The following is a 49,701-nucleotide window of genomic DNA, read 5'->3' as shown; positions in this document are numbered from 1 at the left end:
CATATCGAATCCGGCCGGCACGGAGGATGCCCGCAGCGGCATGTTCTCGTAGTAGGCCTGGAATGCGGCGGTTCGGCGCTGCCGGAACCGCTCGGTGGTGTCGTTGAGCTGGTTGGCGTCCTTGTTCTCCGGAACCTCGTCGGCCCAGTTGTTGTCCACCTCGTGGTCATCCCAGACCACCAGCCATGGTGCGATGGCGTGCGCGGCCTGCAGGTCGGCGTCGGACTTGTATTGTGCGTGCCGCTGCCGGTACCCGGCCAGGCTGGCGGTCTCGGGGCCCTGGTGGTCGCGCGGGTTGCAATAGGATCCACCGCGAGGCGGGTCCAGATCACGAAGCCGTCCGGCCATGGCTCGCCCGAGGCGATGCCCAGCAGGAAGGGATCGGTGCGGAGGCCGGCGTCGTCCGCTGTTGAAACGGCGACGGCGGCACCCGGCAGGGCGGCGACGAGACTGCGTGACAAGACCTGTTGACTCCGTTAGGTTTCGACAGGTTCAACCACCGACGCCCGGCAGCACATGCCACCTTGTCAGGAACTTCTGCCGGGAGGAGACTTTTCCTACGTCATCCTCCTTTGCTGAAGGGACGGCGGCGGAATCGGTGGTTCTCCTGGGGGCGAGCGGCCCTCGGGGGTGGCAGGGCGAGGAAGCCATGGACGGACCTGGTGCCAGGAATGAGTTCATCGTCGTCAGCGGGGAGGCGGCGGGGAGCAGGATTGTCATTCCGCACGGGGACGTCCCCATCGGCAGCGACGATGGCTCCCGGATCCGCCTGCCGGTCTCAGGTGTCAGCCGCCGCCACGCGCTGCTAACCTCCGCCGACGGCCGGACCCTCCTCGCTGACCAACAGTCCCGGAACGGTAGCTGGGTGAACGGGCACCGCATCAGCTCGCCGACGGAACTGACTGACGGGGACCTGGTTCAGTTCGGCCAGGTCAGGCTGCGGTTCATCGACAGGAAAGCCGACGGCGGCCACGGCGCACCCCACGGGAGCGGCGGCAAGAACGGGACGAGGCCAGCCCCGCAACCGTCCGGGGGTCGGCTGGGAACGGCACTGATGTACGCTGCCGGCATCAACGTCGTCGGGATTTTGGGTAACAGCCTCGCCTCGTTCCTCACCGAGCTGACGCCCACCTGGACGTGGTTCATCACCCCCTTCATCGGATTGCTGGTTGCCCTGGTCATAGAGACGCTCGGCTATTACCGGAAGGGTCAAGGCGCCCCGCAGCGGCCACCCGCTGGCCACGAACCCGGGCCCGGGCTGGCGCCTGCGCCCCGGCGACCGCTGGGGGTCACAGTGCTGCTGACGTTGCTGCTGCTCGGAGGCGGCGGCTGGCTGGTCACCGCCGGGGTGAGCTACGCCGTCGGCTACTTCTCGGGTAACGAAGACGGTGTGCAACGGCTGGAAAGCCAGGTGGTGGCCGAAGCGCAGGGAGTCAGGGTGACTGTCCTGGGCGTCCAAAGCACAGCCCACTTCACCCGGGTGGAGATCCTCGTCAACAACGGGACCAGGAACTCGATATCCCTGCCGCTGTTCCAGAACGCGCTGCTCACCGGCCCGGACGGCACCACCTTCGACGCGAGTGCCTTCCGCAGCAACTGGCAGCCCCAGATACCGGCAGGCGGGCAGCGCAGGGGAACCCTCAACTTCGAGAGCCAGCTGCCCGAAGAGCCGTCGAGGGTGACGCTCAGCTTCGCCACGGTCTTTGTGCAGGGCTTCGACGGACCCAAGTCCATCACAGTTCCAAACATTCCACTGAGGCCGCTGGACGCCGAGGTTTCGGCGTTGCCAGCCCAGCCGGCTCCTGCCCGGTAAGTGCCGTTTCAGGTTGTGGCCGAACCGAGGTACTTCCTGGCCGTTGCGACCTTCATGTACATTCTCAGGTTGCTCCCGCCGGTTGAAGCAAAACCGTGACGGGTGTACCAGTCCACCAAGCCCGGATTGTCGGCGTCGACCACGATGATTTGGCCGCCGCCGAGATCCGAGGCGCCCACAATTGTCTCGAGCGCCGCACGGAGAAGCTGCCACCCCCACTGGTTGATCTTGTCGCCGCGCAGGGAGCGGTCGAGCGCCAGCTTAGCCAACAGCCAACCGGGGGCGTTGCGCAGTACTTTCCGTTGGAGCGGCTTCGGCATGTCTTCCCGGACTACGAGCGTGGGGCAGATGGCAAAGTATCCCACGATCCGTTCGTCGTGGGCGGGCCGCTGTTCGAGCAGCAAGTAGACCATGCTCGCACCGGCCTCTACCGCCTGGGCCGCGTAGTCTGTCAGCCACTTGTTGTAATCGACTTCACCACAGTCAAAGGCCCCCAGATCATGCCCGGGGGCCAGCCTCGCAACGCGAATCGTCGGCCCGCTCATCGACCGATGAGGCGCGGAAGCTTGGACAGTGCTGCCAGTTCTGCGGACTCGTCTGGGACGTCGAGAGATGCCATCATGGCATCGAAGACCTCGGGTGCCATGAGAGTGACGTCCGAACGTGAGATGACTTTTTGTGCAGCCTGCCGGGCGGCATCGGTTACGAACGCAGACTTTGTCACGTGAAGCAGCTCCGCCGCTTCCGTGATCAACTCGTCAGTGCTCTGGTCCGTGCGCAGCTCTAAGCGACGCGTTTTTGTGCTTGCCATAGTGATCGCCTCCATCTGCAAATGTACGGCATTTGTACGGTTCGGGATAGAGGTTTTGTCGCTGTCGAGATTCGGCAGGCCCGACTGAAGTAGGATCGGCCGCTCTTCTGGGGTAGTGATTGCAGGGGGCAACGCCGGGAAGGTCGGATACACAGGTGGACGAATTGCTGGCCTCCCACCACACCCGGTGACGGCCGGAATGCCGGTTGGGTAAGCCTGTCCGCCGATGGTTGGGCTTTTGTCGAACCCGGTTCCGGCAAGCCCAACACCGGCAGGCCGCCGTCGACCCGTCCTGGGCTATTAATTTCTACACGTTTTGCGCGGACGCTCTCGCGCTTTGGCCGCTCGGCGGGTTCACCGTCCAGAGTCCTGGTGTCGTAGTCCCACGTGTACCGACCGCCGGTCAAAGTCGGCGTCTTTGCGGGTGTGCTCTGTTGCAGTCGGCCCCCATGATCGAACTCCGCCCTGGCGGCCCCGGCGCAATCGGTTTCCTTCACGCGGAACAGGTCCACGTGGCTACGTTCGAGGCCCTGTCCCGGGAGCTCAGGCCCTCTGCTCGCACGGTCCACCGGGTGGATCCGGAAGCTCTGGTGCTTGCCAGACAGGACGTTTCAGGGGGGGCCATGCGCGCCGTCCTGGCCGGGCACCTGTCTGAACTCCGGAAGGCGGATGCGAGGTCGTCCTTTGCGCCTGTTCAACGCTCGGCGAGGTGGCGGAAGACCTGTCAGGAGACGGTCTCGAAGTGATCCGGATCGACCGGCCGATGCTTCGTCGGGCCGTTACCCTCGGCCCTCGGGTCGGGGTCCTCGCGGCGCTCACAAGCACCGTTGAGCCGACCACGGGCGAGGCCGGGTCCTTGTAATCCACCTTGACGTCGTTGGCCCAGTTGCGGTGGACGTCGCCGGTGAGGACCACGGCGTTGTGGACGTTCGCGTCCACCCAGCCCTGTGTGATGCGGCGGCGTGAGGCGGCGTAGCTGTCCCATCCGTCCATGGAAGCGTCGTCGATCTCGGGCGCCTGGTTCCTGTCCCGCTCGGCGAAGAACACCTGCTGGCCCAGGATGTCCCAGCGTTGCGTGGAGTTCTGAAGGCCGTCCAGCAGGCACTTCTCCTGCTCGGTGCCGGTGATGGTTAGGTCCTCGGCCAGGCGCTCGGCCACGTTGGGAACCGCGTCCTAGAAGGCAGACTTCGGCGACGCTATTGAGACCTATGGCCTTCAGTTACGCCAGTAGATTGAGGCGGGGCAGAGCTTTCCTGTTCCTTTGGTTCAAATTTTCCAAAGGTCCATTCGGCCGTCTTGTTCCCACGTTGGATCCGAGTCGGGTGCCAGGAACGGAAGTCCAGCCGGGGCGCTTCGGGAAAGTCCTCTCCGATGGTCCCCAGTGCGACGATGTAAGCTCCCTGCAACTCCTCTCTGTGCAAGAGATGATGCCAGGAGCCCGAGGCATTCCGGTGACCTTCGAAAACAGCGGGATCGCTCTTGATCAGCTGCTGCGCCCGTTGTGGGGACAGACCAAGTAGCGTTCCGACCTCGCGCACGGTCATGCCCTCTTCCGTCAGGGTGTGGGCGGCGTGGCGTGTCAGCGCGGACGCCTGCACCTGGGATTCGGCGGCTAGCGCGGCTGCTCGGACTGCTGCTTCCACAGCTCGCTCCAGTACGCCATCCATCTTGACGGTGACGACGATTTCGAAGGAATCCTCCGGTTCGCCAGTCAGTAGTGCCGCAGCGTCCCGCACCATGTATGGAACCTTGTCCAAGCGTTTGGCCTGCGTGAACAGGCCGTCAATCTCGGGGACTTCGACAGCCCGCCATTTCCCGGATCGTTCTGCGATTGCGGTGAGTTTCATGCTTTCCCCCTTAGTTTCTGGAGGATACTCTTAGCGGTTGGTTCGGCTATCTCCGCGGCACGGAGCTTTGGTTTTGGCCGATGCGAACGACGGTGTGCTCTTTGCCCTCTCGGACCTGTAAGTCGTCCTGACGGGTGAGATGTCAAGGGATCGTGACGACATCGAAGCCGACCTGCGTGCTGCGGGGTTCGTCCCTCATCCGGCGATCACCAAAGCAGTCAAGCTTTTGGTTGCGGCAGATCCGGACAGCTTATCCGGCGAGGCGAAGAAGGCACGCAGCTATGGGATTCCGGTTGCGGGTGAGGGTACCTGCCAAAGCTGCTGCGGAAATAGACGGGCGGTGAGGCATCCCTGAACCGACGACGTAAGGATTACTGAATGCAGATGAACAAACAGACGCTCGAAGAGGACGGGTTCACAGGCTTCCAGTCGTTTCGAGAGATGGAAATCAACCGAGTTCCGCAGGTACCCGGAATCTATACAGTGCTCAAACCAGAGGGATTTCAGCCGCTGTTCCTTGCGAAGAGCGTGGGCGGACAGTTCAAGAAGCGGGATCCGTCCCTGTTCCAAGCCGCGTTGGAAACGCATTGGATCGAGGATGCAGAGGTCCTCTACATCGGAAAAGCTGGTGCTGGAACTGCCGGTACCCGGGGACTCCGAAAGCGCATTCAAGAGCTCGCTGACTTTGGCCGAGGGAAGCCCGTAGGGCATTGGGGCGGGCGGCTGCTGTGGCAGCTCGCCGACTCTCAGTCACTGGTCATCGCCTGGAAAGAATTGGAGGCGGCCGAGGTAAATTCCACCGAAGCCGCGTACCAGGCTGAGTTCATCAGCCTCTGCGGACGGCTGCCGTTTGCCAACTTGGTGCAGGCTCGGGGCAAGGGGTAGCTGCGACGACCTTCCTGGGGCCCCTGATTCCCCAAATGCCGCAGAAGGCCTCGAGTTCGGCCGCGGCACTTTGGCTGCCCGCCGTCGACTTCTGCCCCCACCGTATAATCTGAGCATGCCGATCACGCGCTTCCACGGAGGCCTCCATGCCCAGCAGCCCACTCTCAAGCAGAGGGGGATCGACCAGTGAGCGGCGGTCTTGTCGCGCTGCTGGACGACGTTGCAGCACTGGCCCGCATAGCGGCCGCCTCGGTGGACGACATCGCCGCCGGGGCCGCGAAGGCGGGGGCCAAGGCTGCCGGCGTGGTGATCGACGACGCCGCCGTCACCCCGCAATATGTGTCCGGGGCGGACCCATCCCGGGAACTGCCGATGATCAAGCGGATCTTCTGGGGCTCGCTCCGGAACAAGCTGTTGTTCATCCTCCCGGCGCTGCTGCTCGTGAGCGCTTTCGTCCCGTGGGCCATCCCGTTCATCCTCATGCTGGGCGGCACCTACCTTTGCTACGAGGGTGCCGAGAAGGTCTGGCACAAGCTCCGCGGAGACCACTCGGACGAAAAGGCGCCCGCGGTAGAGCGGGGTCCGGAGGCGGAGGCCAAGGTGGTCAAGGGCGCCATCACCACCGACTTCATCCTGTCCTGCGAGATCATGGTCATCTCGATGAACGAGGTGGCCGGTGATTCCATCTGGGTCCGGGCGTTCATCCTGGTCATCGTGGCTCTGGTGATCACCGTGCTCGTGTACGGTGCCGTCGCACTCATCGTCAAGATGGACGACGTCGGCCTGCACCTGGCCGCTAAGGATTCCGCGGGCTCCCAGCGCTTCGGCGAGCTGCTCGTCAAGGGGATGCCCTCGGTGCTGGCCGCGATCACCCTTATTGGGACGGTCGCCATGCTGTGGGTTGGTGGCCACATCATGCTGCAGGGAGCATACGACCTCGGCTGGCATGCACCCTATGACTTGGTCCATGCCCTGGAGACCCCGGCCGCCGGGATCCCGGTGGCGGGCAGCTTCCTTGCCTGGCTCGTGAATACCTTGTGCTCTGCTGTCCTCGGAATCATCTGGGGACTCCTCGTCATGGCCGTCGTGGGCCCGCTGCTCAAAGTGCTGCCGTTCGGCAAGAAGAGCGGTCACGAAGACGGCGACGTCCGCGCCGAATTGGCAGGGTACCGGCCGGCTAAGCACAACGACGGTTCCGCCGGATAAGCGCTCATTTGGGCGGAGCCCCCAACGCCGCAAGGGAGGAGCTCACCGAGAGGCAGGCCATTCAACGACTGCTGAGCTACACGGAGGTCGTGGTGCCGCTGCGCCGCTGGATGGCCGCTGCCATGATTACGTCCGGCTCATGGAGGGCCAGGGCATCGAACTGCTGCTGCCAGAGCGCCAGCTCGCGGTCCATATATAGCCTGCGCGAGGGGGTCCATTTGGGCCAGATGTCCGGCTCCACCTGAGGTGGTCCGGCCCGGACAGGGACCCGGGGTCGGGCCTGGTCAGGGACCGGAACCGGCGGCTGGTTCCGTCTAGGGCTAGCAGCGGCTTGGGGCCCCGTGAGTCTGGGCTTGAGGCCCAGCAGCCTGAGTATGACGTTGGACAGGCCCCAGATGGTGGCGAAAAGGACGAACGCAACGATCAAGAAGGCGATCCATAGGACGAGGCCGATCGCGGGAAAGAGCATCATGGCTCATTTTACTTTTCAAGACCATGTTTGGATAAGGGGTTAATCGTCGCCGGCAGGTGCTACAACTCTATTTAGGGGAGCAACTGCCGTTCGCCCACGGCCACCGGATCTTCGAACTCGACGTACGTGCGGCGGCGCTGCTGGCGCGGGAAGCGCCTCACCGGGTCCCGGCGTCGGACATCCCGCGTACGGAGCGATCGGGAAGTGTTCCGAGAATGCGTCCTCTGAGAAATTATGGTCACTTACCCAATCACTAAAGCACTTAGTGGTCATTTTTATGACCTTTATTGGTAGGATCTAAAATGTGGCCACGAAGAGAACGTCCCTAAAGACGCAGCGGACTGCGCGCACAATCGGCGAGCAGCTGGTTACCTGGCGAAAACTACTCGGCCTCACCGCCGAGCAGGTGGCCGACCGCGCCGGGCTCAGTCGCAACACACTCCGCAAGCTCGAACATGGCGAGCTCGGAGTCGGTTTCGAGGCCTTCCTCGACGTTGCGCGGGTCCTCGGCCTCGGAGATCAGCTCAACGTCGCCTTCGACCCCTACGAGAGCGACTTCGGCCGCGCGCGGGCAGACCAGGAATTGCCGCAGAGAGTGCGCCGATGAGTGAACCAATCGAGGTCGATCTCGAAATGGAATCAGGCACTGTGAACGTGGGCCGGGCCTTCATTGCGGCGAAGCGGGGAGTGGTCACCACCAACTTCACGTATGCCCTTGATTACCTCGCCTTGCCAGGCTCCTATCCGATCGACCCGGCCCTGCCACTCTCGGGCGGAAACCACGCAGTCAAAGGTCTCCCCGGTGCCTTTGACGACGCGTCACCAGACCGCTGGGGACGCCACATCATCACGAAACGGCTCCAGGCGGAGGCGCGACAGTTCGGCCGGAACGCCGGGACGCTCACTGCCTTGGACTTCCTCCTGGGGGTGTCCGACCGCACCCGGCAGGGCGCAGTGCGGTTCCGGGTGGGGAACGGCCAATACCTGAGTGACGGAACCGACGTGCCCAAGCTCGTGCAGCTTCCCGAGCTCCGTCAGGCCGCTCAAGACGTCGAGAGCGATCCAGGCAACTTGAGTGCGCTAAAGAAACTACTCGACGCCGGGACCGGCAGCCTTGGGGGAGCCCGCCCCAAGGCATCCGTACAAGACGGCGGCCGGTTGGCGATCGCTAAATTTGGGCATCAAGGCGACCACTGGGCGGTCATAGCCTGGGAAGCGGCCCTGCTGCGAATGGCCGAAGCGGCCGGCATCTCCGTTCCCCGGCACCAGCTTGTGCCCCTGGGCGGCACGGATTCAGTCCTCGTTCTCGATCGCTTCGACCGGGACGGGGAGCGGAGGATCGGTTACTCGTCGGCGATGACAATGCTTGAGCTGAACGATGGCGCGCACGGCGACTACCTCGATCTTCTGGACGTTATCGATGAGAACTCCGAGGAACCGAAAGCCGACCGCCAAGAACTGTTCCGGAGGATTGCCTTCAATATCGCGGTGAACAATACAGATGACCATCTTCGGAACCATGGCTTCCTCCGCGGGCGCAGTGGCTGGCGGTTCTCGCCGGCGTTCGACGTCAACCCGAATCCCGACCTGGCTGCGGAGAGAAGCACCGCCGTTGACGGAGCGACCACCCGGGACGACGCCATGGCGGCACTTCTCGATTCGGCTGAATACTTCGTTCAACCCAGCCAACGGGATACGATCCTCGCCTCCGTGCGCAAGGCGTTGGCTGCTTGGCGGAAGGCAGCGGATGCCTGCGGGATACCTCGAACCGAGTTGGAGCTTTTTGCGCCACTGTTCGACAACCCGCCGCTGCGTTTGGGCTCTCAGACAGAGTGAACTCCTGAAATCGTCCGGTAGCCACTTTCTCCTGCTCAGGGCCGGCCATACGCTGCGCGGCCTGGCCACCTACCTGTATCCGGTGCAAGGATGGGCGGGTGCGGTCCGGTCGCAACCCAGCGGCCCTGGACCCCTCAAGATACCCACATTCACCGAATCGAAGGACCATCATGAAGGCAGCACGTTTCCATGGCCGCAAGGACATCAGGATCGAGGATGTGCCGGAGCCGGAGCTCCGTGCCGGGGCCGTCAAGATCGACGTCGCCTGGTGCGGCATCTGCGGCACCGACCTGCACGAGTACCTCGAAGGCCCCATCTTCGTCCCCGCCCCGGGTCACGCCCACCCGCTCTCGGGGGAGGAGGCTCCGGTGACTCTGGGGCACGAGTTCTCCGGGACTGTGTCTCAAGTCGGCGAAGGGGTGACGGGCCTCGCGACGGGGGACAACGTCGTCGTCGAACCTTATTTTGTCTGTGACGAATGCGATTCCTGCCTGGCGGGCAATTACCATCTGTGCCGCAAGATGGGGTTCATCGGGCTCTCCGGCGGCGGGGGAGGCCTGAGCGAGAAGATCGTGGTGGACGCGCGGTGGGTGCATCCCATCGGGGATATTCCGCTGGATGAGGCGGCCCTGATCGAGCCGCTGTCCGTGGCGCACCATGCGGTGGCGCGCAGCGGCGTGAAGGCCGGTGACGTGGCGCTGGTGGGCGGATCGGGTCCGATCGGGCTGCTCACCGCGGCGGTCCTCAAGGGCATGGGCGTGACCACGATCGTCAGCGAGCTGACGCTGGCCCGCAAGGACAAGGCGGTTTCCAGCGGCGTGGCGGACCATGTGCTGGACCCCAGCCAGGAGGACGTCCCGGCGCGGGTGCTCGAACTCACCGGCGGCACCGGCGTGGACGTCGCCTTCGAATGCGCGGGCGTGAACGCTGTGCTGGACACCATGCTCGACGCCGTCCGGCCCGCCGGTGTGGTGGTCAACGTGTCCATCTGGGGCGCTCCGGCCACGGTGGACATGCAGAAGCTGGTGCTGAAGGAGATCGACCTGCGCGGGACCATAGCCTACGTCCGGGACCATGCGGCCGCCATCAAACTGGTGCAGGAGGGCAAGGTGGATCTCAAGCCGTTCATCACCGGCAGGATCGCGCTGGAGGACCTGGTTGAGCAGGGCTTCGACGCCCTGATCAACCACAAGGAGACGGCGGTGAAGGTGCTGGTGCATCCGTAGGAGCTGGCGGGCCAAGGCAGCGCGCATCGGCCCATGCGAGAATGGCGCCATGAGCCACGACGAGCAACAGTTTGCCGCGCCGGAAGCACCAGCTGCCTTCCACCCCGCATTCGAAGCCGCCTACCAGGCCGCCCAAAAGAGCCTCAGCGAAGGCGGCATCCCCATCGGAGCAGCGCTCGCCCGTGACGGTATGGTCATCGCAAGCGGCCACAACGAACGGGTCCAGAACGCCGATCCGATAGCGCACGGTGAAATGTCCGCCCTACGCGCCGCCGGCCGGCAGAAGAGCTACCGGGACACCACGCTCTACACCACCCTGGCCCCGTGTGCCATGTGCGCCGGAACCATCATCCAGTTCAAAATCCCCCGCGTGGTGGTGGGGGAGGCACACACGTTCGACGGCGAACTTGAGCTTCTGCGGTCACGTGGCGTTGAGGTGGTGGTCCTGGACGACCAGCGTTGCGTGGACATGATGCGCACCTTCCAGGCTGACTACCCGGAGCTGTGGTCGGAGGACATCGCCGAGTAGGACTGGACGAGCGCGGCCTGCCACCCAGCCCGTGACCGTGCGCCGCGCAGACAGCGCGGCGCACGGTGCACTGTGCACTAGTTCCGCGCCGGTTCCTTCTCACGGTCGGCCGTCTTGTAGGACTCCCAGAAGGTGGCTCCCACGATGCCGAGGGGGCGCGGGTCGAACACCGGGTCGAGGCCAAGCTTCCGCTGCGCCTCGAAGTCCTTGAGCGCCTTGAACGCGGGTTTCTGCAGGATCAGGATGCCCACAATGTTCAGCCAGGCCATCAGGCCGACGCCAATGTCGCCCATCGTCCAGGCGTCGGCCGCGGTGTTCACGCAGCCGTAGGCAACGGCGATGAGGATCAGGAGCTGCAATGCCATCGTGGCGAGGCGGCCCACACTGACCTTGACGCCCGGAATGATCCTGCTCGAGGAATTACCCACCAGGAAGCGCAGGTTGGTTTCGGCCATGTAGTAGTAGGCGAAGACCGTGGTCAGGCAGAAGAAGATCAGCGTGATGGCGATGAACGCCGCGCCGACTCCCGGGAAGACGCTGTCGAATCCGGTCTGCACGAACTGCGGGCCCACCGTTGCCGTGGCCGAGAGCAGTCCACCTTCGACGAGGACGCCGCTGTCCTCGGTGCCGCCGGAGAACACGCGGTAGGCGCCGGTGGAGAGGATCAGGAATCCGGTGGCCGAGCAGACGAACAAGGTGTCGATGTAGACCGCGAATGCCTGCACCAGGCCTTGCTTGGCGGGGTGCGAGACCTCGGCGGCGGCGGCAGCGTGCGGGCCTGTGCCCTGGCCGGCCTCGTTGGAGTAGACGCCGCGTTTGACGCCCCACATCACGGCCAGGCCAATGACGGCGCCCATGGCCGAGTCCATGCCGAGCGCGCTGCGGAACACCAGGGAAAGGATCTCCGGCAGCTGAGCGGCGTTGACGAAGACCACCACCATCGCGAGCACGATGTAGGCGACGGCCATGAACGGGACGACGAAGGAGGCCACGCTGGCGATCCGCTTCACGCCGCCGATGATGACGAATGCCAACACAATGACGGAACCGACGGCGACTATCCAGGACGGGATGGTCCAGGCACCGGCGATTGCCGTGGCCATCGAGTTCGCCTGCACGCCCGGCATGAGCACGCCGCAGGCCAGCACGGTCACGGCTGCGAAGACGTAGCCGTAGACCTTGAAGAAGCCCGCGCCCTTGGTGTGGGACAGACCGCGGGAGAAGTAGTAGGCGGGGCCGCCGCGGTATTCGCCGGTCAGCGGGTCGCGGGTCTTGTAGATCTGGCCGAGGGTGGACTCGATGAACGAGGTGGAGGCGCCAAGGAACGCCACCATCCACATCCAGAACAGGGCACCGGGGCCGCCGAAGGCGATTGCGGTCGCGACGCCGGCGATGTTGCCGGTGCCGACGCGGCCGGACAGGGACATGGCCAAAGCCTGGAACGAGGAGACGCCGGCGGCGGACTTCTCACCCCGGATCAGCTGCTGGATCATTCCCTTGAAGTGCCGCACCTGCAGGAAGCGCGAACGGACGGAGAAGTAAACGCCGGTGGCGAGGCAGAGATAGACGAGCCAGTCGCTCCAGATCACGCTGTTGATGGCTGATAAAGCATTGCTCATAAGTGTGGGTTCCCTCCAGGAAGAGCATGGGTGATGCGGTTGGTGCCTGCGCATACGTCGGTAAACGAAGTGGCGCACGACACCAAAACCTGTGAAGTTTCTCACAAGGTATCGGCGCAAGTCCATTTGGCGGTGTTCCGGCCGTTTTGCCGGCTCCGGAGTAACCGCGGTGGGTGCCGTTTGACCGCTCGCCGCGGTCGGGTTTCGGCAAGCTAAACCACCGACGCGCGTCAGCGCACCCGGATGTTCGAAGGCTTCCCTGGAACGTCCAGCGGCTTCATGCCCGCGGCCCGAGCCTGCAGCACACACCACTTACGCAGCGGCATACCCAGCACCTTGGGCAGCGAACCGTGGTGCTGCTTCACCAGCGGCGTCCCCACGGACCCGAAAAGGGAGATGCTGATACCGGTCTCTCCATGCAGCAGCGGATCCGCAAGCACCAGCTTCCATGCTTTCGCCAGTGCCTTGGCTGCTGCATCGGAGTTGCCGTTGACGCCGTGGAAGCTTTGCGCCAGGTGGGCGTTCATCCGCTGGTGCTCGGTCAGGGTGGGGGATACAGGCGCCGGGGCGGTCTTGGCCGCCGCAGCCCGCGGCTGGACGGTAACGGAGCCCCGGGCGGCCATTGTGAGGTCGGCGAGTTCGACGTGCAGTGCGGCGATCTGCCGGTGAATGGCGCTGATCCGTTGGACGAAGTCGGTGTCCCCACCCGCCAATGAACCTCGCAGCTTGGCTTTCACTTCGGCAGGTAATGTGGTGCGGAACAGCGCACAAAGCGCAGTCGCTAAGCGAAGCCGGGCGCCTTCTTCTGACATTACCAGCGGCGACCGGCTGGTCGAGTTCGAAATCACGGCAGCCAAGGCCGGAAGGCTGCCGTACACCTTGCCCCAGCGGATCCGCTCGATGGCTGTCCCCCCGTCCACCTGCGACGAGTAGACGCTCTGCATAAGCAACAACTGCTGCGGATCGAAGGCGGGGAAGTGCTGCGGAAGGATCTCGGCCCGCAGGACTGAGCGGACCGCATCGAGCTGCCGCGAGACCTGCTCTATCGGATTGGGGACCGCCATGCCGCCGGCAAGCCTCCACGGTTCACCCGTATCGGTTGCCGACACCACACGTTGCGGGAAACCCTTCCACTCGCTGACCATAAGTGTCCCGTGCCGCACGTTGTAGAAAAGCCAGTCAATTTCGGCAACAGGCTTGCCAGGGGCATCCACCCGGCAATTGCTGAACGCCCACACGTCGTCGTCCAGCAGCCCACACAGGATTGCGACGTCGCGGTCAGAGGGACGGTGCGCCGCGGAATTGGCGGAAGGAAAATGCAGCAACGAAGGCCTTCTGGGGCGCTGGAACCGGCAGAGGGGACCCCGCACCCCCAGCCCGCAGCGCGACGTGCGCTACGCCATCATGACTGGGCACGCGTTCCATCCGCAAGTATCTCCAGCCGGGGAGCGCGGCCCAGCGGGATGGGGGCCCGGCGGGATGAAACCGGGAGTTACTGCGCCGGCTGGCGGGCAGGGGCGAGGCGGGCGGCCAGGCCACTGAGCAGGATGGTGATTCCCTCGTCGAGTTCTGCCATCCCGTCGTAGTCGACCAGGACGGGGGCGAGGGCGCGCAGGCGCGGGAACTCCTTTGGCGGCAACCGGTGCAGGCCCAGACGGAGCAGGGCTTCATTTTCGTCCGGATCCACAACGAACTCCTGCAGCTCGTTGAGGATGTGACCGTACAGGTATCCGTAGTAGGCGCGGTAGACATGGAGGGCATCGGCCGGAGAAAAGCCGGCGTCGATCAACATCGACAGGATCTGCTCCAAGGGCCGCAGCGTCCCCAGGGGGCGAAGGCCCAAGGGGGTGGACAGAGGGCGGGTCACCAGCAGGGGCACAACATTGGGGTGCCGGAGCGCCAGGAGGCGAAGATCGTGGGCGATGCGCCGGAGCTGGGCCTGCCAGTCCGGGTCGTCAGGAAAAATGGCCAGCTCGTCAAACACCAGCTCTGACACGCCGTCGAGCAGCGCCGCGCGGTTTTCCGCATAGCGATACAGCCCCATGGGATCCCGGCCAAGTTCCTGCCCAAGCCGGCGCATCGTGAGCGCATCAAGCCCTTCGGCATCCACCAGGTCCAGCGCCGCGGAGAGCACAATTTCACGACTGAGCCGCTTCTTGCTGCCGTGCGTCGAGCCGGATATCGGGTTCTCTGCGGGTGGCATTGGGTTCCGTTCAGGTAGAGGCGGATGACCCCTCAGCCGAGGCGCCAATCGATGGGGAAATTCACTGGCAAACCCGCATGGGCTTGTTTAACTTGTAGTCTACGCCTAAAGTCTACATTGTAGAGACAATGTTTAGCGCCCGTTACAGGCAATCAATCCTGGAACGCCTGGCCGTACCGGCCCGTCACGCGAAGCTGATTAAATTCATGCGGCGTGACCCAGAACCGCCCCAAGATCACACCACTCCCGAAGCTGCAGTTCCGCAGATGCCGGGTTCCCCCTGACGCCGTGTGCGCAGGCAAGCATTGGCCGCCGCAACAACGCGGTGGCATGACCCCCAAGCGGAAGAGACTTTCATGACGACCATCCACGCGGACGAGGCTTCCCTGACGAATTCGGACTTCGACCACTTCGACCAGTTCCTCCAGGAAGCCACCGCCTTTGACCCGGACGCCGGGGCAGCGCTTGGGCGGAACCGACTCTACGGCCTTTACACGAGCTGGTGCTTCGTGTCCCAGGGCGCACCGGGTCCCGAAGACGCATTTTGGGCGGCCATGAAGCAAAAGGGGATCCGCCCCGGACACACACGGCTCCGCATGAAAGGGCCTGCGGCCACAGACTACATCCTGTCCACGTATCCCAAGATGGTGTGAGGCAGATGCGCGTCACCGCAGGCGCCGCGGCATTCTTCGCATCCCGCTTAGCCCGCCGGCCGGCGGCTTAACCGGCTGGCAGGCCGCCAAGCGCCGCCCACGCGAGCCCTGCTCCCACCCCCACAACCAGGACCAGCACGGCCCCGGCCACGGCGGTCCGGCCAGCCCACGGACGCGGGCTGAACTCCCCGGCTCCGGGGGAGTCCGGTGACGCGGCGCGGAACGCGGGGGCGAGCCAGCGCAGGTAGTAGAAGAGGCTAATCACGGTGTTGACCGCGGCCGCAAGCGTTAGCCACCAGAAGCCGCCGTCCCACGCAGCGGTGAACACTGTCAGCTTCCCCAGGAAGACGGCGGTGGGCGGGGTCCCGACCAGGCTGAGCAGCGCCACCACCAACGCCACAGCATGCCACGGGCGGGCCGCGGCCAGGCCCTCGTAGGCGCGGAGCTCCATCCGGTCCGGGTACGCCGCGATCACGGCGAACGCGGCGAGGTTGGTGACCGCATACCCGGCCAGGAACACCACGAGCGACGGCAGGGCAAGTGGTACGGATCCGGCCACCGCAACAGGCATCAGCAAATACCCGGCCTGGCTGACGGTGGACCAGCCCAGCAGCCGCCGCGGGTTTGACTGCGTGTACGCGGCCAGGTTGCCCAGCGTCATGGTGAGCACGGACAGCAACGCGATCAGCAGCGGCCAGCGCACCGTGCCGGGCATCATCTCCAGCAGCCGGTACGCGGCCAGGAAGCCGCCGATCTTCGGCACCGTCGTAGCGAACGCCGCCACCGCAGTTCCGGACCCTTCCGCGGCGTCGGGAACCCAGAAATGACCCGGGACGGCCCCGGCCTTGAACATCAGCCCGGCGAGGACCCCCACCAGCCCCACACCGACGACGGCGGGCGCGGCCGCTGCCAGCGTGCCGCGGAGCCCGGCGTACGACGTCGTCCCCGAGACCGCGTACAGCACGGTCACGCCGAGCAGCAGCAGGATCCCGAAGAGCGCCCCGAGCAGGTAGGTCTTCAGGGCGGCCTCGGCCCCGGCCTTGGTGCCGCCGATCCCGATCAGGGCGTAGAGCGGGATGCTGGCGAGCAGGAAGCCCACCGCCAGCACCAGCAAGTCCGCGGCGCCGGCCAGCACCACCGCGCCGAGGGAGGCGAGCAGGATCAGTACGTACGTTTCGCTTTCCCGGGCGGTACCGCGGAGCTCGTCGACGCCGAGGGCGATCACCAGCAGCGCGGAGAGCGCGACAACCAGCCGCCCGGCGGCAGTGCCGCCGTCGAGAATATAACTGCCGTCATAGACCGACATGGACTCAGCCACCGGCCCGGCGGCGAAAGCCACGCCGGCCGCCACGGCGCTCGCGGACGAGGCCACCACTGCGATCACCCTGCTGATCCACTGCCGCTCCCGGGCTGTGAACGATCCCGTCAAGAGCGCAAGGACAGCCCCGGCCAGCAAGAACAGTTCCGGCAGCAGGGCCAGCGCGTCGGCGCCTGAGTTCATCGACTCCACCGGCGGCTAGCCTCCTGCCACGCCGACGAGCGCCGCCGAGGCCGGGGCAATGACATCCAGCAGCGGGACAGGGAATAGCCCGATCAGCACCGAAAGCACCAGCAGGCCGCCCGCGGACCAGGCCTCGGCCGGGCGCAAATCCTGGAAACCTGTGGACTTACCCTTGGTGCTCCCGGTGAAGACCCGCTGCAGCGCGCGCAGGAACAGCGCCGCGGTGAGGAGGATGCCCGGCAGCGCAATCGCTGTCAGCGGGACGGTACCGATGCTGCCGGCGAAGATCTGGAACTCGGCGATGAACCCGCTGAAGCCCGGGAGCCCCAGGGAAGCGAACGCGCCCACGGCGAAGAACGCCGCAAACCGCGGCGCGGGCGCGGCGAGGCCCCCGAACGCTCCCATGCTGTAGGTCCTGGCGCGGCTGTGCAGGACACCGGCCAGGAGGAACAGGGCGCCGGTGATCAGGCCGTGGCTGACCATCTGCGTCACGGCACCGGTCACCGCCGTCTCCCGCGCCGCCGTCGCACTTTCGCCCGCGGCACCCGCGGCACCAAGCGCGAGGACGATGTAGCCCATGTGGTTCACCGAGGTATAGGCGATCATCCGTTTCAGGTCGCTCTGCGCCAGGGCCACCAGCGCACCGTAAAGGACCGACACCACGCCGACGGTGATCAGCACCGGCGCCCAGGCCCGCCACGCATCGGGCAGCAACGGCATCGCGATCCGGACGAAACCGTAGGTGCCCATCTTCAACAGCACCCCGGCCAGGACAGCCGAGCCGGTGGCGGGGGCGTCGGTGTGCGCGGGCGGCAGCCAGGTGTGGAACGGCACCGTGGGGGTCTTGACGGCCAGGCCCACCACGATCGCACCCAAGACCCACACCCCGGCAGGGTTGTTCCGCAGCGCGTCGGCGCGGAGCAGTTCCGGAATGTCGAAGGTGTGCGGCTCGGCGCCGAGGTAAAGCCCGATGAACCCGAGCAGCAGCGCCAGCGAGCCGAGGAACGTGTAGAGGAAGAACTTGAGCGCCGATCGGGCCCGGTCCCCGTGACCCCAGCCGGCGATGATGAAGTACATCCCCACGATGGAGAGGTCAAAGAACAGGAAGAACAGGATCAGGTCCTGGGCCGCGAACAGCCCCACGCTGGTGGCCTCCAGGAAGAGGAACAGCGCCGCCCGGGGCCGCGGCCGGTCCGTGGCGTTCCAGTCGTAGATGGCGCAGGCCAGGAAGATCACGGCCGTCAGGACGATCAGCGGGAGCGAGAGCCCGTCGACGCCCACGTGGTAGCTGCTGCCCACGTTCGGGATCCAGCGCAGCTGCTCCTCATAGGCCAGCCCGCCGGCACCCGGGTCACGGTACCCGGCCCAGAGCACGGCGGTGAGCGCCACCTCGACGGCGGCCACCAGCACGAAGGCCAGACGGGCGGCCCGTTCGGCGCGGGGCAGCGCCAGGATCAGCGCCGCCGCGGCCAAGGGGAGAAGGATGACAAGACTGAGCAAGCAGGCTCACCTCACGAGGATCAGGAGGACGGCGGCGGCCACCAGGACCAGGGCCGCCTGGACGTAGTAATGATGGACTTGGCCGGTCTGCGGACGCGGGGCGGCGGAACCGGCGCGCCGGACCGCGAGGGCGAGTATCTCGACGCCGTGGTCGATTCTCGTATCGACCACCGCCGAGCCGCCTGCCGCCCGCGACGTCGCGGTGGCGCTCGCCTCCACGCCCCGGTCCAGGACGGCGTCCGCTGCTGCGGCGCCGCCGGCGGCCCGCAGTGCGAAGGCGGCGGCCCGTTCGACGCCGCGGTCCAGGACGGCGTCGTCAAAACGGGCCAGGTGCTGCGCGGCGGCCAGGACCGGGCGGACCACGACGGCATGCGCCGCGGATTCCATGCCCAGCCACCCTTTCGCGGCGCCCAGCGCGGGGAGCCGGGAGGAGAAACGCCAAACAAGGACGACGACGGCGAGGGCCAGTGCGGCGGAAACGGCCAGTTCCAGCGGCCCGGACTCCACGCCTTCTCCCGGAGCCCGGCGGCCGAGCGTATCCCGCAGCCCGTCGCCGCCGGGGCCGAGAACCAGCAGCCCCGCCACGGCCGCGCCCGCGGCGAGGACCAGCACCGGGACTGTCTGCCCGGAGGTGATCCGGCGGCCGCCGGGCTCCTCGGCGTCGTACAGGGCGGAGGTTTCCGGCAGCACCGGCCGCCAGATAAGGGCAACGGCCTTGGCGGCGTAGGCTGCGGCGAGGACGGCGCCGGCCAAGCCCGCCACGTACAGCGGCACCGAATGCTCCAGGGCCGCGGTGAGGACGTTGTCTTTTGTGGCCCACAGGGACAGCGGGGCAATCCCGGCCAGGCTCAGGGCGCCCACGGTAAACGCGGCACCAAGGACCGGCCAGCGGCGTCCCGCCCCGCGCAGCCCGGCGAGCTTCTTGGTCCCGAGCGCGGCGAGCCAGGCTCCGGCGGCGAGGAACAGCCCGCTCTTGGTGGCGGCATGGGCCATCAGGTGCGCTGCGCCACCGGCTACGTTTCCGACCCCGGCGGCCATCACCACATAGCCCAGCTGCGCCGCAGTGGAGGCGGCCAGAAGTTGTTTCAGGTCCGTCTGGGCAACGGCCACCAGCCCCAGCACGACGGCGGTGGCGGCGCCGGCCCAGGCCGCGGTAGTGGCAGCCCACCCGGTCGCAGCAAGCAGCGGCTCGACCCGCAGCAGCAGGTAGCCGCCCATCGCCACCATGGCCGCCGAGTGCAGCAGCGCGCTGACCGCGCTGGGACCGTCCATGGCCCGGGACAGCCAGAAGCTGAACGGCAGCTGCGCGGCCTTGCCCAGCCCGGCGGCCAGGAGACCGGCCGCGGCGATGTCCCGCCAAGGGTCGGGCAGCCCGGCGAGTCCAGCCAGTGCCATGGACCCGGTTCCGGCGGCTGCGCCTGACCCGGCTGCGCCTGACCCGGCAGTGCCTGACCCCGTCTGGGCAGCACCGGCCAGGGCCGCACCGGCGGCGACATACAGCCCGAGGTCCGCCGTGCGGGTAGTCAGAAACGCCGTCAACCCGGAGGACATCCGGTGCTGCTCGGACCAGTGGAAGCCGATCAGCGCATAGGAGGCCGCGCCCATGATTTCCCAGGCGAAGAGCAGCGTGGGCAGGGTCGTGGCGGTCAGGGTGATCAGCACGGCCGCGGTGAAGATCAGCATGAGGCCGTGGAACCTGGCCGGATTCGTGGTTCCGGCGGCGGATGCAAAGAGCAGGACCAGCAAGGTGACGACGGCCACCGCAGGGAGCAACACCGCACTCAACGCGTCGGCCTCGACGCCGAACGCGGACCCGGCCATGAACGGCGCCTGAAGCGCGGGTCCGGCGGCCGCGTTGGACGCGGCGGCGGTCAGGCCCGCCAACGCGAGCACCAGAACGGCGACGACGACGGCGACGGCCGGCGCCGCACGGTCGGCCCGGCGTCCGGCAGTGGCCAGGACCGTCCCGGCTACGGCCGGGAGTACGATCAGCCACAGCAGCAGCGCGCTCACCCGGAGAGCTCCGAGGCCATTTCGGTCATATCGGTGTTCCGGGCGCGGTGCAGCAGGGTTGCCACCGCGAAGCCCATCGCCATTTCAACGGTCATGGCCGCGATCACCACCAGCAGCAGGACCTGGCCGTCGGGCGCAGGGGCGAGGAACCACCAGAACCCGGCGGCGGCGAGGATGACGCCGTTGATCATCAGTTCCAGGCCCATCATCACCATGACCACCACCTGCTGCGACAGCGCACCGTAGAGGCCCACGCTGAACAGCCCGGCGGCCGCGATCAACACGATTTCCAGGGTCATGAGTGGGCACCGCCCGGGTGCTGGTGGTGGCCGTCCTGGCCACCGCCCTGGTGACTGCCGCCGTCGTCGTTCTCCGGTTCAACCGGAACCACCGGGGACGGTGCGTAGCGGCCGCGGGGATTGGCGAGAACCAGCGCGGAGACCAGCGTCGCGAACAGCACCGGGCTGACGGTCAGCATCACGAGCATCTTGGGCCCCATGATCGCCTCACCCAGGGATGCCGTCAGGTCAACCGCCGGGACGCCATGCCGGGCCGGCCAGTCCGCCAGCAGGATCCCGGCCGTCAGCAGCGCGAAGACGCCGGCGGCGATACCGGCGGAGGCCTTTTTGTTGTGGACCATGTCCATCGGCATCAGCGCCGGATTCATGCCCATGAACATGACCATGAAGATCGCCATGATGGCCATTTCCATCACCATCATCAGGATCGTGATGACGCCGATGTACTCCAGCTCGAACTGCAGCAGCATGATTCCCACGGCCACGAAGGACACGGCGAGGGCGTACGTGGCCCGCGCCATCGAGTCGGTGCGGAAGACAATGACGCCGGCGGCGATGGCCACCACAGCGAGGACGACGAAGAGGAGGGCACTCAGCACGGCTTAACCTTTCCCAGCGACGGAGACCACCGCGACAACGAGCACCTGCAGCAGGATCAGCGGCAAGCCGACCACCCACGCCGGCGCCATGAGCTGTTCCGGCCGGAGCGCCGGCACGCGGCGCCGGACGGTAAGAAGTAGCCAGAAAAGCACCAGCGTCTTGGCCAGAAACCAGGCCCAGCCCGGCAGGACCGGCCCGGCACCGCCGCCCAGGAACAATGCCACTCCGAACCCGGAACCGGCGGCCAGCAGCAAGTACCGCCCGGCCAGCAGCAGGAGCCGCTCCACCCCGGAAAGCTCGGCCAGCACACCGCCGGCGATGTCAGGGGAGAGCGGCGCGGTGAACGGACGCTGCAGGGAAAATGCCAGCACTGCGGCGCAAAAAACCAGGAACGCGACCGGCATCCAGACCACAAACCACAACCCGTCCTGGGCGGCAACAATATCGGCCATCCGCAGGCTGCCCGCCGCGACCGCCGGCGCCGTCAACGCGAACATCAGCGGTAGCTCATACGCCAGTGCCAGCGCCAGGAAACGGTACCCGCCCACCAGCGAATGCACGCTGTTCGGGCCCCAGCCGGCCAGCCACACCAGCGCCCAGACCATGACGTCCATCGTGTTGAACCAGACCAGCCCCACGGCCAGGTCCGAGACCACCCACGCCCCCACCGGCAGCACGGCCACCTTCAGCGCAGCGGCCACCGGAAGACCGACGACGCCGACCCTGCGCAGCAGCGTGTCCGCCGCGACCGTGCCGCGCGGCCGTTGCCGGAGCAGCCGGGCCGTTTCCGCCACCGGTGCGAAGCCACCGCCGCGGCGCCCCTCAGCCCTGGCCGTCACGAGCCCATCCGCGGCCGCCCCGCTCAAGGCCACGAGCACCAGCACGGCGAGTGCGGCCACCGCACCCCAGGCCGGGAGCTGTTGCACCAGGGAGCCGTTCATCCGGACACCCCGGCTGTCCGCGCCGCGGGGGCCAGATCGAAGCTGGCAACGATCAGGCGCACCACCGAGAGCTCCTGGCCACGGACGAGGTCCGGGAGTTTCCTTGCCGGATCTCCCGCCCCGCGTGGTCCTGTGGTGTGGGCAGCTGCCGTGGTTCCGGTGGCCGCTGCAGTGCCGGCCGCAGCCGTCTCGAACATGCCCACCAGCCTGTCCCAGACGTCGGTCCCTTCGAGGCCGGGCAGTCCTGAGCCGTCCGGGATGTGGCCGATGCCGCGCAGGGTGCGGCGCAGCAGCCAGTTCTTCCGGATCCGGGCCAGCTCGGACTGCAGCTCCGTTCGGCACTGGTCCAGTGCTGCGCCGTCCAGGGCGGAATCGCGGATCCGGCGGGTCCGGGTGGCGCTGGCGGCGGCTCCGGCGAGACGGAGCAGCCGCGACGCCAGATCCAGATGATGAATGAGAGATGCGCGCCCAGGGGGGTTGGACGCTGGTCCGGTCTCTGGCGCCCCCAAGGGAAAATCGATGGCGGAACCGAACACGACATCGCCCTGCAGCTCGCAGTGCAGCACCAGTCCCGCGGGCCAAAGCGGCAGGTAAGGGCCGAGCGGTACCTTCAGGACATCCAGGTTCAGGCCGTCCCGGTCGGTTCCTTCGCCGGCCAGCGGGATCCCGCCAGGCATGGGCATGTCCATCTGCCCGTGGTCCATTCCGGAGTGGTCCATTCCGCCGTGATCCATCCCCCCGTCGTCCATCTGGCCGTGATCCATCCCGCCGTCGTCGCTATCGTCGTCGTCCGGCTGCAGCCTACGCTCCGCTTCCTGGCGGCGTTGACCGGCGGTATCCAACAGTTCGGCGACGCAACCGTCCAGGCGGGCGCCGACGTCGTCCGTCTGCTCAACACTCACCCGCGCCCGGGGGCCGGGCAGCTGGTCCCAAAGCCGGTGGATCGCGTCCGCCTGCCCGCCGGGGACCTCGCCACAGACGCAGAGGATGTCGGCGTCGGCCGGGGACAGGGCTTCCACCCACCCGCGGCGCGCCAGCTCCCGCTCCACGGCCATCCGCGGCGCGGCACCGTCCAGGGCCTCCGCCAGGAAGACGTGGCAGCGGGTCACGGCGGCGCGCGCCAGGACGCCGTTCAAGCCCACTTGAACGCCCCTTCCCGCCAGGCCCACAGCACACCGGCCATCAGCACGCCAAGGAACACAAACATCTCAATCACGGCCGATGCCCCGAGCCGGGCAACCACCACGGCCCACGGGTACATAAAAAGCATCTCGACGTCGAACGCGAGGAAAATCAGCGTCACCGGGTAGTAGCGGGCGTGGTAGCGGGAGAGCGCATGTTGCTCAGGGATCCAGCCGCTGGCGAAGGGCTTGCTGATCAAAGGGTTGTTGGCGACTGCATTGAGGCGGTGCAGGGCGTAGAGTCCGGCCACTCCGGCCACTGCCACGAGGAGGGACATCGCCAGGCCCAGATACGCCGACATGTGTCTCCTTCCTCCCTGGAACACCCTGCCGGGTGCTCGCGGTTATCAGTCTGCTCACCTTATCGGCGTTCCGTGCCGGGGTGAAGCTTGAGGACGACGATCAGCCCGTCACCATCAGCCAGTTAGGCCTCAGCGCTCGCCTTGCTCCAGGGTGACGGGCCCGGGCGGGGGCACCAGTTCGTCGCCGCCCAGGTCTGCGGCTTCACGCGGCAGAGGCTCGGCATGGCGCATGCGCTGCAACCGGACCAGAGCAGTGATGGCGATGGCGCACCAGGCAATGTTGGTGGCCACCGAAGGCCACGCGCCATGCCAGGCGCCGTTGACGAGCAGGGCCAGGGCGCCTATCAGGTTTGCGCTTTGATACGTCCTGCCGTTGGGGATCCGGCCCAGGGAAAAGAGCAGGTAGCCCGCGAGGACGGCCAGCGCACCGAACCAGCCGGACGTTTCGGCCAGATATTCCATCGCACTAAGCTCCTTTTTGCAGAGGCGGCGTGACCGGTGCTGCGGGGTGCCGCCGGCCGTGTACCGGTCCGGTGTACCGCACGTGCGGTGTCGGGCCCCCGGTATGGACCCGGGTCATCGTGCGGTGAAAGCCGGTTCGGCCAGCTCCGACACTCGTAGCTCGCGTCCCCTCAGCACCACCTCGGCGAACTGCCACAGGATGGCGCCTGTTGGAGCGTGGATGACCATGCCCCGGCGCAGCGGCATCTGGAGGATCGGGCCACCGTCTGGCCGGGGGTGCCATCTCGGGACGCCGTCGGCAGTCAGCGCCTCGAGTGGCAGCGGATGCAGCGAGGCCACTTCCGCCGGATGCCGGCGGGGCCGTTGCGGCTCATCAAGCAGGACAATTACAGGGGTAATGACAATGCCCCGGCTGGCCGGGAAATCGTCCAGCAGACCCACCACCTCGGTGCGCGTCGCCATGATCCCGGTCTCCTCGTGCAATTCGCGCAGCGCAGTGTCCACGAGGTCTTCGCCTGGATCCATGCGGCCGCCCGGCAGCGCCCACTGCCCGGCGTTGGAGCCCCTGGCTGCACGTTTAATGATGAGGACGTGCAGGGAGCCGGATTTTGCGTAAACGGTGATGGCGACCGCGGCACGGCGCACTCCCGGGTGGTCTTCGCCGGCAATATGGCGGGCCCGGTGCTCCAGGCGGGAACGCCACAGGGAACGAAGCTCGCTGTGCGGCCCCGCCACCTGCGCCACGGTCAGGCCACGCTTGCGGACAGGGTGAGCTCCCTGTCAACGATGGATACCAGCATGGTCCGCATGCCATCAATGGACATGTCAGGGGCGCCGGTGAGGATCTTGATGGCCGCGCCGTCAGTGGCGGAGGTCAGCAGGCGTGCGAATCCGACGGGATCGAGGTCGCGGAAGATACCTTGGCGCTGGCCGCGGCGGACGATGCTGACCACCGCGTCCATCCAGCGGGCATAAAAGTCGTTGTGGATAGGCCTGAGTGAAGGGTTAAGGCAGGTTTCGGACCAGAACTGGAGCCAGATGGACCACTCGTTGCGAACTTGGGTGCCAATGGGCAGTTGGAGTTCAATCAGTGCCAGCAGCCGCTTGTGCGCGTTATCAATCTGGCTCAGCACCGCACCCTGGCGCTCGAAGGCCTGGTCCACGCAGTAGCGCAGCGCTTCACGCAGGACATCGTCCTTGCCGGGGAAGTAGTAATGGATAGTGCCGGTACTGGTGCCGCAGATCCTGGCTATGTCCTGCACCCGGACATGATGGTAACCACGCTCAGCGATCAGCTGCCAGGCGGCTTCGAGAATGGCGTTCCTGCGTTCCTGGGATCCCTTGGCATCGCCCGAATCAGTCATGGCAGTTCCTTCCGCGGACTGGCACATCATTTGTACCGATGACTATAGCCTAGCGGTAAAACTGACGCGCCAGTCAACTTTATCGCTCGAATTTAGGTTCTCAGGTCAGCCCGCCAGCTACTTGCGCCGGATTGTGACCGGCTCAAATTTCGCACAATCTAGGCATTCTTAGGGCCTTAGGTGGTTTGAGTCTTGACAGACTGTGATCCGAGACACGAAGCTTGGGTCAATGACCGACGCGTCAGTCAATGCGTCAAGGTCCCCGATCCTTCCTTCATCGCCGCAGGAGGCACACCATGACCGCCCACCGACGTCACAAGAGTTCCCACCTCATCACCGCTTTGGCCCTGGGCTCGCTCATGGCTCTGTCCGCATGTTCTTCCGGAGCGTCAGCGGTCCAGGCCGGGGCAGACTCCGTGTCTGACCCCAAACCCGGCGGTAATCTGCGCGTGGGCATTGTGGGTGGATCGGCCAAAGACAGCCTGGATGCCCACGCCCCGGTGACCCATCCGGACCAGGCGCGTGTCATCCAGCTCTATGACACGCTCGCCAGCTACGACAACGAGCACAAGATCCAGATGGCGCTCGCCGACTCCATCACGCCGTCCGCGGATGCCACCACCTGGACCGTCCACCTTCGGGACGGGCTGAAGTTCAGCGACGGCAGGCCGCTGACGGCAGAAGACGTCATCTTTACATTTCGCCGCATCACGGATCCTGCCTCCCCGCAGAGCGGAGCTTCGGCACTGTCCACGCTCAACCGAGATGCTTTGAAGGCCACCGACTCCCAGACCGTCGTCTTTAGCTTCAGCGCTCCCAACTCGACCTTCCCGGACACAGCCGCCCAATACTCGCTCGGTATTGTGCCGGCCGATTACGATCCCAAGAAACCGATCGGCGCGGGGCCGTTCATGATGGAAACTTTCACGGCGGGCCAGCAGAGCGTGTTTGTGAAAAACCCGCATTACTGGCAGGCCGGGCAGCCGCTCGTGGACAAGGTCACCATCATCGACTTCCCGGACGACACCGCCCGCGTCAACGCTCTCCTGGGCGGCCAGGTCGACGCGATCGACCAGCTTCCCCTCGGCCAGGTCAACGTCGTCAAAGCCAATCCGGCCATGAAGGTCCTGGAATCGGCCACCGGGTCCTGGCTGCCGTTCACCATGCGCGTGGACCAGGAACCGTTCAACGATCCCAAGGTCCGCCAGGCCTTCCGCCTGATCATTGACCGCCAGCAGATGGTGGATCAGGTCCTTGGTGGCCACGGCACCGTTGGCAACGACATGTACTCACCGCTGGACCCGTGCTATCCGTCAGACACCCCGCAGCGGACCCAGGACATCGAGAAGGCCAAGCAGCTTTTGGCGGAGGCCGGTAAGAGCAACCTCACCGTTGATCTGGTCACGTCGCCAGTGGCCGCGGGACTCGTGGAGGCAGCGCAAGTCTTCGCACAGCAAGCCAAGGCCGCCGGCGTCACCGTCAACGTCAAAAAAGTTGATCCGGGAGAGTTCTACGGCGAGCAGTACCTGCAGTGGACCTTCGCCCAGGACTTCTGGTTCACCCGCGACTACCTCTCGCAGGCATCGAACTCGGGCTTCGCCACGTCGCCGTACAACGAAACGCACTGGGCCGACCAGGAATGGACAGAGCTCGTCACCCGGGCACAAGCCACCACCGACTCCGAGACCCGCTGCGGACTCATCAAGAAAGCACAGCAGATCGAATTTGAGCGCGGCGGCAACATCATCTGGGGTTTCCCGAACAGCGTGGACGCCTACAGTGCCGCGGTCCAGGGCCTGACCCCGGACAAGAGCGGCATCCCGCTGACATCATTCGGGTTCCGCAACGCCTGGCTCAATAAGTGACGGCCGCACAGGGAGGGGGCATGCGCCGGCTGCTGTTCAGGCGCACCCTGTTCGGGCTCTTTACCCTCTGGGTTGTGTCACTGGTGGTCTTCCTCGCAACGCAGGCGCTGCCGGGTGACGCTGCCCAGGCCATCCTGGGGCGCGAAGCAACTCCGGAGCGGCTGGCCGCCCTCCGCGAGCAGCTCAACCTTGGGGGTTCGCTCCCGGAACAGTACTTCGGTTGGCTCGGCCAGCTCCTTAGTTTCAATCTCGGAACCTCCCTGGCCGGGGGGACTCCGGTGGCCTCGGCCGTGGGACCCATGCTCCTGAACTCGAGCATATTGATGCTGTGCGCGGCCGTCATAGCGATCCCGCTCGCCATCGGCATCGGCACGTGGACCGCGCTGCGGAAAGACTCCGCCGTGGACCACGTCACCGGCATCATCACCCTGGTGCTGGCCTCGCTGCCGGAATTCGTGGTGGGTGTGCTGCTGGTCCTGCTTCTGGCCACCGGGGTGTTCCACCTCTTCCCGGCCGTGTTTGTCCTGGTTCCCGGCGAACAGGTATGGAGCAACCCGGCCCAGCTGGTGCTGCCCGTGCTGACCCTGGTGCTGGCCGTGTCCCCGTACATCATCCGCATCATGCGGGCCACCATGCTCGAGGTGCTGGAAAGCCAGTACGTGCAGCAGGCCCGGCTCAAGGGTCTGCCGGAGCGCACCGTGGTCCTGCGCCACGCCTTGCCGAACGCCATCGGCCCGGTAGCCCAGGTGATCGCCCTGCAGCTCGCCTGGCTGATCGGCGGCGTGGTGATTGTGGAGTTCCTCTTCCGGTTCCCGGGAGTCGGCTTCCAGCTCATTGACGCCGTCACCAACAGGGACCTGCCCGTGGTGCAGGCACTCGTGATCGTCATCGCCATCTTCTACGTAGCGGTGAACCTTCTTGCAGACGTGGTCACCCTCGCCGCCAACCCTAAAGTAAGGACGGCATCATGAGCATCGGCATGAGCACCCGGCCGGCTGGCAACTCCGACCAGGCAGGCCGCACCCCCCGGAAGCAGGGGCTCCTCCGGCGGGCACTTCAGTCCAAACGCACCGTTGTGGGCTTGGTGCTGACCCTGGCCGTCCTGGCCGTGGCATTTCTGGGCCCCTACCTGGCACCACATTCCGCCACGGAATTTGTGGCGGCACCCTTTTCGCCAGCTGGTATCGGCGGGCCGTTCGGCACCGACAACCTTGGACGGGACGTACTTTCCCGCTTCCTTGCCGGCGGGCAGACCCTGATGATCCTCGCGATCATCGCCACCGCCCTCGGCGTGGGCCTGGGCGCCCTGGTGGGGGTGCTGGCCGCGTACCGGCGGGGCTGGCTGGATGAATTGCTGATGCGTGCCGGCGATGTGGCACTGGCATTTCCCCAAATTGTGCTGGCTCTCCTGTTCCTGTCCATTATCGGTCCGGAGCTGTGGCTGCTGGTACTGATGGTGGGTTTCGGCCACCTTCCCCGGGTTGCCCGGGTGGTCCGGGGAGCCGCGTTGTCGGTGGTGGAGCGGGACTTCGTCAAGGCCGCCGAATCTGTCGGAATTCCCCGTTGGCGCATCATGATCGGCGAAATAGTCCCCAACATCAGCAGCACACTCGCGGTGGAATTCGGTCTGCGCCTGACGTACTCGATCGGGCTGGTTGCCGGTCTGAGCTTCCTGGGACTCGGAATGCAGCCGCCCGCCGCGGACTGGGGCCTGATGATCAATGAAAACCGGATTGCCCTGACAATTTCCCCGTGGTCCGTTGCATTACCCGTGATCGCGATCGCCCTCCTGACAGTCGGCACCAACCTGGTGACCGATGGCCTCGCCAAGGCATCCATTGGCAGCGACAAAGGAGTCACGGTATGAGCACCGCCGCGCCCACCCTGGAAGTGGAGGATCTGAAAATCATCGGCATCCCGTCGATGGCCGCCATCGTCGAGGAACTCTCCCTTGAAGTCCGTCCCGGCGAGATATTGGGGGTGGTGGGAGAGTCGGGATCCGGTAAGACCACACTTGGGCTGGCCCTGCTGAATTACTGCAAGGAAGGCACCCGGCTCGGCGGTGGCAAGGTGAGCGTCGCCGGCCAGCAGCTGGCCGGATTGAACTGGCGGCAGGTGCGTCAGCTCCGTGGGCGCACCGTTGCCTACATCCCGCAGTCGCCGGCGTCGGCGCTGAACCCCGCCCTTCGCATCAGCACCCAGCTGAAGGAATGCCTTTCAGGCCCTGCGGCCCAGGTGCTGGAACGGGTCCGGCAGGTGCTGCGGGAGGTGGCATTGCCCGACGACGACGCCTTCCTGGCGCGATACCCGCACCAGCTTTCCGGCGGCCAGCAGCAGAGGGTGGCCATCGCCATGGCATTCACCGCGCGGCCGGCCCTGATTGTGATGGACGAACCCACGACCGGTCTGGACGTCAGTACCCAGGCCCATGTGCTGGCCACGGTACGCTCCATGTGCAGGACCTATGATTGCGCCGCGGTCTACATCAGCCACGACATGGCCGTAGTTGCCGAGCTTGCTGACCGGATTGCCGTGATGTACTCAGGCCGTATCGTGGAAATCGGCGGCACAGCTGAGGTATTGTCCAATTCACGGCACCCATACACCCGGCGCCTGCTGCTGGCGGTACCGGATCTTCTGGCCAAGCGCCCCATGATCGGTATTCCCGGCCACGCCCCATCACCGCTGGCCCGGCCACAAGGCTGCGCCTTCGCGCCACGCTGCCCGCTCGCGGACGCCGGCTGCGGCACGGTTGCCCCCGCTGCCACCGAGGTTGGTCCCCGGCACACTGTGCGGTGCTTCAAATCCGAGCAGCCCCTTCCGCCTCTGCAGCTCCGGAACCCATCCATTCCGTCGGCCCCGGCCGCCGGACGGAAACCGGTGATAAAGATCGAGGGGCTGACCGCCGGCTACGGCAGCAAAACTGTCCTGGAAGGCATAAACCTGCAGGCGTATGCCGGAGAATGCCTGGCGCTGCTGGGAGAATCCGGATCCGGGAAGACCACCTTGAGCCGGTGCATCGCAGGGTTGCATCATAACTACACCGGCGACATCTCACTGGACGGCAGCACCCTGGCACCGAGCAGCTTCAAGCGCACCAAGGATCAGCGACGCCGCGTCCAATACATCTTCCAGAACCCCTACGAGTCACTGAACCCGCGGCGAACGGTGGAGGAACTGATCCTCCAGCCCGTCACCGCCGTACGCGGCAAGGTCAACAATGCCCGCGAGATCGTGGCCACGGCTCTGGAACGTGCATCGCTGCGGCCGGACCACGCCAGACGCTATCCGGACCAGCTCAGCGGCGGGGAACGCCAGCGCGTGGCGATCGCCCGTTCCCTGGCCACCGAACCCGAGGTCCTCATCTGCGACGAAATAACCTCGGCCCTGGACGTGTCGGTGCAGTCCACGCTGGTGGACCTGCTGCGTGGGCTGCAGGCCGAAATGGGGCTCACCCTGGTCTTTATCACCCACAACATTGCCCTGGTGCGCAACATCGCGCAGCAGGTGGCCGTCCTTGAGCGCGGCCGGATCGTCGAATTCGGAGAGGTGGAACGCGTGTTCGCAGACCCCCAGCATCACTACACACAATCACTGCTCACCGCGACGCCCAACTTCCAGCTTCCCGACCGTCTGAGCACCCCGTGAACGGGGCACCGGTACCCGGACCCAGCTTCCACCCAGAAGCACTGGCAGGACAGGTTGTCCTGATCACCGGCGGCGGCACCGGCATCGGCCGGGCCACGGCCCTCGCCATGGCCGGGTGCGGCGCGAAACTCGTGCTCGCCGGCAGGCGGGAGGTCCTCCTCAAGGAAACCGCCGAGCTGGTCCGCCGGTCCGGCAGCGAGGCCATCGCCGTCGCAGGCGATATCCGCGAGCCGGAGCACGCCACCGAACTTGTGGACGCCGCGCTCGCCGCCTTCGGCCGGATCGATGTCCTGGTCAACAACGCAGGAGGCCAGTTTCAGTCCCCGGCGGAGGATATCTCGCTCAACGGCTGGCGCGCCGTGCACCGGCTCTCGGTGGATTCTGTCTGGAACCTCACCCGCGAAGTGGCCACGCGGACCATGATTCCCAACCGCTCGGGCCTGCTGGTCTTTATGGCTTTCTCGCCCCGGCGCGGTATCCCGGGCATGGTCCATGCGACGGCCGCACGTGCCGCCGTCGAGAATCTCGCCTCCGGGCTGGCGCTGGAGTGGAGCCGGTTTGGCATCCGCTCGGTGGCCGTGGCCCCGGGCAGCATCCTGAGCGAAGGCCTGGAGCAGTACTCCGCCGAGGCACGTTCCGAATGGGAACAGGGAGTCCCGCTTGGACGTCTCGGCCGGCCGGAAGACGTGGCAGACGTTATTTCATTCCTGGCCACCGACGCTGCGCGCTACATCACCGGAACCACCATCACCATCGACGGCGGGGCGGACGCCTGGGGCTCAGGCCGTCCCGTCCCCGCAAAGGAGCTCTCATGACCTCAACCACGGACCTGCCGGTCCTCCCCGCCGCCGAGGCCTGCGACCTGGCCGCGCTGTTCGCCCCCAACGCCGTGGCCATCATCGGTGCCAGCGATGACACCCGTAAATACGGAAACTGGATCGCCGTCCAGGCGCTCAAAGGCGGCATCCCGGTCCATTTGGTGAACCGGACCAGGTCCACAGTGCTGGGCCGCACCGCCGTCCCCAGTGTCGCTTCGATCGGCAGCCCCGTCGAACTGGCGGTCATCGCCGTTCCGGCAGCCGGATTCGAGGATGCCGTGGACGACGCCCTGGCCGGAGGCGCCAAAGCCATCGTGGGAATCAGCGCGGGCCTGGGCGAGGCCGGGGGAGATGGCCTGCTGCTGCAGGAGCGCATCACGGCCAAAGTCCGTGCCGCAGGCGCCCGGCTCCTGGGTCCTAACTGTCTGGGAGTGCTGGATCACAGCAGCTCGCTGATGCTCGCCTCCAACGAGTTCCCGGTCGGCAACATCGGCGTCATCTCCCAGAGCGGAAACCTGGCCCTGGAACTGGCCACCCTCCTGGTGGACCATGGGCTGGGCGTTTCCCGTTTCGCCTCGCTGGGCAATCAGGCGGACCTCGACGCCGCAGACCTGATCGACGCCTTCGTGAAGCATGAGGGCACCGCGGCCATCGCCGTGTATTGCGAGGATTTCCGCGACGGCCGCCGTTTCGCCCGAGCAGCCCAGCGCGCCGCCGAGGCCGGCAAACCGGTTGTCCTGCTGACCGTCGGAGCCACGGATGCCTCGGTCCGCAACGCGAAGTCCCACACGGGCGCCATGGTGTCCTCCGGGATTGTCGTTGAGGCTGCCTGCCGAGCCTCCGGGATCGAACAGGTCTCCTCGCCTGCACAGATGGCGCATCTGCTCCAGGCCCTCGTCCGCAGCCGGGTACCCTCCGGCGCCCGCACCGCCGTGTTCGCCGACGGCGGCGGGCAGGCATCCGTAGCCAGCGACAACGCAGCCGAACAGGGCCTCGACGTGGTCGAGTTCGGCGCCGCTCTGCAGTCGGCTATCGCAGCGGAACTGCCGCCGACCGCGGCGGTCAGTAATCCGGTGGACGTTGCCGGCGGCGGTGAGCAGGACATCATGTGCTTTCAACGGGTCCTGGGTCACCTGATGGCGAGCGACGACGTCGATGCCACCCTCATGAGCGGCTACTTCGGCGGATACGGAAGCTACGGGCCCGAACTCGCGGCACGTGAAATAGAGACCGCCCGACGGATGGCGGCGGAGACGGCCGCGGGCGGCGGCACGGTACTCGTCCAGACGATGAACTGGCAGTCAGCGGCGGCCTCCGCCCTCCGCGACGGGGGCATCCCCGTCTACCGCGGCATTGAGGAGACCGCATGGGTCCTCGGACGGCTCGCACGCCGCCGCACCGAACCGGCCACCGGAATTCCTGCCCTGCCACTTCCGGCGAAGCCCGTGGAAGATACGGGCTACTACGCCTCACGCCAGCTCCTGGCCGACGCCGGCATCCCCTTTGTAGGGGCAGCCGAGGTGTCCGGCGAGGCCCACCTCCTGGCCGCGGCGGCCACACTGCGCTACCCGCTTGTCCTCAAGGCCCTAGGGGACGAACACAAATCCGACCGCGGCGGCGTCATCCTCAACATTGCCGACGAGGCAGCCCTGCTCGCGGCCTGGCGGGACGTCGACGCAAGGCTCGCGCCGCCGTCGTACTCCATCGAAGAGATGGCGGACCTCGCCGGAGCGGTGGAACTGTTGGTGGGGGTCCGGCGCGATCCGCGCTTCGGGCCGCTGGTGCTGGTGGGCCTGGGCGGGGTCTTCGCCGAAATCCTCCGTGACGTGCGCTGCGCCCTCGGCCCGGTGACCGCCGCTCAGGCCAAGGACATGCTGCTGTCGCTGCGCGGCGCGGCGCTCCTGACAGGAGCCCGTGGACGGGCGCCGGTGGATATCGACGCGGCGGCGGACATTGTCGCCCGGCTTTCGACGGTTGCCGCAGCCCACCCGGAGATCGCTGAAATCGAATGCAACCCGGTGGCCGCCACGCCCGCCGGCGCCATCGCGCTGGACGCCAGGATCGTACTCGACTGAACCGTTCCGCCAAAAACCAAGCAGCACCAACATACTCAAGAAAGAGGACCCGTGGACTTTCGCATGACTTCCCGCCAGATCGAAATCAAGCAGCGTGCAATCGCCTGGACAAACGAGATGTACCAGTACGAGCTCGACTGTGAAATGAATAACGGGCTTACGGCTGATCAGCACGCCAAGGTCAGGCAACTGGTCATCAACCACGGGCTCGCCGCCATCAACATGCCGGCCGAGTGGGGCGGCGCAGGGCTCAGCGTGCTGGAGCACGCGATCGTCTCCGAAGAAGTGGGAAAACTGACCGGAGCACTGTGGGACACGCTGTGGCGTCCGGCCAACGCGCTGAAGGCCTGCACCCCGGCCCAACGCGAGGAATACCTGCTCCCCGAGATCCGCGGTGAGCGCCGCGACGCCGTGGCCATCACCGAGCCGGAGGCCGGCTCGGACCCGCAGAACATCCAGACCACCGCGGTCAAGGATGGCGAGCACTACATCATCAATGGTGAAAAGCTCTTCGTAACCGTGGGGGATGCAGCGGACTTCATCCTGGTGCTCGCCAGCGTGGAGGGTGCCCCCACCATGTTCCTGGTGGACAAGGACCTACCGGGTGTCTCCGTCACCCGCACTCCGCGCTACACGCACACCTTCGTCTACGAGCACCCCGAGTTCCTTTTTGAGGACGTGCGCGTGGGGGCGGACAAGATCCTGGGCGAGATCGGCCAGGGTTACGAACTGACGCGTGACTGGTTCGTGGAGGAACGCCTCATGATTGCCGCCCGCACCATCGGCGCCGCTGAACGGGCTACCTTGCTCGCAGCCGAGTTCGCCAAATCCCGTGTGCAGTTCGGCAAGCCCATCCTGGAATTCCAGCTCATCCAGAACATGCTCGCCAAGAACACCGTGGACATCATGACCAACCGTGTCCTGACGTATCAGGTGGCGTGGGAAGCGGACCAGGGAATGGACCGCAAACTCCTCAACGCCAAGGCCGCCGTCATCAAGCTGGGCGCCTCCGAGGCTTCCAACCGCTGCGTTGACAACGCCCTGCAGATCTTCGGGGGCCGCGGCTACATGCGGGAAAACCCGGTGGAACGCCTGTGGCGCGAACTCCGCGTGGACCGCATCTGGGAAGGTACCTCGGAAATCCAGACGGTCATAATCGGCAACGAAATTAACAAACGAGGCGCCGAGGGGCTGCTGGGCTACGCCGGCGCGGTGGCCCGGTGACGTCACAGGCACAAACCGCAGGACCGCACTCAGCCGTGACCGGCCCTGCAGCCCAGGATTCCGGGCCTGAACCTCTCGTCAAAGTCCGGCGCCAGGGCAAAGTGGCGGTGGTGCAGCTCAACCGTCCCGGCAAACTCAATGCCCTGTCCACCGCCCTGGAGCAGGCTTTGCTGGACGCCTTGCAGTCGCCGGAAGTGGCGGGTGCTTCGGCGATCGTCTTCGCGGGATCGGACCGGGCCTTTTCGGCCGGTGCTGATACGTCCGAGCTGCCGGAGATGACCCCGCAGAGGATAGCGGCCTACTACCGTGGCAGCGGATCGCTGTATGAGGTCGTCTCCCGGTTGCCGCAGCCCACCGTAGCCGCGGTGGCGGGGTACTGCCTTGGCGCCGGCTTCGAGCTTGCCCTGGCCTGTGACATCCGGATCGCGGACCAGACCGCCAGCTTCGGCCTGCCGGAGGTGGGGCTCGGGATCCTGCCCAGCTCCGGCGGGCTGACCCGGCTGGTCCGTGCGGCCGGCCCGGCCATTGCCCGGGAGATCATCCTGTTCGGCGAGCGGTTCCCGGCGGCCGAGGCTCACCGCCTGGGCCTGGTCCGAGAGGTGGCGCCGGCGGGAGATGCGCTGACCGTCGCCCTTGAGCGGGCTGAGTTCCTGGCCGGTCAGCCGGCCATGGCAGTGGCCTGGACCAAAGCGGCCATCGACGCCGCCGCGGAGTCTTCGGCCTCGGCGTCGATGCTCATCGAACAGCTCGCCTACGCCGCGCTCAACCGCCCCGCAGGGGATCCCGAATGAGCGTGGGTGAATTCGAGCGGGTAGGGGTGCTCGGGTGCGGCCTCATGGGTTCAGGCATCGCGGAGGTCTGCGCCCGCGCCGGTGCCGGCGTTGTGGTTGTTGAAGCCAACGACGCCGCCGTGGCCGCCGGGCGCAAGCGCCTCACGGCGTCCATGGACAAGGCGGTGGCCTCCGGCCGTCTGGACGCCGCAGACAGGGACGAGGCGCTGGCCCGGATCAGCTTTGGCACCGACATCGAGGCGTTCGCGGACAGCCGCCTGGTCATCGAGGCCGTCCCGGAAATCATGGACCTCAAACTCGACGCGTTCCGGCGCATCGACGCCGTCATCCAGGATCCCGAGACGATCCTGGCCTCCAACACCTCCTCCATGCCCATCGGACGCATTGCCGCGGCAACCCGGCGGCCGGAAAACGTCCTGGGAGTGCACTTTTTCAACCCGGCACCCGTCCAGCCGCTGGTGGAACTGGTCACCGGCCTGCAAACAAGCAGCCGGACCCTGGCACGGGCCAGCGCTTTCGCGGCAGGTCTCGGCAAGGAAGTCATTGTGGCCAAGGATCGGGCAGGATTCGTGGTCAATGCCCTCCTGATCCCCTACCTGCTGTCCGCCATCCGCATGGTGGAGGCAGGCCACGCCAGCGCGGCCGACATTGATACCGGCATGGTGGCCGGCTGTGCACATCCAATGGGTCCCCTGAAACTGACGGACCTGGTGGGGCTGGACACGACGCTGCACGTGGCCGCTGCACTGTACGAGGAATTCAAGGAACCGCAGTACGCCCCGCCGCCGCTGCTCCTGCGCATGGTGGAGGCAGGCATGCTGGGCCGCAAGAGCGGGCGCGGTTTCTATGACTACGGGTGAGGGAGCAACATCCGTGAAGGCCGCGACGGATGCCAGTGAAGCGATCCAGGTCCGGAACACCGGCTTCGATCCGCTGGGCCCTGTGGTGTGCTCCAAAGTTGTGGGGTCCGGCCGCACGGTGAACTACATCGACGACGGCGGCGCCGGGGCGGTCCCGCTGCTTTTCCTCGGCGGCGCAGGAACAACCGTCAGGGCCTTCAGGCTCCTGGAGTTCGCCCGGTCCTTCCGGCACGAATTGGGGATCCGAGTGGTGTCTGTAGAACGCAATGGGCTGGGGCAGAGCGTGTTCGATCCCGCCGTCGGATTGGATGAGTACGCCGCGGACGTGTGGTCCCTGCTGGACGCCCTGGGCATCGGGCAAATCTCCGTCCTCGCGATTTCCGGTGGCGGACCCTACGCCGCCGCGATCATCGCGGCGCGCCCGGTGCAGGTCCGGTCCCTGCATCTGGCTTGCGCCTTTGCCGAAAGGCCCGAGCGCGCGGACGCGCTGATGGAGGCGGACGCTGTTGCTGCGGACCCGGTGGCCTGGTGGAGGTTCCCGGCCGACAGTTCTATCCACTCCATTCCCGGTTTCGTTGACTCGGTGATCGAGGAAGCCACTCGGGGGCTCTTTGCGAAGGGGCGCGACGTTCCGCCCGATGGGCTGAGGCAGGCCTTTGGTCTGTACGCGTCCGAGCCGCTTCGGGACCTATCCTCGGTCCAGGCTCCGGCGTTCCTGTATTGGGGGAGTGAAGACGAGCTGGTCCCACCGGAACAGATGGGGCGCTGGACAGCTGCCCTGGCCGGGAGCGCAATGGTGGAACGGGTCTACCTGGGCGAGGGCCACGATGTGCAGTACCGCCACTGGGACCAGATCCTGGCCGATGTGAAGTTCCTCGGTGGGCGCATCGTGGCCAGCCGCGGCGGGCGGACACAGCTCATCGTGCCCGAGGAGGAAGCAGAATTCCTCGCAGCGGGTGGCATTCTTGGCATCGCCGCCTGGCAAAGGCCCACGGACGCGCCGCCCGAACCCTTCCCGGGCCCGACACTTCAGCGATAGCGCCGTGGACGCCACACCAGGATAATTTACCCGGCAGGGTCAGCTGGAGGGCGCCAGCAGTCCTGCCGCGACCAGCAGAGCCAGCAGAATCATGATGATGCCGATGGCTCCGAAGATCCAGATCCGGCTGGATTTCCCCTTCGGCGCCCGCCAGATGGCGATGACCGCCGCGAGGAGCAACCCCGCGGCGACCGGGATGAATGCGAGCTGGCGGGGTTCGGTGTCGAGGGGGAGGAGCCGGTCGGCACCGTAGAGGGCCAGGACCAGGGCCGGAATGCCGAGGCCGAGGGAGGCCACGGCGGCAAGGGTGTTGAACGCGGCCTGCGAGTCCGCTTCCCGGGAGTTTGAAACGCTGGCCGCCGCGGCCATGAGATCCCGGGCGGAACCGGACTCGGCGTCAAGCTGTTTGCGCATCTCCAGGCATTGGCGGACGGCGGCGTCATGAAGGCGCATCCAGCTGCGGGTGGTGGAGGTTGCTGCGGCGGCGTCATTGATGATCGACGGGTCCTGGAGCCGGCGGTACGAATGGTACGCCTCTGAGTCTGAAAGGTGCAGCCACAGGCCTTCGCGGACCGCTTCCCTTGCTTCGTCCGCGGCGCGGCCGCAGATGATGTTCAGCTCCAGCAGGGACGCGACGATGGGTGTGTTGCTGGTTGTCGGGTGGCTCTTGCTGCTGAAGTGGGCCAGCCGGTGTTCGAGGTCGTATCGGATCTCCCGGACGCTCGCCACGGCGTTGCGGGACAGCTCGGCCAGGGCTTTGGCGTGTTTGGCGATATGCAGCTGGTTGTCTGTCACGGAGGTTGCGTCGGGCCACTCCGGGAGTTCGCGATTAAACTCTGCCGTGGCGGCCTGGACCTGCTCATTGGTGCTGGCTTCGGCCACGGTCACCCGCACGAATTCGCCGTCGTCCGCACCTTCCACCCACGTGTTGGTCACGAACGACTCGACGGCTGCACGATCGATGTTCTGGATCGACAGGCAGCTGTGGCCCACCAGGACCACGCGGCGGCCCTTCTCCCCGGACACCCGCAGCAGCGGCACCACGCGGAGGATGCCGGGACCTTGGGCGCTGCCGGGATGTCCGGCCGCTGCCTTGGCCACCATGTCCCGCTGGGTGAGGACATGGTTGCTGTGCTCAGTCGAGACGACCGTCGTGTTTTTGACGTGGGAATCCGGGGCAGTCGGTGCGCGCATGGGCTAATCGTATGGGTGGCAGCAAGCACTGACGGGTTTCGACAGGCCCGAACGCCGGGCTCGCTGCCGCGGGGCTGGGCGATGTCAGCGCATGAGTTCGCGGGTCATTCCGAAAGGAACCTGCTCGGACAGCTCTGCGGTGAAGTGTCCGGGCCCGTTGCGGGTGATCAGGATTCCATGCGTTCCGGCGAGGACGGCGATTTCCTGCAGGTGCCGCACGGCGGCTTCGAGGCGTTCGTCAAGCAGGCGCCTGCTGGTGACATGGATGTCGATGCATTCGATGGCTGTCATGGGAGCTTTCCCTTCTGCTGGATCAGGGGTTCTGGACGATGCTGGCCTGCTGAGCGCCGGCGGCCACGGGGACCGGGGGCTTTTCGGCAGGTTTCGCTGCCTCGGAAGCGGGCGGCGTGGTCTTGAGCCTGAAGCGCTTCCCGATCTTGCTTCCGCCGCCGCCGCCGCGGTTCTTGTTGAAGATGTCGAAACCGACGGCCAGCAGGAGAACAAGGCCCTTGATGAGCTGCTGGTAGTCCGTGCCCAGTCCGAGGATGGACATGCCGTTGTTGAGAACACCCATGATGAGGCCGCCGATCATGGCGCCTGCCACGGTTCCGATGCCCCCCGTGACGGCGGCGCCGCCTATGAAGGCTGCCGCGATGGAGTCCAGCTCGAAGCCAGTGCCGCCCGCAGGCTGCGCAGAGTTCAGCCTGGCGGTGAACACGAGGCCTGCCAGGGCCGCAAGTACACCCATGTTGACGAAGAGCCGGAACGTGACGGCCTTTGTCTTGACGCCGGAGAGCTCGGCGGCGTGAAGGTTGCCGCCGATGGCATAGGTGTGGCGGCCGAAGACGCTGTTGTTCATGAGAGCCGTGTAAACGATCACCAGGACGGCAAGCACAACCAGGACTATCGGCGTGCCACGGTAGGAGGCGAGCAGGAAGGTGATGATCAGCATGAGCACGGCGGTGAAGGCGGTCTTGAGGACGAACCACCCCAGGGGATCGCTTTCAAGGTCGAACTTCTTGTGGATCCGGCGTTCCTTGAGCGCCTGGATCAGCAGGGCAACGGTTGCGCCGACACCCAGGATAACTGTCAGCCATTCCAGCGCCGAGGAGCCCCCCGAGATGTCGGGCAGGAAACCGCCGCCCAGTGCGCGAAGTTCGGCGGGGAACGGCGTGATCTGCTGGTTCTTGAGGGTAATCAGGGTCAGCCCACGGAAGATGAGCATGCCGGCGAGGGTGACGATAAAGGCGGGGATGCCGACGTAGGCAATCCAGTAACCTTGCCAGGCGCCGACAAGTGCGCCGACCAGCAGACAGGCCGGGATCGCGAGCCACCATGCCCAGCCCCAGTGGACAATCATGACGCCGGCCACAGCGCCGATGAATCCTGCGACCGAACCGACGGAAAGGTCGATGTGGCCCGCGATGATGACCATGACCATGCCGATGGCCAGTATCAGGATGTAGCTGTTCTGGACGACGAGGTTGGTAACGTTTTGCGGCTCCAGCAGGATTCCGCCGGTGAGCGCCTGGAAGAGCAGGACGATCAGGATCAGGGCGACGAAGATGCCAACCTGGCGGAGGCGGCTTGTCAGGAAGCCGAGGGATTCTCGTAGGGCGGACATGTTCGCTATTCCTTCTCTTTGGTCATGAAGTGCATGAGGGTTTCCTGGGATGCCTCGGCGATGGGCACTTCCCCGGTGATGTGGCCGGCGGACAGGGTGTAGATCCGGTCGCAGATGCCCAGGAGTTCGGGGAGTTCGGAGGAGATCACGATGACTGCTTTCCCTTCGGCCGCGAGCTTGGCGATGATCGTATATATCTCGTACTTTGCGCCGACGTCGATCCCTCGGGTGGGTTCATCGAGGATCAGCACGTCCGGGTTGGAGAACATCCACTTGCTCAGCACGACTTTCTGCTGGTTCCCGCCCGACAGCTTGCCTGTGATGGCAGCCACCGACGGGGCCTTGATGTTCATGCTCTTCCGGTAACCGTTGGCCACGACGGTTTCTTCGTTCTTGTCCACCCATCCGCGCTTGGTGAGTTTGCGGAGAGCGGCCATGGAGATGTTGCGCTTGATGTCCTCGATAAGGTTCAGCCCGTAGAGCTTGCGGTCCTCGGTGGCGTAGGCGATGCCGTGCCTGATGGCGTCGGAAACGGTGGAGGTGTCGATTTCTTTGCCGTACTTAAACACTTTGCCGGAAGTGGCGGTTCCGTACGTGCGCCCGAAAATGCTCATGGCGAGCTCGGTCCTGCCGGCTCCCATCAGTCCCGCCAGCCCCACCACCTCGCCCCTGCGGACGTTGAGGCTCGCGTTATGGACGACTGTCCGGGTGTGGTCCTGCGGATGCCGCACGGACCAGTCCTCGATGCGGAGGACTTCCTCGCCGATCGTGGGTTCGCGGTCCGGATAAAGGCTCTCCAGGTCCCGGCCCACCATGCCGCGGATGATGCGTTCCTGGGTGATCTGCCCTTCGTCCATCCGAAGGGTCTCGATGGTCTTGCCGTCCCGGATGATCGTGACGGCATCCGCGACCTTACGGATTTCGTTGAGTTTGTGACTGATGATAATGCTGGTGACGCCCTGTCCCTTGAGATGGAGGATCAGGTCCAGCAGGTGGCCGGAGTCCTCGTCGTTGAGCGCCGCGGTGGGCTCGTCCAGGATCAGCAGTTTCACTTCTTTGGAGAGGGCCTTGGCGATCTCCACCAGCTGCTGCTTGCCCACGCTGATGTGCTTGACGGGGGTGACGGGGTTTTCGCTGAGGCCCACCCGGGCCAGCAGCTTGGCCGCCTCGAGGTTGGTCTTGCGCCAGTCCACCCAGCCGTTTCTGGCCTGTTCGTTGCCGAGGTAGATGTTTTCCGCGATGGACAGGTACGGGCTGAGCGCCAATTCCTGGTGGATGATGACAATGCCACGTTGCTCACTGTCGGAGATGGTAGAGAAGTTGCACGATTCGTTTTCGAAGAGGATTTCTCCGTCGAAGGAGCTGTGCGGGTAGACCCCGGAGAGCACCTTCATGAGGGTGGATTTTCCTGCCCCGTTTTCACCGCAGATGGCGTGTACCTCGCCGCGGTTTACGTCCAGGGTGACATCCTGGAGGGCTTTCACGCCTGGGAAAGTCTTGGTGATTCCTCGCATTTGAAGAATGGGTGTTTTCATCGTCAATTCCCACTGACTGGTCGAAACGGGGCTGCCTGCGGCTGCAGGGGCTTGCGCGTGGGTGGTGGCCTGGCCGGATGACAGGCCACCACCCTTCGGCTTGACTACTTGACGTCGGCGTCGGAGTAGTACCCCGAGTCGATGAGTTCCTTCTGGTAGTTGTCCTTGGTGATGATCACGGACTTGAGCAGGTAGGCCGGAACAACCTTGACCTTGTTGTTGTAGGTCTTGGTGTCGTTGACCTCGGGCTCCTGGCCCTTCAGCAGTGCATCCACCATCTTCACTGCCTGGCCGCCCAGCTGGCGGGTGTCCTTGAAGATCGTGGAGTACTGCTCGCCGGCGATGATGGACTTCACCGAGCCCTTCTCAGCGTCCTGGCCGGTGACGATGGGCAAGGTGCCCTTGTCGTAGCCGCCGGTGCTGGTCAGGGCCGAAATGATGCCGATTGACAGACCGTCGTACGGGGACAGCACGCCGTTCAGTTTCGTGCCGGAGCTGTATGCGGACGTCAGGATGTCTTCCATCCGCTTCTGGGCGACGGGAGCCTGCCAGCGGAGGATAGCCGCCTGCTCAAATTTGGTTTGGCCGCTGGGGACCTTGAGGGTTCCCGCATCCAGGAACGGTTTGAGGGTGTCCATGGCGCCGGTCCAGAAGAAGTTGGCGTTGTTGTCATCCGGGCTGCCGGCGAAGAGTTCCACGTTGAATGGGCCCTTGCCGTCCACCTTCTTTCCGCTGGCGTCGAGAAGGCCCAGGCCGGTCAGCAGCGAGGTGGCCTGCTGGACACCCACGGTGTAATTGTCGAACGTGGTGTAGAAGTCCACGTTGGGGGTGCCGTTGATGAGGCGGTCGTACGCGATGACCTTCACGTTCTGCTCCTTCGCCTTAGCGAGGACGTCCGTGAGCGTGGTGCCGTCGATGGCCGCGATTATCAGGGCCTTGGCGCCCTTGGTCAGCATGTTCTCGATCTGCGCCACCTGGGTGGGGATGTCATCGTTGGCGTACTGAAGGTCGGTCTTATAGCCCAGCTTGGTGACGGACTCGGAGACGTTCCTGCCGTCCGCGATCCACCGTTCCGAGGTCTGCGTGGGCATTGAGATGCCTACCAGTGCGCCGGCGTTATCAGCGCCGTCGGATGGATTGGCGGCGCCGCTGCGGCTGCCGCAGCCGGTGGCCCCCGCTGTGATTGCCAGGACGACGGCGAATGTGCCCACGAGTTTCTTGATTCTCACTTGCTCTCCTTCCGCGGACAGCTCAGTCCGCGAACTGATACTGGCTTGAGTAGCACCTGCGCTATTCGGCGGCTCAGTATTATTGGATCCGGTTAGCCAGTTCTTGACGAGCCTTAACAACGCCGGCTCGTGTTAGCGCTAACAAGTTTGTCAAATAAAAATTAGCACCGGCTATGCCTGTGAGTCAAGACACAACTGATCGGGCAGGTTTAGGCCGCTGCCCGCGCGTTCTGTCCCAGGGCTGATCCCGGCATGCCTCCGCCGTGGCCGCCCGTAGGATGTTGGACAATACATTGCTCCAGCTTGAAAGGTGCCTCAGATGGGGAACGATAGCGACAGGCGTCCGCCGCGCCTTGAAGACGTTGCCGCGCGTGCGGGCGTTTCCCACCAGACCGTCTCGCGCGTGGTCAACAACCACCCCAATGTCAGCAAAGCCACCCGCCAGCGGGTCGAGGCCGCTATTGCCGAACTGGGGTACCGGCGCAATACTGCGGCACGAAGCCTCGTGACCCGGCGGTCGCAGACCATCGGCGTCCTGGGGACTGAGCTCGCTCAGTACGGCCCGGCCAACACCCTTCTCGGGGTGCAGCAGGCCGCGCGCGAGGCCGGTTACTTTGTCAGCATTGCGGCGTTGAAGGATTCGGGAGCGGAGTCTCTTGCAGGTGCTGTCCGCCACTTCATGGACCAGGGTGCCGACGGGATCATCGTGATCGTCCCCCATGACGGAACGGTGCAGATCCTGGAAGGCCTGAACCTGGACGTGCCCGTGGTGGTGGTGGGAGCCGGCAGCCGCGGCCGGTTCAGCGGGGCGATGGTGGATCAGAAGCGGGGGGCGCGGCTTGCGGTTGCCCACCTGATCAGCCAGGGGCACGGGCGGATTGGACACATTTCCGGGCCGCGGGACTGGATTGACGCCGCGGCGAGGACTGAGGGCTGGCGCGAGGAGTTGGCGGCGGCGGGCCTGGCTGACGACCTTCTGCTCGAAGGCGACTGGAGCGCCGGCAGCGGGTACCGAATGGGCCAGAAGCTTGCCGAAAAGCGTACGGCCACGGCGGTGTTTGTGGCTAACGACCAGATGGCGCTTGGCTTGCTGCGCGCCTTCAGTGAGGCCGGCGTCCGAGTACCCCAGGACGTGTCACTGGTTGGCTTCGACGACCAGCCGGAAGCCGCCTACTTCACCCCGCCGCTCACCACTGTGCGGCAGGACTTTGAGGAGCTTGGGCGGCGCTGCATGGAGACCATGCGCACTCAGATCGAGGACGGCGCAGCGAGCAGCACCACCGTGGTTGAGCCCAAACTTGTGGTCCGGGCCAGTACGGCGCACTGTCCCTAGCCCCGCCTCCCGGCGGTAGTTCGCCTACCTCTCGCTTTGCGGATGGCTCTAACCCGGTTCCTTGACAGACTTCTTGTTAGCGCTCACAATTGACGCAGGCCGCTAAGTAGCCGGCACGCTATCGGAGGACTTTTATGGACGTCACAGTGGACGGTACAGACAACTACGTCATTGGTGTGGACTACGGGACGCTTTCGGGGCGGGCTGTTGTGGTCCGGGTCCGTGACGGCAAGGAACTGGGCAGTGGTGTCTTTGACTATCCGCACGCGGTGGTCACGGATGCTTTGCCGGCGGACGTAGCAGGCGCGGCGGGCGACGGCGCCGCCCGGCTTCCCGGGGAATGGGCGCTTCAGGTGCCCAACGACTACCGCGACGTCCTCCGCCATGCTGTCCCGGCTGCGGTCGCGGCCGCCGGTATCAACCCGGCCGCCGTCGTCGGAATTGCCACTGACTTCACGGCATGCACGATGGTGCCCGTCAAAAGTGACGGAACCCCGCTGAGCGAGCTGGACGGCTTTGCCAACCGGCCGCATGCTTACGTGAAGCTGTGGCGGCACCACGCGGCGCAGCCGCAGGCGGACCGGATCAATGCGCTGGCCGCAGAGCGTGGCGAAGCCTGGTTGCCGCGATACGGAGGGCTGATCTCCTCGGAATGGGAATTCGCCAAGGGCCTGCAGCTGCTGGAGGAGGACCCGGAGGCCTACGCGGCCATGGACCGCTGGGTGGAGGCGGCCGATTGGATCGTGTGGCAGCTTTGTGGCCGGTACGTTCGTAACGCCTGCACGGCCGGTTACAAGGGAATCTACCAGGATGGCCGTTACCCCTCCGAGGATTTCCTCGCTGCCTTAAACCCGGAATTCAAGGACTTCGTCAGCACCAAGCTGGAGCACACTATCGGCCGCTTGGGTGATGCTGCGGGCTACCTCACTGCCGAGGCAGCGGCTTGGACGGGGCTGCCGGAGGGCATCGCCGTGGCGGTGGGGAACGTGGACGCCCATGTCACGGCTCCGGCCGCAAAGGCTGTGGAACCGGGGCAGTTGGTGGCCATCATGGGCACGTCCACCTGCCACGTCATGAACGGTTCGGAGCTTCGCGAAGTGCCGGGCATGTGCGGGGTGGTGGACGGCGGGATCGTGGAGGGTCTGTGGGGGTACGAGGCCGGGCAGTCCGGCGTGGGTGACATCTTCGGCTGGTTCACGAAGAACGGTGTCCCGCCGGGATACCACCAGGCGGCGGCCGCGGCAGGGCTCGGCATCCACGAGTACCTCACCGAACTCGCGTCCCGTCAGGGGATTGGTGAGCACGGGCTCATCGCCCTGGACTGGCACTCGGGCAACCGTTCGGTGTTGGTGGATCATGAGCTCTCCGGTGTGGTGGTGGGTCAGACGCTTGCCACAAAGCCCGAGGACACCTACCGGGCCCTGTTGGAGGCCACGGCCTTCGGAACCCGGACCATCGTGGACGCCTTCCGCGATTCGGGTGTGCCCGTAAAGGAGTTCATCGTGGCCGGCGGGTTGCTGAAGAACAAATTGCTGATGCAGATCTACGCGGATATTACCGGGCTGCAGCTCTCCACCATCGGCTCCACCCAGGGCCCGGCGCTGGGTTCGGCGATCCACGCCGCGGTGGCGGCCGGGAAGTACGCCGACATCCGTGCAGCTGCGGCGGCCATGGGCTCAGAGCCCGGGGATGTTTACACGCCCATCGCGGAGAACGTGGCCGCCTATGAGGAACTGTTTCGGGAATACCGGACACTGCACGACTACTTCGGCCGGGGCGCCAATGATGTGATGCACCGGCTCAAGGCCATCCAGCGCAAGGCCGCCGCGGTGCAGTCCGCCGCGTCCCATACCGCCGCAGCAGTAGCTGCCGCCCCCGCTGGCGTGGGGGCCTCCGCATGAGCACCGCGACCGTAAATACCCTGGAGGCCATCGCCCGGATCCGGCAGGAGGTCTGTAGCCTGCACGCCGAGCTGACCCGCTACGGGTTGGTGGTGTGGACCGCCGGCAACGTTTCCGCGCGGGTGCCCGGCCGGGACCTGATGGTGATCAAACCCTCGGGGGTCTCCTACGACGAGTTGACGCCGGAACAGATGGTGGTCACCGACCTTTACGGTGTGGCCGTGGATGGCGATGCTGACGGTGAGTGGGGCAACCCGCCGCTCTCGCCGTCGTCGGACACTGCCGCGCATGCCTATGTCTACCGGAACATGCCCGACGTCGGCGGTGTGGTGCATACGCATTCCACCTATGCGACGGCGTGGGCGGCCCGGGGCGAGGCGATCCCGTGTGTGCTGACCATGATGGGCGATGAGTTCGGCGGCTCCATTCCGGTGGGCCCGTTCGCGCTGATCGGGGACGACTCGATCGGGCAGGGCATTGTGGAGACGCTGAAGAACTCCACCTCGCCCGCGGTCCTGATGCAGAACCACGGCCCGTTCACCATCGGCAAGGACGCCCGGTCCGCCGTGAAGGCTGCCGTGATGTGTGAGGAAGTGGCGCGCACCGTCCACGTCGCCCGCCAGCTCGGCGAACCCATCGCGATAGACCAGTCCCGGATCGACTCCCTCTACGCCCGCTACCAAAACGTCTACGGCCAATAACATCCGGCCGGCACTGCCCGCCGTCGGCCCAGCCCCAAACTTTCCCAGGAGAAACCCATGAGCAACGCCCACAGCACCTCCCTCGAACGCTTCGAGGTCTGGTTCCTCACCGGCAGCCAGCACCTCTACGGCGAGGACGTCCTCAAGCAGGTCGCCGCGCAGTCACAGGAGATTGCCGCCGCCTTGAACGCTTCCTCGGATGTCCCGGTCAAGGTGGTCTGGAAGCCGGTGCTGACGGATTCGGACGCCATCCGCCGCACCGCGCTGGAGGCGAACTCGGACGATTCCGTGATCGGTGTGACCGCGTGGATGCACACGTTCAGCCCCGCCAAGATGTGGATCCAGGGCCTGGACCTGCTGCGTAAGCCGCTCCTGCACCTGCACACGCAGGCCAATGTGGAGTTGCCTTGGGCGGATATCGACTTCGACTTTATGAACCTCAACCAGGCCGCGCACGGCGACCGCGAGTTCGGGTATATCCAGTCGCGCCTGGGCATTCCGCGCAAGACCGTCGTGGGTCACGTCTCCAACCCCGAGGTCTCCCGGCAGGTGGGCGTGTGGCAGCGCGCCTCCGCCGGCTGGGCGGCCGTGCGGACCCTGAAGCTGACCCGCTTCGGTGACAACATGCGCAACGTGGCCGTCACCGAAGGGGACAAAACCGAAGCCGAACTGCGTTTCGGTGTCTCCGTCAACACCTGGTCCGTGAACGAGCTCGCCGACGCGGTGCACGGCGCCGCAGAGGCCGACGTCGAGGCCCTGGTGGCGGAGTACGAGCGGCTCTACGAGGTGGTACCGGAGTTGAAGGCCGGGGGAGCCCGGCACGACTCCCTGCGCTACAGTGCCCGGATCGAACTGGGGCTGCGCAGCTTCCTTGAAGCCAATGGCTCCGCCGCGTTCACCACCTCCTTCGAAGACCTGGGCGGGCTGCGCCAGCTCCCGGGTATGGCCGTGCAGCGGCTCATGGCCGACGGTTACGGCTTCGGCGCCGAGGGCGACTGGAAGACGGCCATTCTGGTCCGCGCCGCCAAGGTAATGGGCGCTGGCCTGCCCGGCGGCGCGTCCCTGATGGAGGACTACACCTACCACCTCACGCCCGGCCAGGAGAAGATCCTGGGCGCGCACATGCTTGAGGTCTGCCCGTCCCTGACGGCCACGAAACCACGCGTGGAAATCCATCCGCTGGGCATCGGCGGCAAGGAAGACCCCGTCCGGATGGTGTTCGACACCGACGCCGGCCCGGGCGTTGTGGTGGCTTTGTCCGACATGCGGGACCGCTTCCGGCTCGTGGCGAACGCCGTCGACGTTGTGGACCTGGACGAGCCGCTGCCGAACCTGCCGGTAGCCCGGGCCCTCTGGTCGCCGAAACCTGACTTCGCCACCTCGGCCGCCGCGTGGCTCACCGCAGGCGCCGCTCACCACACTGTGCTCACCACCGCGGTGGGTATGGACGTGTTCGAAGATTTCGCCGAGATCGCCCGCACCGAGCTGCTGGCCATCGACGAAGGGACCACCATCAAGCAGTTCAAGAAGGAACTGGCCTGGAACGCCGCCTACTACAAGCTGGCCGGCGGCCTGTGAACGGCCTCGAACTTCGGCTCGTCCCGGGGGAGTACACCGCCGCCGTTGCCCAGCGCCGACTACCAGGGGCTCATCGCCGGGCCGTGGCCCAACCCGGGGTGTCGATGGGCTCAATCACCTGTTCCCTTTTACCGCGCCACCAGCCCCGGCACCCCGTCCTGGATCGCGAAGGTGGCCTTGGTGGAAACCGGTGCGCCCGGCGTCGTGACGTGATCGAGCACCCGGAAGTCCGCCGTGAGTGCGTCCTTGGTGATCTTGGTGTTCACGTAGCCGCGGTTGTCGTTGTAGAACTTCAGGTGCGGGTTCCAGGCCATCACCGGATCGGTGGTGGAGCCTGACCCGTCGCCGGTGGAGGTGATGGAGGTGCAGACGAGTTCGGAGCCGACCACGGGGGAGGCGGGGTCCTTGTAGTCGACTTTGATGTCGTTGGCCCAGTTGCGGTGGACATCGCCGGTGAGGACCACGGCGTTACGGACGTTGGCGTCCACCCAGCCCTGGGTAATGCGGCGGCGTGAGGCGGCGTAGCCGTCCCACCCGTCCATGGAGACGTCGTCGATCTCGGGCGCGGCGTTCCGGTCCCTTTCGGCGAAGAACACCTGCTGGCCCAGGATGTCCCAGCGCTGGGTGGAGTTCCGGAAGCCGTCCAGCAGCCACTTTTCCTGCTCGGCGCCGGTGATGCTGCGGTCCTCGGCGAGGCGTTCGGTGACGTTCTTCTTCCAGCCGTCGCCGGCGAGCTGGTCGTCGCGGTACTGCCGGGTGTCCATCATGTGGAAGTTGGCGAGCTGGCCCCATTGGATGGTGCGGTAGATCTTCATATCGAATCCGGCCGGCACGGAGGATGCCCGCAGCGGCATGTTCTCGTAGTAGGCCTGGAATGCGGCGGTTCGGCGCTGCCGGAACCGCTCGGTGGTGTCGTTGAGCTGGTTGGCGTCCTTGTTCTCCGGAACCTCGTCGGCCCAGTTGTTGTCCACCTCGTGGTCATCCCAGACCACCAGCCATGGTGCGATGGCGTGCGCGGCCTGC

The 49,701-nt window shown here is 65.9% G+C and carries 46 protein-coding genes and 2 pseudogenes; 22 read left to right on the top strand and 26 right to left on the bottom strand.

Annotated elements, in window-relative coordinates; genetic code table 11:
• Positions 1-461, bottom strand: a pseudogene (locus DAD99_RS22100) (alkaline phosphatase D family protein); the annotation flags it as partial.
• Between the two features lie 188 nt (positions 462-649).
• Between DAD99_RS22100 and DAD99_RS07795 the strand changes: the two are divergent.
• Positions 650-1,813: an FHA domain-containing protein gene (locus DAD99_RS07795; RefSeq protein WP_193341056.1), complete on the top strand. Its 1,164-nt coding sequence runs from the start codon at positions 650-652 to the stop codon at positions 1,811-1,813.
• Positions 1,814-1,821: 8 nt separating this feature from the next.
• Here DAD99_RS07795 and DAD99_RS07790 read toward each other — a convergent pair whose 3' ends face one another.
• From DAD99_RS07790 to DAD99_RS07775, 4 genes and pseudogenes are all read right to left on the bottom strand, one after another.
• Entirely contained in the window at positions 1,822-2,358 is a 537-nt protein-coding gene (locus DAD99_RS07790; protein ID WP_185262806.1) for an N-acetyltransferase, read from the bottom strand.
• Positions 2,355-2,624 (bottom strand): DUF1778 domain-containing protein, encoded by a 270-nt coding sequence (locus DAD99_RS07785; RefSeq protein ID WP_185262807.1) that lies wholly within the window; start codon positions 2,622-2,624, stop codon positions 2,355-2,357. Before DAD99_RS07785 ends, DAD99_RS07790 begins: the two co-directional genes overlap by 4 nt.
• A 789-nt stretch (positions 2,625-3,413) precedes the next feature.
• A pseudogene (locus tag DAD99_RS22270) lies at positions 3,414-3,785 on the bottom strand (alkaline phosphatase D family protein); the annotation flags it as partial.
• A 35-nt stretch (positions 3,786-3,820) separates the two neighbouring features.
• A complete protein-coding gene (locus DAD99_RS07775; RefSeq protein ID WP_193341055.1) occupies positions 3,821-4,471 on the bottom strand; it encodes a hypothetical protein in 651 nt (216 codons plus the stop codon).
• Between the two features lie 378 nt (positions 4,472-4,849).
• Here DAD99_RS07775 and DAD99_RS07770 point away from each other — a divergent pair, with 378 nt between their 5' ends.
• Both DAD99_RS07770 and DAD99_RS07765 read left to right on the top strand, forming a co-directional pair.
• The gene (locus tag DAD99_RS07770) at positions 4,850-5,356 is read left to right on the top strand and encodes a hypothetical protein (RefSeq protein ID WP_193341054.1); all 507 of its coding nucleotides are present in this window, start codon (positions 4,850-4,852) and stop codon (positions 5,354-5,356) included.
• A gap of 186 nt (positions 5,357-5,542) precedes the next feature.
• Entirely contained in the window at positions 5,543-6,562 is a 1,020-nt protein-coding gene (locus tag DAD99_RS07765) for a DUF808 domain-containing protein (protein ID WP_193341053.1), read from the top strand.
• 76 nt (positions 6,563-6,638) lie between these two features.
• Here DAD99_RS07765 and DAD99_RS07760 read toward each other — a convergent pair whose 3' ends face one another.
• Positions 6,639-7,034: a hypothetical protein gene (locus DAD99_RS07760; protein WP_193341052.1), complete on the bottom strand. Its 396-nt coding sequence runs from the start codon at positions 7,032-7,034 to the stop codon at positions 6,639-6,641.
• A 304-nt stretch (positions 7,035-7,338) separates the two neighbouring features.
• Between DAD99_RS07760 and DAD99_RS07755 the strand changes: the two genes are divergently transcribed.
• From DAD99_RS07755 to DAD99_RS07740, 4 genes are all read left to right on the top strand, one after another.
• Positions 7,339-7,641: a helix-turn-helix domain-containing protein gene (locus DAD99_RS07755; protein WP_193341051.1), complete on the top strand. Its 303-nt coding sequence runs from the start codon at positions 7,339-7,341 to the stop codon at positions 7,639-7,641.
• Entirely contained in the window at positions 7,638-8,870 is a 1,233-nt protein-coding gene (locus tag DAD99_RS07750) for a type II toxin-antitoxin system HipA family toxin (protein ID WP_193341050.1), read from the top strand. Before DAD99_RS07755 ends, DAD99_RS07750 begins: the two co-directional genes overlap by 4 nt.
• A gap of 170 nt (positions 8,871-9,040) precedes the next feature.
• Positions 9,041-10,096 (top strand): 2,3-butanediol dehydrogenase, encoded by a 1,056-nt coding sequence (locus tag DAD99_RS07745; protein WP_193341049.1) that lies wholly within the window; start codon positions 9,041-9,043, stop codon positions 10,094-10,096.
• Between the two features lie 49 nt (positions 10,097-10,145).
• Complete coding sequence (locus DAD99_RS07740; protein ID WP_193341048.1) at positions 10,146-10,625, top strand: nucleoside deaminase; 480 nt, start codon at positions 10,146-10,148, stop codon at positions 10,623-10,625.
• Positions 10,626-10,702: 77 nt separating this feature from the next.
• Here DAD99_RS07740 and DAD99_RS07735 read toward each other — a convergent pair whose 3' ends face one another.
• From DAD99_RS07735 to DAD99_RS07725, 3 genes are all read right to left on the bottom strand, one after another.
• Positions 10,703-12,244 carry a sodium:alanine symporter family protein gene (locus DAD99_RS07735; RefSeq protein ID WP_193341047.1) on the bottom strand — a complete coding sequence of 514 codons (1,542 nt, stop codon included), beginning with the start codon at positions 12,242-12,244 and terminating at the stop codon, positions 10,703-10,705.
• Between the two features lie 230 nt (positions 12,245-12,474).
• The gene (locus tag DAD99_RS07730; protein WP_193341046.1) at positions 12,475-13,569 is read right to left on the bottom strand and encodes a hypothetical protein; all 1,095 of its coding nucleotides are present in this window, start codon (positions 13,567-13,569) and stop codon (positions 12,475-12,477) included.
• Between the two features lie 167 nt (positions 13,570-13,736).
• Positions 13,737-14,447 carry a TetR/AcrR family transcriptional regulator C-terminal domain-containing protein gene (locus tag DAD99_RS07725; protein ID WP_193341045.1) on the bottom strand — a complete coding sequence of 237 codons (711 nt, stop codon included), beginning with the start codon at positions 14,445-14,447 and terminating at the stop codon, positions 13,737-13,739.
• Between the two features lie 356 nt (positions 14,448-14,803).
• Between DAD99_RS07725 and DAD99_RS07720 the strand changes: the two genes are divergently transcribed.
• Positions 14,804-15,100, top strand: a complete 297-nt coding sequence (locus DAD99_RS07720; RefSeq protein ID WP_193341044.1) for a hypothetical protein — start codon at positions 14,804-14,806, stop codon at positions 15,098-15,100.
• A 67-nt stretch (positions 15,101-15,167) separates the two neighbouring features.
• Here DAD99_RS07720 and DAD99_RS07715 read toward each other — a convergent pair whose 3' ends face one another.
• From DAD99_RS07715 to DAD99_RS07665, 11 genes are all read right to left on the bottom strand, one after another.
• On the bottom strand, positions 15,168-16,601 hold the full coding sequence (locus DAD99_RS07715; protein WP_193341043.1) for an NADH-quinone oxidoreductase subunit N: 1,434 nt from the start codon (positions 16,599-16,601) through the stop codon (positions 15,168-15,170).
• Positions 16,602-16,616: 15 nt separating this feature from the next.
• Complete coding sequence (locus tag DAD99_RS07710; protein ID WP_193341042.1) at positions 16,617-18,101, bottom strand: NuoM family protein; 1,485 nt, start codon at positions 18,099-18,101, stop codon at positions 16,617-16,619.
• Positions 18,102-18,107: 6 nt separating this feature from the next.
• Positions 18,108-20,114 (bottom strand): proton-conducting transporter membrane subunit, encoded by a 2,007-nt coding sequence (locus tag DAD99_RS07705; RefSeq protein ID WP_193341041.1) that lies wholly within the window; start codon positions 20,112-20,114, stop codon positions 18,108-18,110.
• Positions 20,111-20,413, bottom strand: a complete 303-nt coding sequence (locus tag DAD99_RS07700; protein WP_123256133.1) for an NADH-quinone oxidoreductase subunit K — start codon at positions 20,411-20,413, stop codon at positions 20,111-20,113. The genes DAD99_RS07705 and DAD99_RS07700 overlap by 4 nt, the downstream gene beginning before the upstream one ends.
• The gene (locus DAD99_RS07695; RefSeq protein WP_193341040.1) at positions 20,410-21,012 is read right to left on the bottom strand and encodes an NADH-quinone oxidoreductase subunit J; all 603 of its coding nucleotides are present in this window, start codon (positions 21,010-21,012) and stop codon (positions 20,410-20,412) included. The genes DAD99_RS07700 and DAD99_RS07695 overlap by 4 nt, the downstream gene beginning before the upstream one ends.
• A 3-nt stretch (positions 21,013-21,015) precedes the next feature.
• The gene (locus tag DAD99_RS07690; protein ID WP_193341039.1) at positions 21,016-21,954 is read right to left on the bottom strand and encodes a complex I subunit 1 family protein; all 939 of its coding nucleotides are present in this window, start codon (positions 21,952-21,954) and stop codon (positions 21,016-21,018) included.
• A complete protein-coding gene (locus DAD99_RS07685; protein ID WP_193341038.1) occupies positions 21,951-23,096 on the bottom strand; it encodes a hypothetical protein in 1,146 nt (381 codons plus the stop codon). Before DAD99_RS07685 ends, DAD99_RS07690 begins: the two co-directional genes overlap by 4 nt.
• Complete coding sequence (locus DAD99_RS07680) at positions 23,087-23,437, bottom strand: NADH-quinone oxidoreductase subunit A (RefSeq protein WP_193341037.1); 351 nt, start codon at positions 23,435-23,437, stop codon at positions 23,087-23,089. The genes DAD99_RS07685 and DAD99_RS07680 overlap by 10 nt, the downstream gene beginning before the upstream one ends.
• A gap of 129 nt (positions 23,438-23,566) precedes the next feature.
• Positions 23,567-23,899 (bottom strand): hypothetical protein, encoded by a 333-nt coding sequence (locus DAD99_RS07675; RefSeq protein WP_185262820.1) that lies wholly within the window; start codon positions 23,897-23,899, stop codon positions 23,567-23,569.
• A gap of 114 nt (positions 23,900-24,013) precedes the next feature.
• Positions 24,014-24,643: a CoA pyrophosphatase gene (locus tag DAD99_RS07670; protein WP_309233222.1), complete on the bottom strand. Its 630-nt coding sequence runs from the start codon at positions 24,641-24,643 to the stop codon at positions 24,014-24,016.
• Between the two features lie 2 nt (positions 24,644-24,645).
• The gene (locus DAD99_RS07665) at positions 24,646-25,263 is read right to left on the bottom strand and encodes a TetR/AcrR family transcriptional regulator (RefSeq protein WP_185262822.1); all 618 of its coding nucleotides are present in this window, start codon (positions 25,261-25,263) and stop codon (positions 24,646-24,648) included.
• A gap of 296 nt (positions 25,264-25,559) precedes the next feature.
• Here DAD99_RS07665 and DAD99_RS07660 point away from each other — a divergent pair, with 296 nt between their 5' ends.
• The 10 genes from DAD99_RS07660 to DAD99_RS07615 all read left to right on the top strand — a co-directional run bounded on the left by DAD99_RS07660 (position 25,560) and on the right by DAD99_RS07615 (position 37,583).
• Complete coding sequence (locus DAD99_RS07660) at positions 25,560-27,128, top strand: ABC transporter substrate-binding protein (protein WP_185262823.1); 1,569 nt, start codon at positions 25,560-25,562, stop codon at positions 27,126-27,128.
• A 20-nt stretch (positions 27,129-27,148) separates the two neighbouring features.
• Positions 27,149-28,099: an ABC transporter permease gene (locus DAD99_RS07655; RefSeq protein WP_185262824.1), complete on the top strand. Its 951-nt coding sequence runs from the start codon at positions 27,149-27,151 to the stop codon at positions 28,097-28,099.
• Positions 28,096-28,995, top strand: coding sequence for an ABC transporter permease (locus DAD99_RS07650; protein WP_227007781.1), 900 nt, complete (start codon positions 28,096-28,098; stop codon positions 28,993-28,995). The genes DAD99_RS07655 and DAD99_RS07650 overlap by 4 nt, the downstream gene beginning before the upstream one ends.
• A complete protein-coding gene (locus DAD99_RS07645) occupies positions 28,992-30,776 on the top strand; it encodes an ABC transporter ATP-binding protein (protein WP_193341036.1) in 1,785 nt (594 codons plus the stop codon). The genes DAD99_RS07650 and DAD99_RS07645 overlap by 4 nt, the downstream gene beginning before the upstream one ends.
• A complete protein-coding gene (locus tag DAD99_RS07640; RefSeq protein ID WP_193341035.1) occupies positions 30,773-31,591 on the top strand; it encodes an SDR family oxidoreductase in 819 nt (272 codons plus the stop codon). The genes DAD99_RS07645 and DAD99_RS07640 overlap by 4 nt, the downstream gene beginning before the upstream one ends.
• Positions 31,588-33,669, top strand: a complete 2,082-nt coding sequence (locus DAD99_RS07635) for an acetate--CoA ligase family protein (protein WP_193341034.1) — start codon at positions 31,588-31,590, stop codon at positions 33,667-33,669. The genes DAD99_RS07640 and DAD99_RS07635 overlap by 4 nt, the downstream gene beginning before the upstream one ends.
• Positions 33,670-33,732: 63 nt before the next feature.
• Positions 33,733-34,893 (top strand): acyl-CoA dehydrogenase family protein, encoded by a 1,161-nt coding sequence (locus DAD99_RS07630; RefSeq protein ID WP_219729685.1) that lies wholly within the window; start codon positions 33,733-33,735, stop codon positions 34,891-34,893.
• A 35-nt stretch (positions 34,894-34,928) separates the two neighbouring features.
• On the top strand, positions 34,929-35,684 hold the full coding sequence (locus DAD99_RS07625) for an enoyl-CoA hydratase/isomerase family protein (RefSeq protein ID WP_193341033.1): 756 nt from the start codon (positions 34,929-34,931) through the stop codon (positions 35,682-35,684).
• On the top strand, positions 35,681-36,544 hold the full coding sequence (locus DAD99_RS07620; protein ID WP_185262830.1) for a 3-hydroxybutyryl-CoA dehydrogenase: 864 nt from the start codon (positions 35,681-35,683) through the stop codon (positions 36,542-36,544). The genes DAD99_RS07625 and DAD99_RS07620 overlap by 4 nt, the downstream gene beginning before the upstream one ends.
• Positions 36,531-37,583 carry an alpha/beta fold hydrolase gene (locus DAD99_RS07615; RefSeq protein WP_193341032.1) on the top strand — a complete coding sequence of 351 codons (1,053 nt, stop codon included), beginning with the start codon at positions 36,531-36,533 and terminating at the stop codon, positions 37,581-37,583. The genes DAD99_RS07620 and DAD99_RS07615 overlap by 14 nt, the downstream gene beginning before the upstream one ends.
• A 39-nt stretch (positions 37,584-37,622) precedes the next feature.
• On the opposite strand, the gene DAD99_RS07610 is transcribed toward DAD99_RS07615, so the two are convergent.
• From DAD99_RS07610 to chvE, 5 genes are all read right to left on the bottom strand, one after another.
• Positions 37,623-38,777, bottom strand: coding sequence for a hypothetical protein (locus tag DAD99_RS07610; RefSeq protein WP_193341031.1), 1,155 nt, complete (start codon positions 38,775-38,777; stop codon positions 37,623-37,625).
• A gap of 84 nt (positions 38,778-38,861) precedes the next feature.
• Positions 38,862-39,068, bottom strand: a complete 207-nt coding sequence (locus DAD99_RS07605) for a hypothetical protein (protein ID WP_193341030.1) — start codon at positions 39,066-39,068, stop codon at positions 38,862-38,864.
• A 22-nt stretch (positions 39,069-39,090) separates the two neighbouring features.
• A complete protein-coding gene (gene mmsB, locus DAD99_RS07600) occupies positions 39,091-40,401 on the bottom strand; it encodes a multiple monosaccharide ABC transporter permease (RefSeq protein ID WP_193341029.1) in 1,311 nt (436 codons plus the stop codon).
• Positions 40,402-40,406: 5 nt separating this feature from the next.
• Entirely contained in the window at positions 40,407-41,936 is a 1,530-nt protein-coding gene (gene mmsA / locus DAD99_RS07595) for a multiple monosaccharide ABC transporter ATP-binding protein (RefSeq protein WP_193341028.1), read from the bottom strand.
• 104 nt (positions 41,937-42,040) lie between these two features.
• Positions 42,041-43,165 (bottom strand): multiple monosaccharide ABC transporter substrate-binding protein, encoded by a 1,125-nt coding sequence (gene chvE / locus DAD99_RS07590; RefSeq protein ID WP_193341027.1) that lies wholly within the window; start codon positions 43,163-43,165, stop codon positions 42,041-42,043.
• Positions 43,166-43,484: 319 nt separating this feature from the next.
• Between chvE and DAD99_RS07585 the strand changes: the two genes are divergently transcribed.
• The 4 genes from DAD99_RS07585 (at position 43,485) to araA (ending at position 48,678) form a co-directional block, all read left to right on the top strand.
• The gene (locus DAD99_RS07585) at positions 43,485-44,498 is read left to right on the top strand and encodes a LacI family DNA-binding transcriptional regulator (protein ID WP_193341026.1); all 1,014 of its coding nucleotides are present in this window, start codon (positions 43,485-43,487) and stop codon (positions 44,496-44,498) included.
• A gap of 134 nt (positions 44,499-44,632) precedes the next feature.
• Positions 44,633-46,399, top strand: coding sequence for a ribulokinase (araB, locus tag DAD99_RS07580; protein WP_193341025.1), 1,767 nt, complete (start codon positions 44,633-44,635; stop codon positions 46,397-46,399).
• Positions 46,396-47,100, top strand: a complete 705-nt coding sequence (locus DAD99_RS07575; protein WP_193341024.1) for an L-ribulose-5-phosphate 4-epimerase — start codon at positions 46,396-46,398, stop codon at positions 47,098-47,100. Before araB ends, DAD99_RS07575 begins: the two co-directional genes overlap by 4 nt.
• Before the next feature lie 57 nt (positions 47,101-47,157).
• Positions 47,158-48,678 carry an L-arabinose isomerase gene (gene araA / locus DAD99_RS07570; RefSeq protein WP_193341023.1) on the top strand — a complete coding sequence of 507 codons (1,521 nt, stop codon included), beginning with the start codon at positions 47,158-47,160 and terminating at the stop codon, positions 48,676-48,678.
• Between the two features lie 128 nt (positions 48,679-48,806).
• Here araA and DAD99_RS07565 read toward each other — a convergent pair.
• A partial coding sequence (locus tag DAD99_RS07565) for an alkaline phosphatase D family protein (RefSeq protein ID WP_193341022.1) occupies positions 48,807-49,701 on the bottom strand: 895 nt, incomplete at its 5' end.

This window comes from Pseudarthrobacter sp. AB1, assembly GCF_014926485.1.
Lineage (GTDB): Bacteria > Actinomycetota > Actinomycetes > Actinomycetales > Micrococcaceae > Arthrobacter.
Note: the sequence above shows the minus strand (reverse complement) of the source record. Positions and strands in the feature narration are given on the sequence as shown.

Coding starts and splice junctions, on each gene's coding strand:
- DAD99_RS07610 (WP_193341031.1), bottom strand. CDS start 38,777: ATGCGCGCACCGACTGCCCCGGATTCCCACGTCAAAAACACGACGGTC.
- DAD99_RS07790 (WP_185262806.1), bottom strand. CDS start 2,358: ATGAGCGGGCCGACGATTCGCGTTGCGAGGCTGGCCCCCGGGCATGAT.
- DAD99_RS07750 (WP_193341050.1), top strand. CDS start 7,638: ATGAGTGAACCAATCGAGGTCGATCTCGAAATGGAATCAGGCACTGTG.
- araA (WP_193341023.1), top strand. CDS start 47,158: ATGAGCAACGCCCACAGCACCTCCCTCGAACGCTTCGAGGTCTGGTTC.
- DAD99_RS07740 (WP_193341048.1), top strand. CDS start 10,146: ATGAGCCACGACGAGCAACAGTTTGCCGCGCCGGAAGCACCAGCTGCC.
- DAD99_RS07680 (WP_193341037.1), bottom strand. CDS start 23,437: ATGTCGGCGTATCTGGGCCTGGCGATGTCCCTCCTCGTGGCAGTGGCC.
- DAD99_RS07615 (WP_193341032.1), top strand. CDS start 36,531: ATGACTACGGGTGAGGGAGCAACATCCGTGAAGGCCGCGACGGATGCC.
- DAD99_RS07605 (WP_193341030.1), bottom strand. CDS start 39,068: ATGACAGCCATCGAATGCATCGACATCCATGTCACCAGCAGGCGCCTG.
- DAD99_RS07645 (WP_193341036.1), top strand. CDS start 28,992: ATGAGCACCGCCGCGCCCACCCTGGAAGTGGAGGATCTGAAAATCATC.
- DAD99_RS07620 (WP_185262830.1), top strand. CDS start 35,681: ATGAGCGTGGGTGAATTCGAGCGGGTAGGGGTGCTCGGGTGCGGCCTC.
- DAD99_RS07735 (WP_193341047.1), bottom strand. CDS start 12,244: ATGAGCAATGCTTTATCAGCCATCAACAGCGTGATCTGGAGCGACTGG.
- mmsB (WP_193341029.1), bottom strand. CDS start 40,401: ATGTCCGCCCTACGAGAATCCCTCGGCTTCCTGACAAGCCGCCTCCGC.
- DAD99_RS07655 (WP_185262824.1), top strand. CDS start 27,149: ATGCGCCGGCTGCTGTTCAGGCGCACCCTGTTCGGGCTCTTTACCCTC.
- mmsA (WP_193341028.1), bottom strand. CDS start 41,936: ATGAAAACACCCATTCTTCAAATGCGAGGAATCACCAAGACTTTCCCA.
- DAD99_RS07785 (WP_185262807.1), bottom strand. CDS start 2,624: ATGGCAAGCACAAAAACGCGTCGCTTAGAGCTGCGCACGGACCAGAGC.
- araB (WP_193341025.1), top strand. CDS start 44,633: ATGGACGTCACAGTGGACGGTACAGACAACTACGTCATTGGTGTGGAC.
- DAD99_RS07575 (WP_193341024.1), top strand. CDS start 46,396: ATGAGCACCGCGACCGTAAATACCCTGGAGGCCATCGCCCGGATCCGG.
- DAD99_RS07745 (WP_193341049.1), top strand. CDS start 9,041: ATGAAGGCAGCACGTTTCCATGGCCGCAAGGACATCAGGATCGAGGAT.
- DAD99_RS07660 (WP_185262823.1), top strand. CDS start 25,560: ATGACCGCCCACCGACGTCACAAGAGTTCCCACCTCATCACCGCTTTG.
- DAD99_RS07585 (WP_193341026.1), top strand. CDS start 43,485: ATGGGGAACGATAGCGACAGGCGTCCGCCGCGCCTTGAAGACGTTGCC.
- DAD99_RS07775 (WP_193341055.1), bottom strand. CDS start 4,471: ATGAAACTCACCGCAATCGCAGAACGATCCGGGAAATGGCGGGCTGTC.
- DAD99_RS07715 (WP_193341043.1), bottom strand. CDS start 16,601: ATGAACTCAGGCGCCGACGCGCTGGCCCTGCTGCCGGAACTGTTCTTG.
- DAD99_RS07650 (WP_227007781.1), top strand. CDS start 28,096: ATGAGCATCGGCATGAGCACCCGGCCGGCTGGCAACTCCGACCAGGCA.
- DAD99_RS07675 (WP_185262820.1), bottom strand. CDS start 23,899: ATGGAATATCTGGCCGAAACGTCCGGCTGGTTCGGTGCGCTGGCCGTC.
- DAD99_RS07700 (WP_123256133.1), bottom strand. CDS start 20,413: ATGACCCTGGAAATCGTGTTGATCGCGGCCGCCGGGCTGTTCAGCGTG.
- DAD99_RS07770 (WP_193341054.1), top strand. CDS start 4,850: ATGCAGATGAACAAACAGACGCTCGAAGAGGACGGGTTCACAGGCTTC.
- DAD99_RS07690 (WP_193341039.1), bottom strand. CDS start 21,954: ATGAACGGCTCCCTGGTGCAACAGCTCCCGGCCTGGGGTGCGGTGGCC.
- DAD99_RS07795 (WP_193341056.1), top strand. CDS start 650: ATGGACGGACCTGGTGCCAGGAATGAGTTCATCGTCGTCAGCGGGGAG.
- DAD99_RS07630 (WP_219729685.1), top strand. CDS start 33,733: ATGACTTCCCGCCAGATCGAAATCAAGCAGCGTGCAATCGCCTGGACA.
- DAD99_RS07635 (WP_193341034.1), top strand. CDS start 31,588: ATGACCTCAACCACGGACCTGCCGGTCCTCCCCGCCGCCGAGGCCTGC.
- DAD99_RS07725 (WP_193341045.1), bottom strand. CDS start 14,447: ATGCCACCCGCAGAGAACCCGATATCCGGCTCGACGCACGGCAGCAAG.
- DAD99_RS07720 (WP_193341044.1), top strand. CDS start 14,804: ATGACGACCATCCACGCGGACGAGGCTTCCCTGACGAATTCGGACTTC.
- DAD99_RS07665 (WP_185262822.1), bottom strand. CDS start 25,263: ATGACTGATTCGGGCGATGCCAAGGGATCCCAGGAACGCAGGAACGCC.
- DAD99_RS07760 (WP_193341052.1), bottom strand. CDS start 7,034: ATGATGCTCTTTCCCGCGATCGGCCTCGTCCTATGGATCGCCTTCTTG.